Consider the following 55117-nt stretch of genomic DNA (forward strand, 5'->3'; position numbering starts at 1 on the left):
GAACACCTCGCTGGCGATCGTCGCCCCCTCGATCGCCGAGGCGCTGTTCGCCACCGCCATCGGCTTGGTCGCGGCCATCCCGGCTTATATTGCGTACAACGCCTTCTCGACCGGGGCCGGCAAGTTCGCCGGGCGGCTGGAAGGGTTCGCCGACGACCTCTCCACGGCGATCCAGCGCCGTCTGTCCGAGCGCGCCTGAGCCATGGCGCTGTCCGCCCACGACGCCTTCTCCGCCGGCGGCGGCGGCCGCAGGCGCCGCCGCGGACGCGGCCGTCGCGGCGCGCTCAGCGAGATCAACGTCACCCCGATGGTCGACGTGATGCTGGTGCTGCTGATCATCTTCATGATCTCCGCCCCGCTGCTGACCGCGGGCGTGCCGGTGGAGCTGCCGAAGACCGAGGCCGGGGCCATGCAGGACGTGCCCGACCCGATCACGCTGTCGATCCGCCCCGACGGCGCGATCTTCATCGGCGACGCCCCGGTGCCGTTCGGCCGGCTGTCGCCGCGGCTGAAGGAAATGGCCACCGACACCACCCGGCCGATCTATGTGCGGGCCGACGGCAAGGCCAGCTATGAGATCGTGGCCCGGGTGATGGCCTCGCTGTCGACCTCCGGCTTCAGCGCCATCAACCTGATCACCGACACCGGTGGCCCCTCTTCCGGCGGCGAGAAGGACGAGGCGGCCCCGTGAGCCGGCGCGTCGAGGTCTCGCCTGCGGCGCTGGGCTCCATCGGCCTGCACGGCGCGCTGGCGATCGCCCTGATGATCTCCTGGGGCAGCCGCGACCTGAAGGTGGGCGGCGTGGTGCCGGTGACCATCGTCTCGCGCGCGCCGGACGCCGACACCCGGCCGGCCGAACAGGCGCCGCAGACCCAGAGCGCCCAGACCGAAGCGCCGGTCGCCGAGGCCCCGCCCGAACCGGCCCCGCCGCCGCCGCGCCCCGCGCCGCCGGTCCCCACGCCGACGCCCAAGGCCGCCAAGCCGGCGGAGAAGGCCCCGGCGCCGCTGCCGGCCAAGCCCGCGACCAAGCCGGTCGAGAAGTCGCTCGACTTCGACAGCCTCTACGACAGCCTGGCCAAGCCGGCCCGCAACGCCCCCCAGCGCCCCTCCGCCGCCGCCAAGGGCCCGACCCGCGCCGAGACGGCGCCGGTGGCGCGCCAGACCTTGGGGACGGGGCTGGCCGCCGGGGCCGACGCCAAGGGCCTGGCCGACGACCTGCGCCGCCACTGGCACCTCAACTGCAACGTCGAGGGCGGCCGCGACGTTCTGGTGCGTGTGGTCTTCCGCATCGGGGTCGGCGGCCAGGTGGAGGGCGAGGTGGCCAGCGAGCTGAAGAGCCCCGGCACCGCGGTCGGCAAGGTCGGCGCCGAGGCCGCCGCCCGCGCCGTCTACGCCACGGCCCCGTTCCGCGGCCTGCCCCGGGAGTTCTACGGCCAGCAGTTCGCGGTCAATTTCGACGCCCGCGAGGCCTGCGCCAACCAATGATCCAAGTCCGGAGCCTGCCCATGCGGCTGAAGACCCTGATGTTCGCGCTGATCTGCGCGGTCGCGCCGCTCGCCATGACCCAGCCGGCCCAGGCCCAGGTCGAACTCACCGTCACCCGCGGCGACGTCCAGCCCCTGCCGATCGCCGTACCCGCCTTCAGCGGCGGCGCGGTGGGCGGCGACATCGCCCAGGTGATCGCGGCCAACCTGCAGCGCTCGGGCCTGTTCCGGCCGCTGGACCCGGCCAGCTTCACCGAGCGCGACCTCACCGCCGCCGTGCAGCCGCGGTTCGCCAGCTGGAAGGACATCAACGCCTCGGCGCTGGTGAACGGCACGGTCACCGTGCAGGGCGGGCAGATCCGGGTCGACTTCCGGCTCTGGGACGTATCCCAGGAAAAGCAGCTGCTGGGGCTGCAGTTCACCTCCAGCCCGGAGAACTGGCGGCGCGTGGCGCACAAGATCTCCGACGCGGTCTATGAGCGGCTGACCGGCGAGAAGGGCTATTTCGACACCCGCATCGTGTTCGTGGCCGAGAGCGGCGCGCGCGGCAAGACCATCAAGCGGCTGGCGATCATGGACCAGGACGGCGCCAACCCCAGCTATCTGACCGCCGGCGACAGCATCGTCATGACCCCCAGGTTCTCCTCGAACAGCCAGGAGATCACCTACATGTCCCTGCGGCCCGACAGCTCATCGATTTACCTGTTCAACCTGGAGACCGCGCGTCGCGAGAGTCTGGGCACCTTCCAGGGCATGGTGTTCGCCCCGCGGTTCTCGCCCGACGGCGGCAAGGTCGCGTTCTCGGTGGAGCGCGGCGGCAACAGCGACATCTATGTGATGAACCTCTCCAGCCACGCATCGGTCCGCCTGACCTCCGACCCGTCCATCGACACCTCCCCATCGTTCTCGCCAGACGGGACCAAGATCGCCTTCAACTCCGACCGTTCGGGCCAGCCGCAGCTCTATGTGATGGGCGCGGACGGCTCGGCGTCGCGGCGGATCTCGAATGGCGGCGGGCGCTACACCACCCCGGTCTGGAGCCCGACCGGGGAGTTCATCGCCTTCACCAAGCAGACCGGCGGCGAATTCCACATCGGGGTGATGCGGCCGGACGGCTCCGACGAGCGGCTGTTGACCTCCAGCTACCTGGACGAGGGCCCGACCTGGGCGCCCAACGGCCGGGTTCTGATGTTCTCGCGGGAAACCCCGGGCGGTCCGCCCAAGTTGTGGAGCGTCGATGTCACCGGGCGAATCCTTCAGCCGATGCCCTACCCCGGCGCCGGGTCCGACCCGGCCTGGTCGCCTTTGCTTAACTAGACTTGCGCCCCAATACCGCCCGATAGATTCTGATAGTGATTTGCCAACCGGTCCCTTGAGGAGACGCAGATGGTTCTTAGCGTGAACAGTCGCATGGTGTTCCGCCTGGCGCTCGTGGGCGCCGCCGCCGCGTCCCTGGCGGCCTGCGCACACAAGCCGAAGCCGACCTACCCCACCCAGGCGCCGCCGCAGGCCCAGACCCAGGCGCCGCCACGCACCGAGCTGCCCCCGACCGCGGCGCCGCCATCGGCCACGCCGGCGATGACCGCCTTGCCGGGTTCGGCGCAGGACTTCGTCGTCAATGTCGGCGACCGGGTCTATTTCGACACCGACAGCCACGACGTCCGCGACGACGCCAAGCCGCTGCTGGACGCCCAGGCCAACTGGCTGCGCCGCTATTCGGCGGTCATGGTCCGCATCGAGGGCAATGCCGACGAGCGCGGCACCCGCGAATACAACCTGGCCCTGGGCGCGCGGCGGGCCAACTCGGTGCGCGACTACCTGGTCAGCCACGGGGTCACCGCCGACCGCATCGCCACCATCTCGTTCGGCAAGGAGTCGCCGATCGACGCGGGGAACGGCGAGGATTCCTGGCAGAAGAATCGCAACGGCCACACCGCGATCGTCAGCGGCGCGCGCTAGGTCGCGATGCGTGCGGGTCGCGTCTCGATTGTGCTGATGGCGCTGGCGGTCCTGGCGACCGCCGGGCCCGCCGTGTCGCAGACGCCGATGGAGGACCCGCTGGACGTCCGCGACGCCAAGCGGGTCGACCGGATGGAGAAGGTGATCCGCGAGCTGCGGGCCATCGTCTTCCAGCTCCGCGACACCGGCAAGCCCGTGGTGGTCCAGCCCGCCGACACCGACGGGCGCATCGACGAGCTGAGCAGCAAGCTCAGCGACATCGAAGGCGCGCTGCGCGGCGTCAACGGCACCATCGAAGGCGCCACCCGCGACCTGGACCAGGCCCGGCGCGACAACGCGGCCCTGAAGGCCCAGGTCCAGGCCCTGACCACCCGGTTGAGTGCGGCCGAACAGAAGCAGCTGGCCGCCGCGGCCCAGGCGGTTCCACCACCGCCCGCGCCGCCGGAGGAGACCGCCGCGGCCGCCCCCGCCGGCGATCCGGCCAAGGCGTTCACCCAGGCCCGCCAACTGATGCTGTCTGGCGACTACGACGCCGCCGAGACTGCTTTCGCGGCCTATGTGGCCAACTATCCGGACGCCCCGCGCGCGCCGGAGGCCAGTTTCTGGTGGGGCAAGACCCTGGCGGCGCGCAGCGCCAACGCCGAGGCGGCGCGGGCCTATATCACCGCCATCCGCGGCTGGCCGCAGACCGCCTGGGCGCCCGAGGCGGTGGTCGAGCTGGCCAAGTCCCTGGTGGCGCTCAAGAAGCCCGCCGACGCCTGCCAGACCCTGGCCGAACTGCCGAGGCGCTATCCAAAGGCGCCCCCGGCAATCGCCACCCGCGCCGCGGCGCTGCGCACCCAGGCGAAGTGCTCGGCCTAGCGCGGTGCGCGCCGCAGCGCGCCTTCCAGCGCCACCTGCTGCGCGACCACCCGCGCCCCGTCGCCGTGGCCCTGTCCGGGGGCGGCGACTCCCTGGCCCTGGCCCTGATCGCCGACGGCTGGGCCCGCGCGGCCGGTCGACCGCTGCTGATCCTCACCGTCGACCATGGCCTGCAGGCCGACGCCACCGCGTGGACCACGGCCTGCGCCGAGGTCGCCCGGCGGCTGGGCCACCCGTTCCGCGCCTTGGCCTGGCAGGGTCCCAAGCCCACGACCGGCCTGCCCGCGGCCGCCCGGCAGGCCCGTCACGCCCTGTTGGCCGACGCTGCGCGCGAGGCTGGGGCCCGGGTCATCCTGCTCGGCCACACCGCCGACGATCTCGCGGAAACCGTGGTGATGCGGGCGGAGGGGGCCACCACCCCTGACCCGCGCGAGTGGGCGCCGTCCCCGGCCTGGCCGCAGGGGCGGGGGGTGTTCCTCCTGCGCCCGCTGCTGGAGGCGCGCCGCGCCGACCTGCGGGACTGGCTCAAGTCGCGCGGCGAGACCTGGATCGAGGACCCCGCCAACGCTGACCTCCGCTATGCCCGCAGCCGCGCCCGCCGCGCCGGCCCGCCGGCCCCAGCCGCACGAATCGACCCGCCGCCCCTGGCCCTGGCCGGCCACGCCACGGAGCAGGCCGGGATCGTCAGCCTGGACCGCGCCGTCCTGCGCGCCGCGCCGCTCGAGGACGCCCGGCGCTTCGTGGCCCTGGCCTGCGTCTGCGCCGGCGGCGGCGATCGCCGTCCGGCCAGCCCGCGGATCGCCCGCGCCGCCGAGGCCCTGCGCGGCCATGACCCCGTGGTCGCCACCCTGGCGGGCGCGCGCCTGGAGGCTGACGCGGCCCACATCCGGGTCTTCCGCGAAACCGGCGAACTGGCGCGCGGCGGGCTGATGACCAAGGCGCTGACGGCGGGTCGAGCCCAGGTCTGGGACGGCCGCTTCGAGCTGACCGCCGACGACCCGGGCTATGAGGTGCGCTGCCTGGCCGGACTGACCCGGCGCCTGCCAAGCGATCAGCAGCGGTCGCTGCGCGACCTGCCCGCCGCCGCCCGCGGCGGCATGCCGGCGCTGGTCGGGCCAGCCGGCGCCGTTACCGGCCCGGCGCTCACCGGCGCCGAAAGTCTGGTCGGGGCAAGGCTTGCCGCCGCCGCCGGGCTGGTGGATCGGGAGCCGGAATAGGCTCCGTACCCACCACCGCTCCTCCCGGCGAAGGCCGGGAGCCAGATGGAAAGGCTGGAAATTTCAAAGGTCCATTTGCGTCTGGACCTCAGGCGTTCAGCACATGGTCGACGCCGCGCACGATGGCGTCGGCATAGAGCGGGCCCAGGAGATTGGCGTGGGTCGAGGCGGTGACGTGTTCGACATAGCCGTGCCGGGCGCGTTTGGCGGGGGCCTCCTGCAACGCCTTGAGCGGGCCGCGGGCGGCGGGCGCGCCGGCGGTCACCACGGCGACCGGCAGGTCCACGGGCAGCTCGGCGGCGCCCGCCAGCTTCGAGGTCGCCGGCCAGCTCAGCACCTCGGCCGCGGCGCCGTGGGCGTGGGGGCTGGAGGCGTGGATGCGGCGCTTCTCGCTCCCTGCCTCCCCGGTCAGGCCGATCAGGTTGCCGGTCAGGAAGGAGACCGGGACCATCAGCCCCAGCCGCGCCCCGTGGCCGACGACCTGCAGAATGCGACCGAAGGCGCGGATCGCCGGCGCGCCGCCCGGCAGGCCGACCACCTCCGGCGTCACCGCGTCCACGAACACCAGGCCCGCCACCGGCCGGGTCCGCTCCAGGGCGAACAGGCGCACCATCAGCCCGCCCATGGAGTGGCCGACCAGCAGGATCGGCCGGGTCTCGCCCAGGGCGTCCAGCAGGGCCTCCAGATCGTCGTTGATCGCCCGGCCGTCGCGCGGTTCCGGGCCCGGGTCGGAGTGGCCAAGGCCGGCGCGATCGTAGGCCAGGCTGGCCAGGCTCCTGGCCGCCAGCTTCTCCTGCACTACGGCCCAGTCAGCGGCGCAGCCGAACGCGCCATGCTCGAAAACGATCAGCGGGGTGGCGGCCTCCGGCCCGGCCCGCACGACGCGCAGCGCCCGGCCGCCGATGTCGACCCGGGTTCCCCGGAAGGCGATCCGCGCCAACTCAGGCCGGCTTCTTGAACGGGGCCGGCACGCGCCCGCCGCCCTGCCGGCCGAACATCCATCCGGGGTATTCGCTCGGCAGTTCGCTGACCGCGTCCAGCTTGGCCACCTCCTCGGCGGTCAGGCCCAGGTCCACCGCGGCCAGGTTGTCGTCCAGCTGCTCGACGGTCTTGGCGCCGATGATGATGCTCATCACGTGCGGCTTGGCCAGCAGCCAGGCCAGGGCCACCCGCGCCACCGAGACCCCGTGCGCGTCGCCGACCTCGCGCATGACTTCGACGCACTGCCACGCCCGGTCGCGCTCCACCGGCGGGAAGTCGAAGTTGGTGCGCCGCGCGTCGGTGGGGTTGTTCGACCCCGGCCCGAACTTGCCGGATAGCAGGCCGCCGGCCAGCGGCGACCAGACCATCAGGCCCAGCTGTTCCGAGGTCAGCATCGGGACCAGCTCGCGCTCCAGGTCGCGCCCGGCGATGGTGTAATAGGCCTGCAGGGTCTCGAACCGCGCATAGCCCTTGGCCTCGCTCAGCCCCAGGGCCTTGGCGATCTTCCAGGCCGCCCAGTTGGAGACGCCCACGTAGCGGACCAGCCCCTGGGTCACCAGGTCGTCCAGGGCGCGCAGCGTCTCGTCGATCGGGGTGACGGTGTCGTTGCCGTGGATCTGGTAGAGGTCGATGTGGTCGGTCTGCAGACGGTCGAGGCTGGCCTGCACAGAGTCCATGATGTGCCCGCGCGACGCGCCGCGGTCGTTTGGACCGGGGCCCATCTGGCCGAACACCTTGGTCGCCAGCACCACGTCCTTGCGCTTGACCTCCAGGTTCTTCAGCGCCTGGCCCAGCCGCTCTTCCGAGGCGCCGAACGAATAGACGTCGGCGGTGTCGAAGAAATTCACCCCGGCCGCCAGCGCCCGGCCGATGATCGCGTCCACCTCGCCCTGCGGCAGCGACCCGATCGCCTTCCAGATGCCGGCGTCCTGGCCACCGCCGAAGGTCATGGTCCCCAGGCAGATCTCGGACACATAAAGACCCGTGCGGCCCAGTTGGTTGTACTTCATGCGATGGCGCTCCTGTCGGTCCGATATGGGAGACGATTGCGACGGCGTCGAGACGTTCTCGGCGGAGAAGCATTGCGCGCCGCAGGCGCCGCCAAGATCCAGACCACTGAAAACACGGAAAGAGGCCGGACATGCCCAAGCGCCGAGCCCGCCCCGGTGCGCTTCAGCGTTTTCAGTGTTTTCAGTGGTTTGAATACTGACAGCGCTAACGCGCAAGGGCGTTGAACTAGAGCGAGAGCTGGGCTCGCGGGCGGCCGTCGGGGCCGATGGAGAGGCCCTTCAGGCCGTCGATCTTCTCGCTCTTGGCGGCCGCGCGGGCCTGCCCCTCGAGGTTCTTTTCGGCCGCCGCCAGGTCCTCGGCGTCGTTGGTCTCGCGGCGGCGGACGACGATCGACTTGCCGGCCTTGGCGTCCATCAGCGCCTGCTTGCTGGCCGGGATGTTCGACACATAGGCGATCCGTACCCGGCCGGAGTAGCGCTTGGCCAGGTCCAGCGGCAGGTCGCCCTTCTCGGCGAAGGCCTTGCCCAGGAACATCGCCGGATTGAGCGGATGATCGGCGGCGTCGCGGATCTCGAAATGCAGGTGCGGTCCGGTGGACGATCCGGTGGAGCCGACCTGACCCACCGCCTGGCCGGCGGTGACCGCAAGGCCGGGCTTCACGCCCGCGGCGACGCTGCCCAGGTGGGCGTAGAAGGTGGTCAGGCCCACCGCGTGGCGCACCGCCACATAGCGCCCGTAGCCACCGCCTTCGCCGGCCGCCACGACCACGCCGTCGGCGGCGACCCGCACCGGCACCCCGGCGTCGGCGGAGATGTCGACGCCCTCATGCAGGCGGCCGTTCTCCTCCCAGGGCAGCTGGCGCAGGCCGAACGGCGAGACCACCGCATGGCCGGGGACCGGCTCCACGAACGAGATCAGGAACGCGTCCTCCTGGGCCGTCCCGGCGCTCGGCCGCAGGGCAGCGCGTGCCAGGGCCGCCGCCGGCGCCCTGGGATGGGTGACCTTGGACGGCAGCAGCAGGGAGGCGTGCGCCACCGCGAAGGCGCTGAGCGCCGCGACGGTCACGATCCCCCCCTCGGCGGCGATGCGCTTGCTGCGCCCTCTCAGGATCGACCTCAGATCCAACGCGATACAGGCTCCCAGGCGCAGGCGGTCCCCGTCCGGGACCGGACGGAGGATCGGCGGGCGTTCTAGGCAATATCCGCGCCGCGGGCAAATTCAGCCCACCGCGCCCCGCTCAGAACTGGAACCGGATCACGGCGCGGACGTCGTATTCCCGGTAGTCCTTGTCCACCGTCGCACCGCCGCTGAGGGTGTAGAGCGCCAGGCCGGAGCCGCCGCGGATGCCGGCGCGAACCACCGCCCCGCCCTTGAATGCGTCCTCGGGGTCGAGGGTGAAGGTCGCGCCACCGTCGAAACGGGCGGTGGTCTTCGCCGGGCCGCCGGCCAGCTTGGCGCGGTAGCCGGCCGTGACCTCGGGGGCCCAGTAGACCTCGTCGCCGAACCGCCAGCCCACCGACATCAGCGCCTCGCCGGTCAGCAGGTCGCCGGTGCGGCGATCGACGCTGAGGTCGAAGCCGGTACCGCCGCCGGTCTCATGATAGCCGCCCTCGGACAGGCGCAGGTAGCTGGCCGAGAGCTGCGGCCGCGCATAGAAGCCGCCGAGCCGCCACGCGTAGGCGGCGCCGGCATAGCCGTCCGCCATCCAGGCGCCGGAGTCGGACTTGGCGCGCAGGTCGAGCGTGCTCGACACCAGCCGCCGGTCGCCGCTGAGGAAGGCATAGCCCACTCCGCCGCGCACCGTGGCCTGCAGCGGCCCGCCGTCCAGCCGCCAGTAGAGGCCGGCGCCCAGCACGTTCATGCTCACCTGCTCGCCGGCCGCCGCGCCGCGGTCCTTCACGTCGGTGGTCACGAAGCTGACGTTGGCGCCCAGGGCGTTGCTTTGCCCCTGCAGGTCCAGGCCGGCCGCGAAGCCGAAGCCCTGGCTGAGGAAGCCCGCGGCGTCGGCCCGGTCGCGGCGCAGGTTGAAGGCGATCTCCTGGGCCCAGACGCCGGTCGCCGCGTCCTTGTCGATCTTCAGCGGCTCGGCCACCGCCTGTGACACCGCCTGCGAGACCGCCGCCGCCGACATCAGGGTCCCGCCGGAGTGGTCCGGCAGCATCTGGTCGTAGAGCCCCTGGAAGCCCGCCTTGGTGGCCTGGCCCAGGAAGGCCGCTTCGATCTTGGCGTCCTTGTCCAGCGCCTCGAACACCGCGCCATAGGCCTCGCGGCCGGAACGGTTGAGGCCCAGTTCGACGGCGGTCTTGGGCCGCAGGTCCACATAGAGAGCGCCGGCGGCGGTGTCGGCCCGCAGGCTGGCCGCATAGAGATAGGGGGCGCCCGCCAGGGTCGCGCCGGCCTGGCCCACCGTCAGGCTGCCGGCCTGCACCACCTGGAACGACTTCGCGCCGCGCGACAGGCTGGCCAGGGTCACCGCCACCTGGGCGCCGGTGACGATCGTGGCCGCGCCGGCGACCTTGAGGCGGATGGTCGTCACCGTCGGGTCGATGTTGAACGCCAGCACGCCCGTGGCCCCCAGGTTGAGACTGGAGATCTTCACCGTCTCGGCATTGGCCACCGCCAGGGTTCCGCTGCGCACGTCGATCGCGAGCCTGCCGTCGCCGTCGACGATGCGCCCCGCGGCGGTCGCGCCGCCGTCCAGGATCAGGGTGTCGGCGCCAGCCCCGAAGTTCATGGTCCCCGCGAAGCTCCCGCCCAGCAGCTCCAGCCGGTCATCGCCCGAGCCGAACAACACGTCGCCGCCGATCGACGGCGCGTCGGTCGTGTTGACCTTCGCCTGGCGCACGACGGCGCCCGTCGTGTTGGCGCTCAGGTCGATGGCGATCGCCCGGCCGGTCTGGGCCACGCCGGTGACGGGGTTGACCACCGCCTTGATCGCGCCGGAGTTCTGCACCAGGGCCAGGGTCCCCGAAAGGTCGACGATGGCGCGCGCGTCGTGCAGGCCGCCGTTCTGTTCGGCGCCCACGGTTCCGGAGTTGCGGAACGTCGTGACGACCGCGCCGGGGTTCAGCAGCAACGCGGTGGCCTGGGCGCCATTGGCCCGGCCGACGATGGTCCCCGCCTGGTTGTTGATCCCGCCCTGGACCGTGACCGTGCCGCCGCCGGCCCGGCCGATCCGCAGGCCGATGGCGGCCACCCCGTCGTTGACCCCGGCGCCGGTGATCGAGCCGCGATTGATCAGGCCGAACGCCTGGTCGCCGGTTCCCACGGCCCCGATCGTGGTGGCCGCGGGCCCGCCGATGTCGAGGGCCGGCGCGGCGCTCGCGGAGGTGATCGCCGCGGTGGCCTGGGTGGTGTCCGCGGCCACGTCCAGCAGGATCCCGTGGCCGACGCTGCCGGTGACGGACACGGCCGGTCCGCCCTGCAACAGGTCGTCGGCGCCGAACAGCGCCCGCACGGCGTCGGTCTGCCGGGTGAGGTTGCGGTAGCCGGTGGCGGTGATCGCGCTCCGCACCAGCAGGGTCCCGCCCACGTCGCCCAGTTGGACCGCGGTGGCGCCAGCCCCGGTCACGCCGATCGACCCGGTGATGCTCACATCGCCGCTGACGGAGGCCGCGCGAACGCCGACCGTGCGATCGCCCAGCACGGTGATCGCCCCGGAACTCGTCAGGCTGCCGTTCAGCCGGGTCTCCACGGAGATCCCGACGGAATCGTTACCCTCGACCGATATGGCGCCGCTGCTGACGATGGCGCCGGTCACTGGCGCCGGTCCCGTGGCGCGAATCCCGTATCGGCCCGATCCCTGGGCGAAGGGGCCGTCCAGATTACCGTCCCCGTTGGTGTCCGTGGCCGAGTAGTCCTCGACCACGTTGATGGCGCCGGCGTTGGTGACGGTCGTGCTCACGCCGCTGTTGATCGCGATGCCCGTGGCGCCGGAGACATTGTTGAAGCTGATCGCGCCGTTGTTCGTCACGGCGTGGGCGGAATCGACTGTCACCGCGGCGCCGGGCGCAGTCGGCGCGATGGTCCCGGTCGTATCGATGGTGACGCTGTCCGGCCGGCCGCTGGCCGCGGTCGAGGTGCGGACCGGGGCGGTGGTCGCGGTGGTGATCTTGGCCTCCGCCGCGGCGGTCGCAGCCCAAAGCAGCGGCAACAGGGCCGCGGACACAAACAGACGCTTCATGGGTTTCCCGATTCCGATTGACGTGATAGCCGTCACGAGTGGCTATTAGTCGTATAATTATTAGTTGCATAATAACTGTACTTGGCTTGCACGACTCCCGCAAGGGTGTGCGTGCGACCCCGACCGGAGCCCGCGATGCCCCGACCTGCGACCGACCCCGCCAAGGCCGCCAATACCAAGGTGCTGCGCCAGCAGGCCGGCCGCTGGCTGAAGACCGCGCGGGAGACCGCCCGCCTGACCCAGGCGGAACTGGCGGAAAAGGTTGGACTTCGCTACTACACCTTCGTCAGCCAGGTGGAGAGCGGCCTCGGTCGCCTGCCCATCGAGACCCAGGGCGCCTGGGCGCTGGCGCTGGGCCTGGAGCCCGGCGACTTCGCCCGCACCCTGCTGCGCTACTACGAACCCGAGCTCTACCGCCTGCTGTTCGGCGCCGGGACCGCCGCAGCCCAGACCGACCGCGATCGGGCCACCGCCTGAACCGCGAGGAGATGCTTCCATAACTCATGGGCCAGGTTGTTCCCTTCATCGCCCGCGTACGCGACTCCGGCGACTGGACCGAGAGCGAACGCGCGCGCCTCGAAGATTTCGCCGACCGCCTCAACGCCGGCGGGGTCAAGGTGGAGGCGGTGTTCGGCGCCACAGACGAAGGCGACCCCTGGTGCGTGGTGACCGACGCCGACGGCGACGTCTTGATCCACGTGGCCCGGATCGGCGGCGTCTTCGTGGTGCACTCGGCGGTGTACGACGCCATGAACGAGGGCGCCGACCTGCACTCGGCCCTGCGTGAGCGCCTGACCGCCCCCGAGGACGCGGTGGCGCCCAAGTCGGCGACCATCCTGCCCTTCGACATGAGCACGCGGCAGGCCCAGACCCTGCTGGCCCTGGTGGTGGCCTCCGCCTTCTTCTATGAGACCGCCGGGCTCGGAGACCACGCCCAGGCCGCGGAATTGCCGCATGCGCCGGCGGCGCCCGATGACCCGCCGCCGCCGGCTGCGCCCACCGCTGACAGCGACATCCACGCGCAGGACCGCGAGGTCACGACCCCCGCCGCCGCCCTCCAGGACCCCACTCATGCGACGACCTTGGCGGCCGAGGCCGAGGCGCCCGCGGCGGTCGTCGCGCGGACGGACGCGCCCACGCCGCAACCGCCGCCCCTTCAGGCGCAGCCTGCAGACACCGCGGCCAAGGCGGCGGAGGCGATCGTCCTGGCCGCCGCGCCGGAGGCGCCCGCCCCGCTGGTCATCAAGGGGACCGCGGGCGACGACCTGCTGACCGGCACCGCCGCCAACGAGCACATCCTGGGCGGGGCCGGCAACGACACCCTGGTCGGCGGCGGCGGCCACGACACCCTCGACGGTGGGGCCGGCAACGACCGGATCGAGCTCACCGCGACCGTGGTGGCCATCGGCGGCGAGGGCGCCGACACCTTCGTGATCCGGGGGCCACATCCCGGCGAGCCCGCCGGCGAACACCCGGGCGGCTTCTTCTTCGGCGTCATCCTCGACTTCAACGCCGACCAGGGCGACCGCGTGGTCAACAGCCAGGGCGGCCTGGCCCGGCTCACCCCGCACCCGACCGATGGCGCCACCGCCACGGACCAGACGGCCCCGACGCTCTCTGGCGCGCACGGCTTCGGCCCGCCCCTGACGATCCTCAGCCGTGTTGACGTCGACCTCAACGGCGACGGCGTCGTCGACGGCTACATCATGGTCGGCGGCCCCCACGCCACCACGCCGGAAGGCGCCCCTGGCGAGCCACCCATTGTGGTCACCGGCCAGAGCCTGGGCGGCGCGGCGGACATCTTCGGCTGAGGCCGCTGCCCGACGCGCGCTACAGCGACTTCACGATCCCTTCGACCATCTTCTTGGCGTCGGCGAACAGCATCATGGTGTTGTCGCGGAAGAACAGTTCGTTCTCGACGCCGGCGTAGCCCGCCGCCATGCCGCGCTTCACGAACAGCACCGTGCGTGCCTTTTCCACGTCCAGGATCGGCATGCCGTAGATCGCCGAGGTCGGGTCGGTCTTGGCGGCCGGGTTGGTCACGTCGTTGGCGCCGATCACGAAGGCCACATCCGCGGTCGGGAACTCGGCGTTGATGTCCTCCAGCTCGAACACCTCGTCGTAGGGCACGTTGGCCTCGGCCAGCAGCACGTTCATGTGCCCGGGCATCCGGCCGGCCACGGGGTGGATGGCGTACTTCACCTCCACGCCCTCTTCCTTGAGCTTGTCGACCATCTCGCGCAGCGCATGCTGGGCCTGGGCCACCGCCATGCCGTAGCCGGGCACGATGATCACCTTGGAGGCGTTCTTCATGATGAAGGCCGCATCCTCCGCCGAGCCCTGCTTGACCGGCCGGGTCTCGACCTTGCCCCCGGCCGCGGCGCTGTCGTCGGCCCCGAACCCGCCCAGGATCACCGAGATGAAGCTGCGGTTCATGGCCTTGCACATGATGTAGCTGAGGATGGCCCCCGAGGAGCCCACCAGCGCCCCGGTGATCACCAGGGTGATGTTCTCCAGCGTGAAGCCCAGCGCCGCCGCCGCCCAGCCGGAGTAGCTGTTCAGCATCGACACCACGACCGGCATGTCCGCCCCGCCGATCGGGATGATCAGGGTGAAGCCGAGGATCAGGGCCAGGGCGAAGATGCCCCAGAAGGCCCAGAGCGCCGTGCCGCCGCTGATCACCAACAACACCACCAGCACCACGATGCCGAGGCCCAGCGCTAGGTTCAGGATGTGCCGGCCGGGCAGCAGGATCGGCGCCCCGCTCATGTTGCCGTTCAGCTTGGCGAAGGCGATCACCGAGCCGGAGAAGGTCACCGCCCCGATCGCCAGGCCCAGGCTGAGCTCGATCAGCGACTTGAGCTGGATGACCCCGTCGTCTCCGGCGATGCCATAGGCGGCCGGGGTATAGATCGCCGCCACCGCCACCAGGCAGGCCGCCATGCCGACCAGGCTGTGGAAGGCCGCCACCAGCTGCGGCATCGAGGTCATGGCCACCCGCCGGGCGATCACCGCGCCCACGCCGCCGCCGACGGCCACGCCGCCCAGGATCAGCCCGATGGTCAGGACGTCCAGCTTCCCCTGGCCGAACAGCGTCACCAGGGTCACCGCGACCGCGATGCCCATGCCGATCATGCCATTGCGGTTGCCCGCCTGGCTGGTGGTCGGCGAACTCAGCCCGCGAAGGGCCAGGATGAACAGCACCCCGGAGACGAGATAGAGGATGGCCGCGATGTTGGCGTTCATTCCGGATTGTCCCCTAGGGCGGTCTGCAGCTGTCTCACCAGTTGTGGAGAGTGGTCCCGAGCGGTCTCGACCAGCAGCCCGACATTCACGCGGTTGTAGTCGTGAATCAGCACGTGACGCATTCCAATGGCTTTCCGCCACTGCACAGCAGCAAGGTCCGCGCGGAGGTCCACCGAGACCTTGGACGCTGCTTCCCCACCCACCTCGACAGCGCGGATGACCGCGTAGTGAGTCCGCATGTCAGCAGCAACCTCAGCTGCATCCCGGTCGCCCAACAACATGATGGCGTCGGCAGCGTAGGCGAGCATGTCTTCAAGCAGGCTCCGATCAACGTCGTTCATGCCCGAACAAGGTCGCGTTCCATATGGGCGCGCATCCGCGGCCTGACCCCGGCGAGATCGACCATGTCAGCTTTGCGGCCCAGTTCGTCCTGAAGATCCATCAAGATGCCGCCGAGGTCGAAGAGCGACGCGGGCCCAACAACCGCATACGCGACATCGACGTCGCTTTCCGGCTTGGCCTCACCGCGGGCTACCGAGCCCACAACTCCGATCAAGTCGATGCCATGATCTCGCGCGTCGGCGCGTTTCGCGCGGATCGCCTCAAGAGCTTGCTCGAGAAGCTCACGGCTCACTTCGGCTTGTCCTTCTTCTTGTACATCGCCAGCATCCGCTGGGTGACCAGGAAGCCGCCGAAGATGTTGACCGCGGCGAAGCCGGCGGCGATCGCGCCGGCGCCCTTAGAGATCAGGATGCCGCCGGTCAGCTCGCCGCCCGGCGCATGCGCCGCGGCCGCCAGCAGGGCGCCGACGATGATCACCGAGGAGATGGCGTTGGTCACCGCCATCAGCGGCGTGTGCAGGGCCGGGGTGACGCTCCAGACCACATAATAGCCGACGAAGATCGCCAGCACGAAGATCGCCAGGCGGAAGACCGTGGGATCGACATCCATGGGGCTAATCCTTCAGCGACGGGTGGACGACGGCGCCGCCCTGGGTGACCAAGGCCGCCTTCAGGATCTCTTCCTCGAAGTCCGGCGCGAAATGGCCTTCCTTGTCGAGGAACAGGCCGGCGAAGGCGTTGAGGTTGCGCGCATAGAGCGCCGAGGCGTCGGTGGCGATCCGGCCGGGCAGGTTGGCCACGCCCAGGATCTTCACCCCATTGGCGGTGACCGCGACCTCGCCCAGCTTCGCGCCCTCGACATTGCCGCCCTGCTCGACGGCCAGGTCGACGATCACCGAGCCCGGCTTCATCGAGGCCACCTGGCCGGCGCTGACCAGCCGCGGCGCCGGGCGGCCCGGGATCAGGGCGGTGGTGATGACGATGTCCTGCTTGGCGATGTGGCCGGTCAGCAGTTCGGCCTGCTTGGCCTGGTACGCTTCGCTCATTTGCTTGGCATAGCCGCCGGCGGTCTGGGCGTTCTTGAACTCCTCGTCCTCGACGGCGAGGAACTTGGCGCCCAGGCTTTCCACCTGCTCCTTGGTGGCCGGCCGCACGTCGGTGGCGGTGACCACCGCGCCCAGCCGCCGGGCCGTGGCGATGGCCTGCAGGCCGGCGACGCCGACCCCCATGATGAACACCTTGGCCGCGGCGATGGTGCCGGCGGCGGTCATCATCATCGGCATGGCCTTGCCGTAGGCCTCGGCGGCCTCGATCACGGCGCGGTAGCCCGCCAGGTTCGCCTGGGAGGAGAGCACGTCCATCACCTGCGCCCGGGTGATCCGCGGCACGAACTCCATGGCGAAGGCTGTCGCGCCCTGCTTGGCCAGGGCGTCCAGCGTGGCGCGCTCCATGTAGGGGTTCAGGGTGGCGACGACGATCGTGCCGGACTTCAGCACGGCGATCTCGTCGGCCTCCGGGCCACGGACCTTGAACAGGATGTCGGCCTTGGCCAGGGCGTCCTTGGCGGTCTTGGCGATACTGGCGCCGGCGGCCTCGTAGTCGGCGTCCGGATAGGCCGCGGCGACGCCTGCGCCGCTCTCGATCACCACCGAGAACCCGGCGGCCATCAGCTTCTTCACCGTCTGGGGAACGGCGGCCACGCGGGTCTCCCCGGCGCGGCGCTCCTTGGTGACGGCGATAACGGCCATGGTCTGCGTAGTCCCCCGATCAAGCCCGACAGCGCGGCGACCATAGTGGGCGTCTTGACCCGATGTCCAGACGCGCCCCGGACATGACAAGGCCCCCGCGCGGACGGGGGCCGGTCAGCCTTCCGCCGAAAGTTTCAGTGCGCCGGAGCGGCCTTGTTGTCGCGCAGCAGCAGGATGCCGAGCGCCAGCAGCACCACGCCACAGAAGCCGCCGCCGATGAAGCCGAAGCTGGGCGTGCAGAACCACAGCACCACGAACAGCAGGAACGAGGCCAGGATCAGCGAGCCCCACTTGGTCATGCCCATGACGAGATGGAAGGTCGACTGCTGCTCACGGATGTCCATGTCGCCGTGGTGGTAGTCGGAAGAAGGTCCGGCCATCAGGATTTCACTCTTGGATGAAGGAAAGGTCGGGATGAAGGAAAGGTCGTCGCGGGCGATACACGAACCGCCGCCCACGCTCAAGCCGGCCAGGTCGCCAGCAGGGTCCTGAGGGCTGCGACCAATGCGAGCGGCTGATCGATCATCACATGGTGATGCGAATCCGGGATCTCGATCTCGCGCATCTGGCTGGAGAGGAAGCTGGGCTCGCCCGCGGCCCGGCGGTCGATGATGCGGCTCTTGTCGCCATAGAGGTGAACCATCGGCACCGTGGCCTTGGGCATGGCCTCGGCGGACGCGAGGCTCATCATCGACATCATGCCGGAGCGGTCGAGCTTCTCCCACATCTCCGGATCGAACTTCCAGGTCCAGCCCTCACCGGATCCATCCGCCATCGGCGCCCGGTTCAGCGAGCGCCGCGCAATGAAGTCCAGGACGTAGGTATTCTCCGCCGGCTGCGGCGGCATCAGGCGGAAGCGGCCCAGCGCCTGCTCCAGGGTGGCGTAGACCCGGCTGGGCTTGTCTAGGGTGGGGATGTTGCGGATCTGCTCGGCGCGTTTCTTCCGCTCCTCCAGCACCTCGGGCGGCGGGCCGCCGAAGCCGGTGTCGACCAGGACCGCGGCGTGCATGATCTCGGGCCGCTGCATGGCGGCGAAGAACACCTGGCCGCCGCCGAACGAGTGGCCGATGTAGATCGGCTTGCGCCCACCGTCATAGAGGCCGGTCCCCCGCGCGCAGGCCTCGGCGTCGTCGGCGAAATCGGTGAACCGGTAGGTGTCGCGCCAGCCGGAACTGCCCATGCCGGCCAGGGACATGGAGGTGACGCGATAGTCCTTGGCCAGGAAGGGGGCGATGAAGCTCCACCAGTCGGCGTGGGCGCTGTTGCCGTGGATCAGCAGCAGGCCGGGCCTGCCCAGCTCGCCCCAGGTCAGCACCTCCAGCTGCGTGCCATGCGAGGTGACGAAGCCGCGCTCCGGTTCCTCGGCGATGGCGTCCTTGAACCACTGTGGCGAGGGCGGTTCGGCGCCCTGGAACGCGGCCAGCGGCGCGCGCACTTCCGGCGGCAGGTTCTCCGAGTGGAACGGCTGGTCGTCGTAGGTCTCGGTCGCCGCCTTGGGCTTGTCGGTCATATCGTTCGCCATGCCACTTGGGGTCTAACGACCGTTTGAAAAATGGCAAGTCGCTACGCCTCTCGCGCGTGCCCATTCCCCAGGGGCGCCATCCAGCGAGGCGCATCGCGCCTGTCAGAGACCCATGGGTATTCCGCGAAACCGGGATGACACGCAGGGGGCTGGTGACGTCTAGTCCCATTGCCGACACCCTGCCGGAGTCCGTTCGCGGGCGCGGCGGCCCTTGCTGAAGGAGACGCCCATGCGCCCCAACCGCCTGCGCCAGATCTGGGCCGAGGGCCGGCCGGTCATCAACGCCTGGTGCAACATCCCGGGCGCCTTCCTGGCCGAGGCCATGGCCTCCCAGGGCTGGGACGCCGTCACCATCGACACCCAGCACGGCCTGATCGGCTATGACGACATGGTGGCCATGCTGCAGGCCATGGCCGCGGCGCCGGTCACCCCGCTGGTCCGCGTCTCGTGGAACGCGCCCGGCGAGATCATGAAGGCGCTGGACGCCGGGGCCTATGGGGTCATCTGCCCGATGATCAACAATCGCGCCGAGGCCGAGGCCTTTGTCGGCGCCTGCCGCTATCCGCCCCTGGGCTATCGCAGCTTCGGGCCGATCCGCGCCTCGATGTACGCCGGCCCGGGCTACTATCCGGAGGCCAATGCCGAACTGCTCACCTTCGCCATGGTCGAGACCGCCGACGGCCTGGCCAATGTGGACGAGATCGTCGCCACGCCGGGCCTGGACGGCATCTACATCGGCCCCTCGGACCTCTCGCTGTCGCACGGGGGCCAGCCCAACCAGGACAGCCAGGAGCCCAGCCTGCTGGCCGCCTTCGACCGCATCCTGGCCGCCTGCAAGGCCGCGGGCATCCGGACCGGCGTCCACACCACCAGCGTCGCCTACTCTCAAGCGATGATCGCCCGCGGCTTCGACCTGGTCACCGTCGGCGCCGACATGCGCTACCTGATGGCCGGCCGCGGCGAGGCCAAACAGATGCGCGACCACATCGAAGGGAAGGATTGAATCACTTACCCGCCTCACCTCCCACCGGTGTCATCGCCCACCGGTGTCATCCCGGTTTTGGCAAAGTCAAAGACCGGGACCCACGATCAAGCTCGACGCGCGAATAGCGGGCATGGCGGGCATGGACCGAGCCCGGTCGTGGGTCCCGGTCTTCGCGTGCCGGGAAACCGGGATGACACGCGTGGAGGGTAATCGACCGCGGCGCCTCAACCCGCTGTCTGGACAAGATTTCACTGTCGCGCGCGGGCCAAATCGGGTTCCGTCCCGGCCAGTCGCAACACCGGCCCGCCCATGACCGCACCCGCCAAGCTGAAGAAGAGCGAAACGCTCGAGATCCGCATCCCCTACCCGACCAAGCAGGCCTTCATGGCCCGCTGCCAGAACGAGGGGCGCTCCGCCAGCGAGGTGCTGCGCGCCTTCATCGACGGCCAGGTCGAGCCGCAGAGTCCTCGGCCGGCCCGAAAGACCTGGCGCCTGATCGCCGGCTTGGCCGCCGCCGCCGCGGTCGGCGCCGTCGCCGTGCCTTCCCTCGCGCGGCCGGTGCTCAAGGCCGCCGAGTTCGCCCGCCTCGACGCCAATCACGACGGCGTCCTCAGCTTCGACGAGTACCGCCGACCCTAGCTGACGGGCTTCAGGATCCGCGACGGGTCGAACCGCGCGACCCAGGTGATCGGGTTGAACAGCGACGCCCCGCCCTTCCAGGCCACCAGCACGATCCGCACCTTGCCGATCAGGTTCTCGGCGGGGACATAACCGACGCCCCCCACGGCCGGATTGACCCGGCTGTCGGAGGAGTTGTCGCGGTTGTCGCCCATCATGAAGTAGTAGCCCTCGGGCACCACATACACGTCGGTGTTGTCGAGGTCGCCGTCAGGGCCGCGGTCGAAGGTGACGTAGGGCTTGCCGTCCGCGCGGGTCTCGCGGAACTGGGCCACGGTCAGCCCGGGCTCCTCGGGGTCCTGGGTGTCTCCGGCCGGCGTGCGGACAATCATCTTGTCGTTGACGAACACCACACCACCCTTCACCTGCACCCGGTCGCCCGGCAGGCCGATCAGGCGCTTCACATAGGTCTCGCTGGGGTCGCGGGGCAGCTTGAACACCACCACGTCGCCGCGCTGCGGACCCTGGCCGAACTGCAGCACGCGACCGTGGAACAGCGGCGGGTTCAGCGGGATCGAATAGCGGCTCCAGCCGTAGTTCCACTTGGTGGCGATGATGTAGTCGCCAGTCAGCAGGCCAGGCTCCATCGAGGCCGAGGGGATGGTGAACGGCTCGAACAGCCCCACGCGCAGGACGAAGGCGATCAGCAGGGCGTAGACGACGGTCTTGATCGTCTCGACGGCTTCCTGGCGGAAGCTCTTCCTGGGCGGGGCGGCGGTGGCGTCGGTCATGGAGGTCCTGAACCTGGCGGAGGCGTCCGGCGCCCGGGTCCAAGCTGTGAAGCGGCGCGGCGCGCGGGGCAACCGGCGTCTTGTCCGGACAGCGTCGCGCGGACGTCCCGACGGCGGTCGCAAGCCGTTCCGGCGATCTCCCCGGTTGACCTCGGGGGGCTGGAAGACGCATCGTCAGACGACCACGCGGCCAACGCCGCGCCTGCGACCCCCGCCGGGCTCGACGCCGCGCCCGGCTTGGACGCCAACCGCACCATTCGAGGACGGAGGCCCTTTGTCCCAGCTTGCGTATGTCGCGCCATCCAGCCCGGAGGAAGCCGCCACGGCCCTCGCGGCAACAGGCGCCCGGCCGCTCTCCGGCGGCACCGACCTGCTGGTGCAACTTCGCGCCGGCCGGGTGAAGCCCGACGTGATCGTCGACCTGAAGCGCGTCGCCGGGGCGATCGGCATCCGCGAGGAGGCCGGCGGCTACGTGATCGGCGGCGCCACCTCCGGCGCGGTCCTGGGCGAGCACGTCGGCCTGGTCCGGGCGTGGCCGGGCGTGGTCGAGGGCGCGAACCTGATCGGCTCGACCCAGGTGCAGGGCCGCGCCAGCCTGGCCGGCAACCTGTGCAACGCCTCGCCGGCCGCGGACGGCGTGCCGGCCCTGATCGCGGCGCGGGCCACCTGCGTCATCGTCGGGCCGAACGGCCGGCGTGAGGCGCCCGTGGAAGCCATCGCCACCGGGCCAGGCCAGACCTCGCTGTCGCCGGGCGAATTCATCCTCGAGTTCCGCCTGCCGCCCCGGCCGGCCCGGGCCTCGGACGCCTACCTGCGGCTGATCCCGCGCACCGAAATGGACATCGCGGTGGCCGGCGTCGGCGTGAATCTGGTGCTCGACGCGCAGGGCCGCGTCGCCCAGGCCCATGTCGCCCTGGGCGCGGTCGCGCCCACCGCCCTGCTGGTCGCCGAGGCCGGCGCGGCGCTGGTGGGCGGCAGGCTGGACGAGGCCAGCCTCGCGGCCATGGAGGCGGCGGCGCGCGCCGCCTGCCGGCCGATCAGCGACAAGCGGGGCACCGCCAATTATCGGACCCGCATCGCGGGCGTACTGGCCAGGCGAGCGGCGCTGATCGCCTTCGCGCGGGCGGGAGGACAGCTTTGAGCAAGGCACACGTCACGACCACGGTTAACGGGGATCCGGTGGAGTTCCTGGCGACGCCGGGGATGACCCTGCTGGACGCCCTGCGCGACGAGCTGAACCTGACCGGCGCCAAGGAGGGCTGCGGCTCGGGCGACTGCGGCGCCTGCAGCGTCACGGTCGACGGGCGGCTGGTCTGCTCGTGCCTGGTGCTGGCCCCCGAGGTCGAGGGCCGCCGCGTCACGACCATCGAGGGCATGGCCCAGGGCGGCCAGCTGCACATGCTGCAGCAGAAGTTCCTGGAGCACGCGGCTCTGCAGTGCGGCTTCTGCACGCCCGGGTTCCTGGTGGCGGCCAAGGCGCTGCTGGACGTCAACCCGGACCCCACCGAGACCGAGACCCGGTACTGGCTGGCGGGCAACCTCTGCCGCTGCACCGGCTACGACAAGATCATCCGGGCGGTCATGGACGCCGCCGCCGAGCTTCGGCAGGAGAAAATCGCATGAGCGAAACGCTTGAGAAGCCCGCCGCCGCGGCGGTGCTGAACGTCGTCGGCACCCGCCCGATCCGTCCGGATGGCGCGGACAAGGTCACCGGCCGGGCCACCTATGGCGCGGACTTCAACATGCCGGGCCAGCTGGTCGGCAAGATCCTGCGCAGCCCGCACGCCCACGCCCGCATCGTCAGCATCGACGCCGGCAAGGCCCGCGGCCTTCCGGGCGTCAAGGCGGTGGTCACGGCCGCCGACTTCCCCGACCTGGCCTCGGAGATGCACGAGGGCGGCGAGCAGGCTTCGAACCTGCGCGACCTGTCGCTCAACGTCATGGCCCGCGGCAAGGCGCTCTATGACGGCCACGCCGTGGCCGCCGTCGCCGCCGTCTCGACCGAGGTCGCCGATGCGGCGCTGGCGCTGATCAAGGTGACCTACGAGGTCCTGCCGCACGTCACCGAGGTCGAGGACGCGATGGCGTCCGGCGCGCCGCTGTTGCACGCCCACCTGTTCACCGAAGGCCTGCCGGCCAAGCCGGCCAGCGCCTCGAACATCGCGCGCCGCCACTACAACGAGCGCGGCGACATCGCCCAGGCCTTCGCCGCCGCCGATGTGGTGGTCGAGCAGCGCTACACCACCCAGGCCGTGCACCAGGGCTATATCGAGCCGCACGCCTGCGTCGCTGCCTGGGCCGAGGACGGCCGTTGCGAGGTGTGGAGCTCCAGCCAGGGCCAGTTTATGGTCCGCACCTATTGCGCCAAGGTGCTGGGCCGCGAGATCTCCGACATCCGGGTCACCCCGGCCGAGATCGGCGGCGGCTTCGGCGGCAAGACCACGGTCTATCTGGAGCCGGTCGCGCTGGCCCTGTCGCGCGCCAGCGGCCACCCGGTGAAGATGGTGATGAGCCGCGACGAGGTGTTCCGCGCCACCGGCCCGACCTCCGGCTCGGTCATGCACGTGAAGCTGGGCGCCACCGCCGACGGCACGATCACGGCCGCCAAGGTGGAGCTGAAATTCCAGGCCGGCGCCTTCCCGGGCTCACCGGTGGGCGCGGCCTGCATGACCGCGCTGGCGTGCTACGACCTGGCCAACTTCACCATCACCGGCTGGGACGTGGTGACCAACACGCCCAAGGTCGCGGCCTATCGCGCGCCCGGCGCCCCGATCGTGGCGTTCGCGGTGGAAAGCGCCGTGGACGAGCTGGCCGTGAAGCTGGGTATGGATCCGATCGCGATCCGCGAGAAGAACGCCGTTCACAACGGGACCAAGGCCGCCTACGGCCCGACCTTCCAGAACATCGGCTATGTCGAGACCCTGGCCGCGATCCGCGACAGCGATCACTACAAGGCTCCGCTGGGCCGCAACCAGGGCCGCGGCCTGGCGGTCGGCTTCTGGTTCAACATCGGTGGCGAGAGCACGGCGGCGGTGCACATCGGCGAGGACGGCAGCGCCGTGGTGGTGACCGGCAACCCCGACATCGGCGGCAGCCGCGCCTCGATGGCGATGATGGCCGCCGAGACCCTGGGCCTGCCCGTCGAGCGGGTTCGCCCGATGATCGCCGACACCGCCTCGATCGGCTATTCGATGCTGACCGGCGGCAGCCGCACCACCTTCGCCACCGGCATGGCCGTGGTCCAGGCCGCCGAGCAGGTGGTGGCCGAGCTGCGCAAGCGCGCCGCCAAGCTCTGGGAGACCACGGTCGAGCAGGTGGAATGGAAGGGCGGCCAGGCCCGGTGCCTGGATCCCGCCAAGCCAGACAAGAAACCGCTGACCCTGGAGGCCCTGGCCGCCCAGTCGGGGCGGATGGGCGGGCCGATCTCGGCGCAGGTTTCGCTGAACGCCCAGGGCGCGGGGCCCGGGTTCGGCGTGCATCTCTGCGACGTGGAGGTCGATCCGGACACCGGTCGCGTGGACGTGGTGCGCTACACCGCCGCCCAGGATGTCGGCAAGGCGATCCACCCGGCCTATGTCGAGGGCCAGGTGCAGGGCGGCGTCGCCCAGGGCGTCGGCTGGGCGCTCAACGAGGCCTATATCTTCGACCGCGACGGCAAGATGGAGAACGCCGGCTTCCTGGACTACCGCATGCCGGTGGCGTCGGACTTGCCGATGCTGGACACCATCCTGGTGGAGGTGCCGAACCCCCGCCATCCGTTCGGCGCCAAGGGGGTCGGCGAGGTGCCGATCGTGCCGCCGCTGGCCGCCGTGGCCAATGCGGTCCGCGCGGCGATCGGGGTGCGGATGCCGGACCTGCCGCTGTCGCCGCCGGTGGTGCTGGCCGCGATGGATCGCCGGCAGGGCTGAGCGGCGAGGCCCGGGCGATGGCGCACGTGGTCGCCGGCAGCGATTGCTGGCCCTTCACCGGCGGGGTCTCGGCGTTCGACGTCGAGGCCGCCACGGTGCGCGAACTGATCGGCGCCCTCGACGCGCGGTTCCCTGGCCTGGGCGACTTCATCGACCGCAAGATGGCGTTCGCCATCGACGGCGAGATCCACCAGGACGCCTGGTTCTCGCCCATCGGCCCCGACAGCGAGGTCTATCTGATCCCCAAGATCGGCGGCGGCTAGCTAGCGGGCGCGGAGCGGCCCGGACACTTCAGGCCAGCTTGATCTCCCGCAGCCGCTCCTGCAGGTAGTCATCGGCGGTGATCGGCTGCGGATAGCGGTCGGGATGGGTCGCATCCACCGTGCTGGGCAGGGTCCGGATCAGGTAGTCCGAATTGAAGTGCAGGAAGAACGGCGTCGAGTAGCGGGGGAAGCCGCGGCGCTCGGGGGCCGGGTTGACCACGCGATGGGTGGTCGACGGCAGGCGGTGGTTGCAGAGCCGCTGCAGCATGTCGCCGATGTTGCAGACCAGCGAGCCGGCCGGCGGGTTGATGGCGATCCAGCGGCCGTCGTGGTCCTTGACCTCCAGCCCAGCCTCCTCGGCGCCCAGCAGCAACGTGATGACGTTGATGTCCTCGTGCGCCCCGGCGCGGATGTGCGGGCCCTCCTTGGGCACGGGCGGATAGTGCAGCAGGCGCAGGATCGAATTGCCGACCTCGACGGTCGGGTCGAAGAAATGCCGGTCGAGACCGAGGTAGCTGGCCACGCCCTCCAGCACCTTCAGGCCGGTCCGGTCCAGCGCCTGGTAGAGCCAGCCCACCTTGTCGCGGAAACCCGGCAGCTCGGGGTCGGGCCAGACATTGTCGGCCATGTGGTTGCGGAACGGATGGCCGGGCGGCAGGTCGCGGCCGACGTGCCAGAATTCCTTGAGGTCGAAGTGGGCGGCGCCCTTGGCGGTCTCGACGCCGAACGGGGTGTAGCCGCGCTGGCCGGCCACCGGCAGCCTGTAGGCCAGCTTGGTCGCCTCGGGCAGGGCGAAGAAGGCCTTGGTTTCGTCGATGGCGGCCTCGACCTTGGCGTCGGGCAGACCGTGGTCGGAGATCACCGCGAACCCCCAGCGGGCGAAACTGTCGCCCAGCTGCTGGGTGAAGGCCGGAAAGTCTTGGGCGTAGAGGGTGAAGGAGACCGGCTCGATATGGTCCTGGAGGGCGTGGGCTTGGCTCATTTCGCCATCCTTACACCCGGCCTAACTGGCCTCCAACCGGGGCCGTGGCGGCGCCTTGGGGTCGTTGTCGGCGTCCTCGGCCTCCTCCTTGGCGAGCCGCCGCATCTCGGCGCCGAGCAGCTTTTCCATGGTCGCGCGGCTGTCGCGGCTGGCCATGATGTAGCGCTCCTCCTCGCCATAGACCGGGGCCAGGCGCTTGAAGAGCGCCAGGTCGTGGTCGCGGAAGATGGTCGCCACCTGCTTGGCCCGCCGCTCGGAGAAACCCAGGCGCACCAGGGCCTTGCGCCCGAAGTTCAGCGCGCTCTCGAAGGTCTCCCGCTCGACCTCGTCGCCACCGGCCTGGATCAGTTCGTAGGCGTGGCGGCGGTCGAAGGCGCGGGCCATGATGGTCAGGTTGGGGAAGTATTCCGTGGCCGCCTTGACCAGCTCCACGGCCTTGTCCTTGTCGTCGATGGCCACCAGCAGCAGCTTGGCCTTGGCGGCCCCGGCCGCGCGCAGCAGGTCCAGGCGGGTGGCGTCGCCGTAGTGCACCTGCCAGCCGAACTGGCGGATGGTGTCGATCTGCTCGATCGATGAGTCCAGCAGCACCACCTTGAACTCGTTGGCGGTGAGCAGGCGGGTGGCGATCTGGCCGAAGCGGCCGAAGCCGGCGACGATGGCGTCAGGCGCCCCGTCGTCGAACGGCAGGCGCTCGGGCTCGGCCCGGGCCTTGGTGCGGTTGAGGACCAGCCGCTCGTAGAGGGCGAAGGCCAGGGGGGTCAGGGCCATCGACAGCGCCACCACCGAGGTGGCCAGCGCCGCCTGGGCCGGATCCAGCACCCGGGCGCCCACCGCGAAGGTCAGCAGCACGAAGGCGAACTCCCCGCCCTGGGCCAGGGAGACGGCGACGGTGGCCGCGTCGCGGCGGTTGCTCCGGAAGGCCAGGCCCACGCCCCACATGGCCAGCGCCTTGAGCACGATCAGGCCCAGGGTCAGGGACACGATCAGCACCGGCCGGGCGATGATCAGCCCGATGTTTAGCCCCGCGCCGACGGTGATGAAGAACAGGCCCAGCAGCAGGCCGCGGAACGGCTCGATATCGGTCTCCAACTCGCGGCGGAATTCGCTCTCGGCCAGCACCACCCCGGCCAGAAAGGCCCCCAGGGCCGGCGACAGCCCGACCAGCTCCATCAGCGCGGCGACCCCCACCACCAGCAGCAGGGCCGAGGCGGTGAAGATCTCGCGCAGCCGGGCCGCGGCGATGAAGCGGAACATCGGCCGGGTCAGGTAGCGGCCGCCGACCACCACGCCGCCGATCGCCGCCAGGGTCGCCAGGATGCGCACCCAGGCCGGCAGGCCCTCCAGCAGGCTGGGGTCGGGGCTGGCCATCGCGACACCGGGGTGCGGCGTCGTGGCGAGCAGCGGCAGCAGCGCGAACAGCGGGATCACCGCCAAGTCCTGGAACAGCAGCACCCCGAACGCCGCCTGCCCCACCGGCCCCTGGCGCAGCCCCTTCTCCTCCAGGTTCTGCAGCACGATGGCGGTGGATGACATGGCCAGGATCAGGCCGGAGGCCACCGCCACCTGCCAGCTGGCGCCCAACATCAAGGCGACGGCGCCCATCACGGCGGCGCTGGCCAGCAATTGCGCCAGCCCCAGCCCGAAGATCGAGGTGCGCATCTGCCACAGCAGGGCGGGCCGCACCTCCAGCCCGATGAGGAACAGCAGGATCACCACGCCGAACTCGGCGAAGTGCCGCACGTCGCCCTGTTCGCCCACCAGGTGCAGCGCCGCCACGATGGCGCCGGCGATCAGATAGCCCAGCACCGAGCCCAGCCCCAGGCGCTTGGCGATCGGCACCGAGATCACCCCGGCGGCCAGGTAGACCAGGGCCTGGATCAGGAGGGACTGGGGATGCATCACGGCTCCAACCTACACGCGGGGATCGGGAGCCACGCCGGCCTCTTCATCAATCGATGAATTTTTCGCGATACTGTTCTCACGCGCGCATTTGCGGCGTATTGGGCGAGCATGGCGAACAAGGTTTCGAAAGACGCCGTCGAGGCGCTGCAAGGGCGGCTGTTCGACGGCATGACCATCATGGCGGGCGGCTTCGGCCTCTGCGGCATCCCCGAGCTGCTGATCGCGGCGATCCGCGACTCCGGCGTCAAGGACCTGACCGTGATCTCCAACAACTGCGGCGTGGACGGATTTGGCCTGGGCCTGCTGCTGGCCGGCGGCCAGATCCGCAAGATGATCTCGTCCTATGTGGGCGAGAACAAGCTGTTCGCCGAGCTCTACCTGTCCGGCAAGCTGGAGCTGGAGTTCACCCCGCAGGGCACCCTGGCCGAACGCATCCGGGCCGGCGGCGCGGGGATCCCGGCCTTCTATACCCGGACCGGGGTCGGCACCCTGGTGGCCGAGGGCAAGGAGGTCCGCGAGTTCGACGGCGAGCTCTATGTGATGGAACGCGGCCTGAAGGCCGACCTCGCCATCGTCAAGGCCTGGCAGGGGGACCGGGCGGGCAACCTGATCTACCGGATGACCGCGCGGAACTTCAATCCGATGATGGCCACCGCCGGCAAGGTCTGCCTGGTCGAGGTCGAGAAGCTCGTCGAGACCGGGACCTTCAATCCCGACCACATCCACACCCCTGGCATCTTCGTCGACAGCCTGTTCGAAGGTGTCCAGGAGAAGCGCATCGAACAGCTCACCACCCGCGCGAAAGAGGTCGCCTGATGGCCTGGACCCGAGACCAGATGGCCGCCCGCGCCGCGAAGGAGCTGCGCGACGGCTTCTATGTGAACCTGGGGATCGGCATTCCCACCCTGGTGGCCAACCACATCTCCGAGGGCATGCACGTGACTCTGCAAAGCGAGAACGGCATGCTGGGCATGGGCCCGTTCCCCCTGGAGGGCGAGGCCGACGCCGACCTGATCAACGCCGGCAAGCAGACCATCACCGCCCTGCCGTCGTCGTCCTATTTCTCGTCCGCCGACAGCTTCGCGATGATCCGCGGCGGCCACATCGATCTGTCGGTGCTGGGCGCCATGCAGGTGGCCGAGAACGGCGACCTCGCCAACTGGATGGTGCCCGGCAAGATGGTCAAGGGCATGGGCGGGGCCATGGACCTGGTGGCCGGCGTCAAGCGCGTGGTGGTGGTCATGGAGCACACCGAGAAGACCGGCGCGTCCAAGCTGCTCAAGGCCTGCACCCTGCCGCTGACCGGCCAGGGCGTCGTCGACCTGGTGGTCACCGACCTCGGCGTCTTCGACATCTCGCGCGGCCGCAAGCCGATGACCCTGGTGGAACTGGCCGACGGGGTGACCCTCGACGAAGTGCGCGCCAAGACCGAGGCCGCGTTCCAGGTGGCGGAAAGGGCGGCCGCCTAGAGAGCGCGTCAGGCGAAAGTGGATCCCGGTTTCGCCGCCCGACGCGCTCTAATGAAAGAGTTAGAGCCTTTCGCGCGGTCGCGATCGCTGGCTTTGGATCGAACGTGTCAGACTACGCCTTGTCGATCGCGGCCGCGATTTCGTCCGTCGTGCGTCCGGTGAGGTCCTTGTTGATTTCGCCGATCAACCTGGACTGCAAATCCTTGTGCCAATGCTTGCGCAACTCGCCGAGCGTGCGGGGGGCCGCGATAACCAGCAGCGCCTCAAACTTGCCGGCCAGAGCCCAGCTGTTCAGCATTTCAGCCACGCCTGTCGCATAGCCGTCCTCGGCCTGCGTATCGTTATCGGGATTGGCGGCGCTGGACCGATGCGCGGAAGCGCCGGACGACCGCTCCCGCATGGCAGGAACCTCCACGGCCGTGAGCACGGGATCGGCGTGGCCGGTGTTCCTGAACAGCACCAGTTGTGCGCCATCGGCCACAGCCACCAGGGCGCCATTGGGAAGGATCATCGTTCGCTCTCCTGCTCGGGAGGCGTAACGGCTGGGCCAGGGAGCAGTTGCGTTCCGGCGCGACCAGGCGGCGACGGTGCGACCATTGCATGGTTCATCAGAGCGACGTTTTTCCCTACCGCCAGCGCAACACAAGCGGCCCCAGCGCCGCGCCGAGCGCCGCGGTGAGCAAGACCCCCAGGCTGTACCAGGTGGCGACGAAGGCCAGGGCGGTCTCCGGGCAGTGCAGGCCGTAGGCGGTGGCCGCCACCCCGCCGGCGAACAGGCCCGCCGCCCCGCCGGCCAGGGCCAGGCGGGTGGGGGCGAAGCCGCGGACCGTCAGCAGGGTGGCGACCAGGATCGGGGCGGCCAGCGCCAGAATGTAGAGCGGGCATCGCCGCCAGGACTGGCCCATCCAGAGCGCCGAACGGACCTCCGACGGCGCGGCCATCAGCTGCAGCGACCCCAGGCCGACCAGCAGCAGCAGGGCCGCCGCCGCCACCCACAGGCCGGCGCGACCGACCCCGCCCGGCCGGGCCAGCCGCTCCAGGGCCAGGAAGCCGCCCAGGCCGAGGACCGCCGCATAGGCCGCCTTCATCCAGAACATCTTGCCGTGCACGGCCGTCATCAGGTCGGGCCGCATGCCCAGCCACCATACCACCAGCGCCAGAGCCACGAGGCCGCCCAGCGCCGCCACGGCGGCGATGCGCCACGGCACCTGCCGGGCGGAGGCCGGGCGCAGGTCGCCGGCCAGCCGGTCGATCAGCTTGTCAGTCTCCACGCGGGGCCACCCTCGCCATCAGCGCCTTCAGGGCGCGGTGCAGCGACACCTTGGCCGCGCCTTCGCTCATGCCCAGCCGCTCGCCGGCTTCGGCCAGGCTGAGGCCCTCGATCTTCACCCCGCGCACCAGCTGTTCCTGGCGCTCCGGCAGGCCGCCCAGCAGGCGGTCGAGGTCGGCCTTGACCTCGCCCTGTGGCGCCTCGTCGACCCAGAGGGTATCGGCCACGTCGTCAAGCGGCACGTGGCGGCGGATGCTGCGCCGACGCCAGTGATCGATCAGCTTGTAGCGGGCCATGGCGTGGGCCCAGGCGGTGAACGGCTGGCCCGGGTCGTAGGTCATCCGGCGGCGGTGGACGGCCAGCAGGGTCTCTTGCACCAGGTCCTCCACCTCGGCCGCATGGTCGGCGCCGAGCCGCCGCCGGAAATAGGGCGTCAGGCGCAGGTTCAGCAGGGTCAGCACCTCGCGCCACGCCTGGCCATCGCCGGCCTGGGCGCGCAGCATGAGGGTCTTCAGCCGCTGCTCGACGTCGGGGAACACCGGGGCTCCACATCAGGGTGAATTCGCACCGGACCGCGAAAGGTTACGTCCGGGGCCGAGGAAAAAGAATCGCCTGTTCCTGTAACCTGCATCGCGTACGCCGCGAACTAGCTCCCGACTGCGCCGCTGTGGCCGGTCCGAAATGGGAGCTGCTCATGAAAACCGTTCAAACGTCCCTGGCCGCCGCGGCCGTCCTCGCCCTGATGGGCGGCGCCGCGATGGCCCAGGACAGCATGGCCAAGGACAATATGGCCAAGAAGCCGGCCGCGGTGGAGAAGTGCTACGGCGTGGCCATGGCCGGCCACAACGACTGCAAGGCCGGCGCGGGCACCACCTGCGCGGGGACCTCCAAGGTCAACTACGACGCCAAGGCGTTCAAGGAAGTGCCGGTCGGAACTTGCGTCACCACCAAGACGCCGCACGGCATGGGCTCGCTGTCGCCCAAGGCCTGATCGCCGAACCCGTCCGGACACGCCCCATGACCCCCCAACCGACCGCCGGCCTCAGCCTGAAGCCGCAGCACTATGCGGAGGCCCTGGCCTGCCGGTCGGATGGGCTGTGGTTCGAGGCGCATCCGGAGAACTACATGGCCGCCGGCGGACCCAGGCTCGCCTGGCTGGACGCCATAGCCCGCGACAGGCCGATATCCCTGCATGGGGTCGGCCTGTCGCTGGCGGCGGACGAAGCGCCGGACGAGGACCACCTCGCCGCGCTGAAGCGCCTGGTCGACCGGGTCCAGCCGATACTGGTGTCGGAGCACCTGGCCTGGTCGATGCGGCGCGGCGTCTATGCGCCGGATCTGCTGCCGTTTCCGCGCACGGCGGCCGCGCTGGGGCGGATCGCCGACAACGTCGACCGGATGCAGGCGGTCCTGGGCCGCCGGGTGCTGATCGAGAACCCGGCGCTGTATCTGCCGCTGACCGGCCACGACTTCGGCGAGGTCGAATTCCTGACCGCCCTGGCCCGCCGCACCGGCTGCGGGCTGCTGGTCGATGTGAACAACGTCCATGTCAGCGCGCACAATCTTGGCTATTCGGCCGAGGCCTACCTGGACGCGGCGCCCGCCGAGCTGGTGGGGGAAATCCATCTGGCCGGCCATGCGCCGGACGAGCGGCTGGGGGCGACGATGCTGATCGACACCCATGGCGCAGCGGTCGCCGAGCCGGTCTGGGCGCTTTATGCGCGCTTGATCGGCCGCATCGGGGCGCGGCCGACGCTGATCGAGCGCGACGACGCGATCCCGGCCTTCGCCGGCCTGCTGGCCGAGCGCGACCGCGCCCACGACCTGCTGACCCGCGAGCGCGAATATGCGTGAGGCGTTCCACGACCGCTTCCTGGCCGCCGTCGCCGGGGACGACGCTGCGCTCGCGCCGTGGTGCGAGACGCCGCAGGCGGGCCTGTCGGTCTATCGCAACACCATGGCCAAGGCCTGCGCCGACGCCCTGGTCGCCCAGTTCCCGACCGTGGAGCGCGTGGTCGGGCCGGCCTGGCTGGCCGCCGCGGCCACGGCCCACGCCGCCGTCTCTCCGCCTCGCCAGGGGTCGCTGCTGACCTATGGCGCGGCCTTCCCGGATTGGCTGAGGCGCTTCCCGCCGGCCGCCAACCTGGCCTTCCTGCCCGGCCTGGCGCAGCTGGACCTCCTCTGGACCGAGGCGCACCTAGCCGCCGACGCCGCGCCGCTGGATCCCGAGGCGGTCGCCGGCCTGCCGCCGGACGCCTTCGGGACCCACGCCCTGGTCCTGCATTCCGCCACCCGGTTCGCCGGCTTCGACGACACCACGCCCCGCCTCTGGCAGGCTCTGCAGCCGCCGGGCGAGCCGCCGGACGCGTTCGAGCTGGAGCCCGAGCCGCAGGGCCTGCTGTTCGTCCGGCCCGGTCTGGATATCGCCCACCAGACGATCGGCCCCGGCGCGCTGGCCTTCCTGGCCGCCTGCCGGGACGGCGATAGCGCCGCCGCCGCCGCCGCGGCTGGCCTCGCCGCCGAGCCCTGCCTCGACCTCTCCGCCACGTTCGCGCGCCTGCTGGCCGCGGGCGCCTTCGCCGCCCTCAGGACCCTTCCATGACCATGACCACCGCCCGCACCGGGCCGCGCGCCAACCCCGTCCGCGCCTTCGGCCAGCTGGCCGGGCGACTGGTCCCGGAAAACGCCATCGCCCTGGTCACCCGGCTGGGCGTCGCCGCCATATTCCTGCAGTCCGGCCGCACCAAGGTGGACGGGGTGCTGCACATCACCGACGGGACCTACGCGCTGTTCCGCGACGAGTACCGCCTGCCGCTGATCCCGCCGGACATCGCCGCGCATGTGGCGACCTATTCGGAGCACCTGTTCTCCGTCCTGCTCATCTTCGGCCTGTTCACCCGGTTCTCGGCCCTGGCGTTCCTGGGCATGACCGCGGCGATAGAGGTCTTCGTCTATCCCGACGCCTGGCCGACCCACCTGAGCTGGGCCGGCCTGCTGATCTATCTGGTCGCCCGCGGCGGCGGTGCCTGGAGCCTTGACCGGATGTTCCGGTTGGATTGAGGCTGGCGTCTGCGAAACCAGCCCCCACGTATCTGCCCAAGCCCACACAAGTCCCCCCAAGAACCCTCAACGAACTGTACAAGCCCATGAAAAGACGTCTGTTCGCGGCCATCGCCGCCACCACCCTGATGTTTGCCGGCGTCGGAACCGCGGCTTCGGGCCTCAAGACGGCGGTGTTCGCCGGCGGCTGCTTCTGGTCGATGGAGAAGGGCTTCGAGTCGACGCCGGGCGTGGTCGAGGCCGTATCCGGCTATGCCGGGGGTGCGGCCCCCCACCCGACCTACGAGAACCACGAGGGCTATCTCGAGGCCGTGAAGGTCACCTACGACCCGAGCAAGATCAGCTACGCCCAGCTGGTCGACAGCTACTATCACCACATCGATCCGACCGACCCCTACGGCCAGATCTGCGACCGGGGCCCGTCCTATAAGCTGGCGGTGTTCACCGCCGCCCCCGACGAACGCGCCGTCGCCGACGCGGCCAGGGCCAAGTACGAGAAGCAGCTGGGCGCGAAGATCACCGTCGCCACCCGTCCCTCCGCGTCCTTCTATAACGCCGAGGCCTACCACCAGGACTACGCCAGGAAGAACCCGGCGGCCTATGAACGCTACCGGATCGGCTGCGGCCGGCCCCAGGCGCTCAGGGTGGTGTGGGGCGGGCAGGAAGCCCACTGACCGGATCGCGCGGCCGGGGCGAAAAGCCCTGGCCGACGAACATCTCGACCCGGCGCCGGTGGCGGGCGTCCAGCCAGACGCTACCGATCTCCAGGTCGCGGGACCTGGCGAAGTCGGCCTGCATCTCGGCGCGCCGCCAACCCTCGTAGGAGACCATCAGAACCCGCTGGCCGATGGCGGCGGTCAGCGGCGCGGCCGTCTCGGCCTGGTTGCGCGGCCCCTCCATCAGCAGCCAACTGGCCAGGGGCGGCGCACCCCCCGTGCGGTCGCAAGACCGCACGGAAGACACAAAGAAGGAGCGCGTGTCCCTTGGACACGCGGGTCCGAGGCGATCGCGGCCGTAGTAGGAGACCGCGTAGAACAGGAATCGGTTGTTGACCGCGATGGCGGTCAGGCCCGGCTCGCGTTCGGCGCGGTCCAGGATCACCTTCGTCGCCTCCGACCAGCCACGCGCCCGCTTCAGGCCGTTGGACAGGCCCACCTTGTCGGCGATGGCCGGCGAGATGACGCTGGCCAGGAAGAAGGCCGCCACCGCCCCCTGGATCGCGAACGCCGCGATCAGCCAGCGCCGCGCCCGCCAGCGCATCAGCCAGGCCGCCACCAGGACGGCGCCCGCCAGATAGCCCGCGCCTGACCAGTTGGCGTTGGCCCGGCTGATGAACGCCTGGGCGGTGACGATCACCAGTGGCGGCAGGGTGAAGCAGAGCAGCGTCAGGTCGGCCTCCGCCAGCCGCCGGCGCATCGCCGCCAGGGTCACGCCCACGAGTAGCGCCCCCAGCGGGATCGGCCCGAACACCCCGAGCTGCGAGCCGACGAAGGTGGCCATCGCCTCGACGTTGAACAGCTGCACCCCGTCCCAGGCGGCGTTGGCGGCGGTGTGCTGCAGGGTCGCGAAGCCGTGGGCGGCGTTCCAGGCGACGTTGGGCGCCACGACCGCGGCGAAGGCGACGAGCGCCGCCCCCGCGGCCGGCGGGCTCCAGCCCGCTCGCGCCCGCCGCGAGGCGGCCAGGTGGATGGCGAGGCCGATCAGGAAATAGACCGCCGCATACTTGCTGAGGAAGGCCATCCCCAGGGCCGCGCCGAGGCCGGCCGCGAGCAGCACCGGACGCCGCGGCCGCTCCAGCAGCATGACATAGGCCAGGATCGTCAGGCCCAGGAAGAACAGCAGCGGCGCGTCGGTGGCCGCCACCAGGGCCGAGAGCTGCACGCCCGGCATCAGCCCATAGAGCGCCGACGCCGCCAGGCCGACCGCCGGGCCATAGAGCCGGCGGCCGATCAGGAAGACCACGAACGTCGCGCCGGCCTGGAACAGCACCGCCGACAGCCGCACCCAGGGCTCGGCGTCGCCGCCCAGCGCCGTGGTCGCCCAGATCGACCAGGCGATCACCGGCGGCTTGGAATAATAGCCGAAGTCCAGGGTCCGCGACCAAAGCCAGTACTGGGCCTCGTCCGGGTAGAGTTCGAGCGGGGAATGGAACAGCGCGACCAGCCGCGCAAGCGCCAGGGCCAAGGTCAGCAGCGCCGCGGCCCGCAGGTCGTGCGTACTCCCGGGCGGCTTCAGGCTTTGCGACATTCCAACCCTCGAAGGCCCCGGACCGTAGACACAGATTAGCAGATCGCAAGCCGCTGCGACGCGGTTGCGCCTTCACTTTCGGGGCAATGCTTGACGGCGCCCCGCGCTGGGGCCATCTGCGCCCGGCTCTGGAGGACTGCATGAGCTTTGTCGTTCCCGCCGAGTGGGCGCCGCACCGGGCCATGTGGCTGGGTTTCCCCAGCCATGCGGCGCTGTGGGCGGATGACCTGCCCGCCGCCCAGGCCGAGGTCGCCGCCCTGGCCCGAGCCCTGGCCGGCCCAGGCGGCGAGCGGGTGCGGCTGATGACCGGCCATCCGGATGGCGAGGCGGCGGCGCACGCCCTGCTGGGCGACGTGGCCGGGATCGAGATCGTCCCCGGACGGTTCGGCGACATCTGGCTGCGCGACACCGGCCCGATCTTCCGTGGCGACGCCGCCGCCGGGTTCCGCTTCAACGGCTGGGGCGGCAAGTACGAGCTCGAGCATGACGACACCGTGGCCGCCCAGATCGCGCAGGCGGCGGGCGTGGCGCTCACCGAGAACGATTTCATCCTGGAAGGCGGCGCCGTCGACCACGACGGGATCGGCACGGTGCTCACCACCGGCCAGTGCGTTCTGAACCCCAACCGCAACCCCGGCTGGACCCAGGCCGTGGCCGAGGCGGCGCTGGCCGCGAGCCTGGGCGCGCGCAAGGTGCTGTGGCTGGGCGAGGGCCTGCGCGGCGACCACACCGACGGCCACGTCGACAACCTGGCTCGCTTCGTGGCCCCGGCCACCGTGGCCATCCCCGTGGCTTGGGGACGGGGCGATCCCAACGCCGAGGCCTTCGACGACGCCGCGCGCCGGCTGGCCGGCATGACCGACACCCAAGGGACCAGGCTGAAAGTGGTCCGCATCCCCTCGCCGGGCTGGATCGACGGCGACGATGGGCCAAAGCCCGCCAGCCACATGAACTTCCTGATCGCCAACCGGGCGGTCATCGTGCCGATCTACGAACCGCGCCCCGGCGAATTCGCCGTCGAGGTGCTGAAGGCGCTGTTCCCGGACCGCGCCGTGATCGGCCTGCCGTCCAGCGCCATCCTGACCGGCGGCGGCTCCTTCCACTGCATCACCCAGCAGGAGCCGGCCCGATGACGCGCCATCTCACCGTCGCCGCTTTGCAGACCGCCTATGGCGAGGACCTGGCGGCCAACATCGCCAGCACCGCCGACCTGATCCGCCAGGCAGCCGGCCAGGGCGCCCAGGTGATCCTGCCGTCGGAGCTGTTCCAGGGCCCCTACTTCTGCGTCGCCCAGGAGGAGCGATGGTTCGCGACCGCGCATCCCTGGCGCGAACACCCCTGCGTCACCGCCCTGGCGCCCCTGGCCCAGGAACTGGGCGTGGTGCTGCCGATCTCGATCTTCGAGCGCGAGGGGCCGCACTATTTCAACAGCCTGGTGATGATCGACGCGGACGGAACCCCGATGGGCGTCTACCGCAAGAGCCATATCCCCGACGGGCCGGGGTATATGGAGAAGTACTACTTCCGGCCCGGCGACACCGGCTTCAAGGTCTGGGACACCCGCTTCGGCCGCATCGGCGCGGGCATCTGCTGGGACCAGTGGTACCCCGAGGCCGCCCGCGCCATGACCCTGCTGGGCGCCGAGGTGCTGCTCTATCCCACCGCCATCGGCTCCGAGCCGCACGACGCCAGCCTGGACACGGCCCTGCCGTGGCGGCGCGCCATGCAGGGCCACGCCGTCTCCAACGTCATCCCGGTGGCGGGCGCCAACCGCACCGGCTTCGAGCCCTGGGCCGGCTATCCCAACGGCGGCCAGCAGTTCTACGGCTCCAGCTTCATTGCCGACCACCGGGGCGACCTGGTCTCCGAGCTCGGCCGCGACGACGAGGGGATCGTCCAGGCGACCTTCGATCTGGACTTCCTGACGACCCATCGCGCCGCCTGGGGCTTCTTCCGCGACCGCCGGCCGGACCTCTACGGCGCCTTGACCGAGCGGCGGCCGGCATGATCGAGACGGAACGGCTGATCCTGCGACCCTACCGGGAGGACGACCGCCCAGCCTTCGCCGCGCTGAACGGCCATCCCGAAGTGGGCGACTGGCTGGGCGGGGCGCTGGACCCCGCGGCCAGCGACACCCTGATGGACCGGGTCGGCGGCCAGATCGCCGAGCGGGGCTTCGGCTTCTGGGGCGCCGAGCGCCGGGCCGACGGCCGGCTGGTGGGGATGATCGGCCTGCTGGTCATGGGCGACGACCTGCCCGCCCCGGGCGCCATCGAACTGGGCTGGCGGCTGCATCCGGACGCGCAGGGCTCGGGCCTTGCGACCGAAGGCGCCCTGGCCGCACGCGACTGGGCCTTCACCAACCTCGACGTCGCGGAGGTGGTCGCTATCACCGCCCACGCCAATGTCCGCTCCCAGGCCGTGATGCGCAAGCTGGGCATGACCCCCGACCCCGCCCGCGACTTCGACCACCCCCGCCTGGCGCAGGACCACCCGCTGCGTCGGCACGTGTTCTTCACCGTGCAACGGCCGAGCTGATGCCGCGGTCCCGGGCGCTGCCCACACGTCGGGCTCCGGCTCAACAGCGAAGGACCGTCAGGCCGTTCTTGATCACCGTGGCGCCGCGGTCCTTCACGCGCGCCTCGAAGGATATCCGCTCGCGGTCCGTCCAGAGGTCGACGGTCACCGTGTCGCCCGGGAACACCGGGGCCGAGAACCGCGCCTGGTGGCTCAGGATCTGCTCCGGGTCGAAGCCGGTGATCGCCTGCAGCACCGCGCGGCAGGTGATCCCGTAGGTGCACAGCCCATGCAGGATCGGGCGCTCGAAGCCGGACCGCCGGGCGCTCTCCGGATCGGAATGCAGCGGGTTGCGGTCGCCGTTCAGGCGATAAAGCAGCGCCTGGTCCTCCCGCGTGGAGATGTCCACCGAGAGGTCCGGCTTGCGCGCGGGGACCGCGTGCGGCGTCGGCTCGTCCTTCGACCCCGCGCCGAAACCGCCGTCGCCGCGCGCGAAGGTGGAGCCGGTGAGGGTGGCGACCTTCTCGCCCTTGTCGTCGGTCCAGACCGTCTCGTTGACGATCACCGCGCCCTTGTCCTTGCCCTTGTCGTAGACGGCGATAGTGCGGCCCTGGGCCGTGAACGTCCCCGCCGTCGGCAATGGCCGGTGCAGTTCCACCTTCTGCTCGCCGTGCACCACCATCAGGAAGTTGATCAGGCTCAGCCGGTGACCGGGGTCCTGCGCGACGGGCTTGGCGTCGGCGGGCACACGGCCGGCCAGCACCGTGGCCGCGGTCGGCACGACCTTGAGGCCCTTCTCGTAGACGAAGGCCAGCTCGGTCTCGTCCAGCGGATCGCCGCCCAGGCCGATGCCCAGGGCGTAGAGCATCACGTCCTTGTCGCCGTAGGTGAAGGTCCTGGCGGCGGTCTTTTGCTTCAGGATGTCCGGGTAGTAGATCGGCATGGCGATGTCCGTGTTCCGGGGCTCTGGCCCGCGCCGCCCGATTGAAGAGGCTGATCGCCGCAGGCGCAAGCGACCGGCGCCATTTGCCGCCCTCGCCGGGATCGGCTAGAAGCGGCGACCTCGCGCGCGAGACCCGCCTGTCGGCGTCACCGCGTCCTGCTTTTCGAAGGTTAGACGATGGCCACCCAACCGATGCCCACGGGCGAACTCTCCGGCAACGTGCTGTTCTATTCCAAGCCGGAACCGCTGGCGAAAGAACTGCACAGCAAGCTGGGCGTCAAGCGGATGGACGGCCCATTCGGCTTCGCCAAGGTCGGCCACGCCATCCCGCTGACCGTCGGCGAATTCCCGCTTTCGGCGGTCACCGGCCCGATCATCTTCGTCGGCGACGAGAAGCTGCCGATCGCCGTCATGGGCCTGAACGCCGGCGAGAACATGTTCGTCCGTGACGATGGCACCTTCGAGAGCGGCATCTACATCCCGGCGTATGTGCGCCGCTATCCGTTCGTGTTCGCCAACGACGACGCCAACAAGCAGATGGTGCTGTGCATCGACCGCGGCGCCGAATTCATCGTCGACAAGGGCTACGACATGCCGTTCTTCGACGAGCAGGGCGAGCCGACCGAGTACACCAAGAACTGCATCGAATTCTGCAATAACTTCGAGGTCGAGCGGCAGCGGACCATGAGCTTCGTCCAGCTCCTGAAGGACATGGACCTGTTCGAGCTGAAGACCGCCACCTTCACCCCAGGCAACGACGACGGCACCCCGGGCGAACCGCAGAAGATCGCGGAATATTTCGGCGTCTCCGAGGAGAAGCTGAATGCGCTGCCCCCCGCCAAGTTCGTCGAACTGCGCGACAACGGCGCCCTGGGCCAGATCTACGCCCACATGCATTCGCTGGTCGGCTGGGACCGCCTCGTGGCCCTGGCGATGACCAAGGCCAACGAACAACAGACCCCGCCGAAGCTGAACTCGTAGCGCGTTTCCCTCCCTATTATGGGGAGGGACAGACCGCGAAGCGGTCCGGGTGAGGAAGTCAGGATCAAACTCCGACTCCGCACTCCGGCCCACACTTCCCCACCCCGCTCGCCTTCGGCGAGTCGTCCCTCCCCATCAAGGGGAGGGAAAAGACATTACCGGCTGAACACGCTGCGCGTCAGGCACGAGAATACCAGCCGCCCGGCCTCATCCAGCAGGTCGTGCTGGGCGATGACGATGCCCTTATCGTCGCCGACCGGGTCCTTGGCCATCACCGTCATCCGGCCGCGCAGCAGCTCGCCGGGCGGCGGGTTGCGCATCCAGCGCAGCGCGTCCACGCCCAGGCGCTTGGTCTGCGGCCAGTCGGTGGACGCCATGGCGTCCAGCTTGGCCCAGATGGAGAAGACCATGGCGTCCGGCGCGCCGCGGTCGACGGTCCAGCCCGGGGCGAAGGCGGCCACGAAGGCCTCCAGCGCGGCGGCGTCCACGCCCATGGCGCCCAGGTTGACCACCTGGCCGATCTGAATCTCATCGAAGGCGGCGGGCACGGGGAAGCTCCTGACAAAACGCGATTCGTCGATCATGAAGCGGGAGCCGCCCAAGTCGAGCCGCTTTACGGCGTCACTTTGCGGGATGGTCGCCGGTGGGCCATATAGCGCCGGTACAGTCGGGACATGACGATGCAATTCCCCTTGGGGCGAATCCTCCTGGGCGCCCTCCTCGCGCTCCTCTTGCCCGCCATGGCCCTGGCCCAGCCCGTCAACACCGGCCACATCCAGGCTGAGCTGGTCGCCGCGACCCAGGGCGTCGCGCCCGGCCAGAGCGTGCAGATCGCCCTGCGCCAGAAGATTCAGAAGGGCTGGCACACCTATTGGCGCAACGCCGGCGACTCGGGCGAGGCCACCAAGGTGAAGTGGACCCTGCCGCCCGGCTGGAGCGCCTCGGACTTCACCTGGCCGACGCCGCACCGGTTGCCGGTCGGGCCGCTGGTCAACTACGGCTATGAGAACGAGGTCCTGCTGCCCCTGACGGTGACCGCGCCGGCCGATGCGAAGCCGGGCCAGCCGGTGACCCTGACGGCGGCGGCGGCCTTCCTGGTCTGCGCCGACATCTGTGTCCCCGAGGACGCGACGCTGACGCTGACCCTGCCGGTCACCGCCGGTCCCGCGCCCGCCGACCCGCAATGGGGCGCGAAGATCGCCCAGGTGCTCGCCGACGCGCCGAAGCCGGCGGGCCTCACGGGCGCCTTCGAGAAGCAGGGCCAGGTCGTGAAGCTGGCGATCACAGGGCCGGCGCTGAAGAGCGCGGACCTGGCCGGCGCCTATTTCTATCCGTTCTCCGGCACGGTGATCGACCACGCGCGGCCGCAGCCGATCGAGCGCGGACCGGACGGCCTGACCGTGACCCTGACGCCCGGCTACGACTTCCAGTCGCCAAGCCCGCCCAAGGCGCTGGCCGGCGTGCTGGCGCTGGCGGGCAAGGCCTACGAGGTCACCGCCACGCCGGGGCCCCTGCCGCCCGGCGCATCCGGCCTGGGCGCGCCGCCGGTCAAGGCGGTGCTCCCCGCCGGCGCCGCCAGCCTGGGCCTGGCCAGCGCCGCCTTCTTCGCCTTCGTGGGCGGGCTGATCCTCAACCTCATGCCCTGTGTCTTCCCGATACTGGCCCTCAAGGCCGCCTCCCTTGCGGGGCATGGCGGCGGGGCGGAGCGCGAGGCGCGCCGCCAGGGCTTGGCGTTCGGCGCCGGGGTACTGGTCACGTTCCTGGGCTTGGCGGGCATCCTGATCGCGCTCCGCGCCACCGGCGAACAGCTGGGCTGGGGCTTTCAGCTGCAGGATCCGCCGGTGGTGGCCGGCCTGGCGCTGCTGATGCTGCTGGTGGCGCTGAACCTCTCCGGCCTGTTCGAGGTCGGGACCTCGCTGCAGGGCCTGGGCTCGGGCCTGGCCGCCCATAGCGGCCTGGCCGGCGCGTTCTTCACGGGAACCCTCGCGGTGGTGGTCGCCGCCCCCTGCACGGCGCCGTTCATGGGCCCGGCGCTGGGCTGGGCGCTGACCCAGCCGCCGGCCGCGGCCCTGGTGGTCTTCCTGGGCCTGGGCATCGGCTTCGCCGTGCCCTTCGTCGCCGTGGCCTTCATCCCCGGTCTGCTCCACCGCCTGCCGCGGCCCGGCACCTGGATGGAGACCTTCAAGAAGGGCCTGGCCTTTCCGATGTACGCGACCGTCGCCTGGCTGGTCTGGGTGCTGACCGTCCAGGTCGGCTCGGACGCCGTGCCGCGCATCCTGGGCGCGGCCATCGTCCTGGCGCTGGCCGCCTGGATCGCCGGCGCGGCCCAGAAGCGGGCGGTGATGGGCGGGCGGCCGGTGCTGCTCACCGGCCTGGCCGCTGGTCTGGCGGTCGTCGCCGTCGCGGGCGGCGCGGTCTGGCCGCGCTATTCCCTGGCCGCCACCCCGGGCGAGGTCGGCGCCGACGCGGCCAAGCTGGAGTACGAGGCCTATACCCCCGAACGCCTCGCCGCCCTGCAGGGCGAGGGCCGGCCGGTGCTGGTCAACTACACCGCCGCCTGGTGCGTGAGTTGCCAGGTCAACGACCGGGTGGCGCTTTCCACCAAGGCGGTGTCCGAAGCCCTGACCCGCGACAACGCCGTTTATCTCAAGGCCGACTGGACCAAGCGCGACCCGGCCATCGCCGCCGAGCTGGCCCGATACGGCCGCGCGGGCGTGCCGCTCTACCTCGTGTATGGCGCCAAGGGGGGCGAACCGGCTATCCTGCCCTCGCTGCTGACCCAGGGCCTGGTGGTGAAAGCCCTGGACCACGCCAAGGCGAGCTGACCCCTCTTGAGGAGGCTGACCATGATCCTCGACCGCAGATGGCTCCTGGCGCTGGCCGCCGCCAGCATCGCCGCGCCCGCACTGGCCGCGCCGGTGCTGGGCCAGCCGGCCCCGGCCTTCCAGGCGGTGGACGCCGACGGCCGCACCCGTTCGCTCGCCGAGTTCCGCGGCAAGACCGTGGTGCTGGAGTGGACCAACAACGGCTGCCCCTATGTCCAGAAGCACTACAACTCCGGCGCCATGCAGGGACTGCAGAAGCAGGCGACCCGGGACGGCGTCGAATGGCTGACGATCATCTCCTCGGCGCCGGGCTTCCAGGGCTACCTGACCGGCCCGCAGGCCCGCCAGTGGAAGACCAAGGTCGGCGCCGCCTCCAGCGACGTCCTCTTGGATCCGAAGGGCCTGGTCGGCCGCGCCTATGGCGCCAGGGCGACGCCGCACATGTTCGTCATCGATGCGGCCGGCAGGTTGGTCTACATGGGCGGCATCGACGACCAGCCGACCCCCGATCCGGAAAGCCTGAAGGTCGCGAAGAACTACGTCGCTGCCGCCCTGGCCGACGTGAAGGCGGGCCGCGCGGTGGGCAGGCCGCTCACCCAGGCCTACGGCTGCAGCGTGAAGTACAATTCAGCCGATTAGCGGGTTGCCCTTGAGCGATATCGACGCCGCCTGGGCGGCCCTCTCCAAGGCCGCCAGGATCGCGCGTGAGCGGCGGATCGACAGCCTGTTCGCCGCCGAGCCGGACCGGCTGGCGCGGCTCGGCCTCACAGCGGCCGGGCTGGAGATCGACCTCTCCAAACAGCCCTGGTCGCTGGCGGACCACGCGGTGATGCTCGACTTGGCCCGGGCTTCCGGCGTCGAAGCCGCCCGCGAACGGCTGTTTGCTGGCGAGATCGTCAACCGCTCCGAAGGCCGCCCGGCCCTGCACATGGCGCTGCGCGCGCCGGACGGGGCCGACTGGCGCGCCGAGGGCCAGCCGGTATCCCGCGAGGTCGAGGTCGTGCGCGACGCCATGCGCGCCTTCGCCGAGACGGTGCGCTCGGGCGCCAGGACCGGCGCCACCGGCAAGCCGTTCCGCGCCATCGTCCACATCGGCATCGGCGGCTCGGACCTGGGGCCGCGGTTCGTCTGGGAGGCGCTGAGGCCGCTGGACCCGCAGATCGAGCTGCGGTTCGTGGCCAATGTCGATCCCGCCGAACTGGCCCAGGCCCTGACCGGCCTGGACCCGGCCGAGACGATGATCGTCACCGTCTCCAAGACCTTCACCACCCTGGAGACCCTGACCAACGCCCAGGCGGCCCGGGCCTGGCTGCGCGCCAGCCTGGGCACAGCCTCGGACACCCACCTGGTCGCCGTCTCCGCCGCCGCCGACAAGGCCCAGGCGTTCGGCGTCCCGGCCGACCAGGTGTTCGGCTTCTGGGACTGGGTCGGCGGTCGCTATTCGATCTGGTCGTCGGTGGGGCTCTCCTGCGCCGTGGCCCTGGGCTACGACGTCTTCGCCCGCCTGCTGGCCGGGGCGCATGCGCTGGACGAGCACTTCCGCTCAGCCCCGCTGGCCGACAACGCGCCCGTGCGCCTGGCCCTGGCCCACATCTTCAACCGCAACGGTCTGGATCGCCCGATCCGCGCCGTGGTTCCCTACGCCCAGCGCCTGAGGCTGCTCGCGGCCTTCCTGCAGCAGCTGGAGATGGAGTCGAACGGCAAGCGGGTCACCGCCGACGGCCGGCCCGCGCCACATGCGACGGCCGCCAGCGTGTTCGGCGACGCGGGCACCAACGGCCAGCACGCCTTCTTCCAGCTGCTGCACCAGGGGACCGAGGTGATCCCGGTGGACCTGGTCGCCGTGCGCCAGGGCTTGGAAGGCGACCCGGCCGCCCAGACCAAGCTGCTGGCCAACGCCATCGCCCAGGCCGAGGCGCTGATGGTCGGCCGCAGCGAGGCCGACGTCCGCGCCGAACTGGCCGGCCGCCCCGCCGCCGAGATCGACGCCCTGGCCCCGCAGCGCACCTTCCCGGGCAATCGGCCGTCCAGCTTCATCCTGATCGAGCGTCTCGACCCCGAGCGGCTGGGCGCTCTGATCGCGCTCTACGAGCACAAGACCTTCGTCGAAGGAATTCTGTGGAAAATCAACAGTTTCGACCAGTGGGGCGTGGAGTTGGGCAAGACCCTGGCGACCCGCATACTGGGCGAGCTGGAGGGTGGGGCGGCTGGCGCGCACGATCCCTCTACCGCGGCCCTGATCGCCCGGCTGCAGCCCTGAGCGCCGCCCGCTTGCCCGAGCCGGCCGCAGCGGGCCATCCTGACCCCATGACGCTCGCTTCGCCGGCGACCGCGCTCCGTCGCGGCGGCCACGACCACATCGTCGACGTGCTGATCGCCGAACGGGCGCCGAAGCTGGCCGCCAGCGTCGCGTGGCCCGTCCTGCGGCCGCTGCTCTACGCGATGCTGGGCTATGGCAAGGCTCGGCGCATGGCCGAGGCCATCGCGCCGCTGACCGGCCGCGCCGCCCTGGAGCATGTCTCCGACCTGCTGGCGCTCAAGGTCCGCACGACCGGCCTTGACCGCGTGCCGGCGTCGGGCCGGCTGGTCGTGGTCTGCAACCACCCCACCGGCATCGCCGACGGGGTCGCGGTGTTCGACGCGCTGAAGGCGATCCGCCCGGAGATCTGCTTCTACGCCAACGCCGACGCCCACCGGGTTGTCCCGCGCTTCCACGATGTGCTGATCCCGGTGGAATGGGTCGAGGCCAAGCGCACCCGCGACAAGACCCGCAACACCCTGGTCCAGACCCGCGAGGCCCTAGAGGCGGAGCGCTGCCTGATGATCTTCCCCGCCGGCCGGCTGGCGCGGCGGGAGGCGGATGGCGTGCTGCGCGACCCCGAGTGGATGTCCTCGGCGGTGTCCCTGGCGCGGCGCTACGACGCCCCGGTCCTGCCGATGCATGTGACCGGGCCCTATTCGGCGATGTTCCATTTCTTCAACGGCGTCTCCGAGGAACTCCGGGACATCACCCTGTTCCACGAGCTGCTCAATAAGCACGGCCGCGCGTTCGACCTGACGGCCGGGCCGTTGATCGCCGCCGAGGCCCTCGACGGCGACCCCGTGGAGATGAGCGCGCGGCTGAAGGCCTATGTGGAACAGGCGTTGCCGTCCGACCCGGACCGGGCCTTCGCATGATCCTGGCCGACGAGGCGGCGACGGCGCGGCTGGGCGTGGGGATCGCGGGCCTGCTCCAGGCCGGCGAAGCGGTCTGCCTGTCCGGCCCACTGGGGGCCGGCAAGTCGACGCTGGCGCGCGCCCTGGTCCGGGCCCTGACCACGCCGGACGAGGAGGCGCCCAGCCCCACCTTCACCCTCGTGCAATTCTACGAAGGCAAGCGGCTGAACATCGCCCACTTCGACCTCTACAGGCTGAACGACGCCGCCGAGGCCTATGAGATTGGCCTCGACGAGGCGCTGGATGACGGCGCGGCGGTGATCGAGTGGCCGGAGCGGCTGGAGGGCCGCCTCCCGCCCGACCGACTCGATATAGAGATCATGTTCTGCGAGGACGCGAACAGCCGGCGGGTGCGGCTGGTTCCGCATGGGGCCTGGGAGGGACGACGGGTTGAGCTCGGAACGTGAGGCCGTGAAGCAGGACTTCCTGCGCGCCGCCGGCCTGGCCGACGCGCGACGAGAGCTGCTGTCCGGCGATGCGTCCACCCGGCGCTACGAGCGGCTGAGCGACGCGGCGGGGGCGAAGTCGATCTTCATGGACCAGCCGCCGGCCGTGGAGAGCGTGGTCTGCCCGCCGGGGGCCAGCGACGTCGAGCGCCGGGCCCTGGGCTACAACGCCGCCGCGCGCCTGGCCGCGGGCTCGGTGGCCGCCTTCGTGGCGACCGCGGCCTATCTGCGCGAGCACGGCCTGTCGGCGCCGCGGGTGCTGGCCCATGATGTGGACGCCGGGCTGGCCGTGCTGGAGGACCTGGGCGACGACCTCTACGCGACCCTGATCGAGGGCGGCGCGGCGGAAACGGCGCTCTACGAGGCCGCCGTCGACGCCCAGGTGGTGATGCAGGCCCAGCCGCCGCCGGCCGTGCTGGCGGCCGAGGGCGTGTGCTGGCCGCTGCTGAGCTACGACACCCTGGCCTTGAAGGTCGCCACCGACACCTTCCTGGCGTGGTGGCCGAAGCTGGTGGGCCTGCCGCCGCTCGGCGAGGCCGCCACCGCCGAATGGGATGCCCTGTGGGCCCCGGTCTGGGTGCGCGGCGAGGCGGGCGCCTCGGTGTTCACCCACCGCGACTACCACGCCCAGAACCTGCTCTGGCTGCCACAGCGGGGCGGCGTGGCGCGGGTGGGCATGCTGGACTTCCAGGACGCGCTGAAGGCTCATCCGGCCTGGGACCTGACCCACCTGCTGCAGGACGCCCGCCGCGACGTGTCGCCCGAGCTGGAGGCCGCCATGCTGGACCGGTTCCTCGCCGCCCGGCCCGAGCTGGACCGAGAGGCGTTCCTGGCCGACTACGGCATGCTGGCGGCGTCCAACGCGGCGCGTATCCTTGGCCGGGTGTTTGCGCGCCAGACCCTGCTGGGCCGGCCGCAATATCGCGCCTTCATGCCCCGCACCTGGCGCTACCTGGAGCGTAACCTCGCCGATCCTGCGATGGCGGACCTCAAGGCCTGGTTCGACCGCCATGTGCCGGCGGAGTCGCGCGCGTGACCGTGCTGCCCGGCCCGAAGACCGCCATGGTGCTGGCCGCCGGCCTGGGCACGCGCATGCGGCCGCTCACCGACCACCTTCCCAAGGCCCTGGTCCCGGTCGGCGGCAAGCCGCTGATCGACCACGTCCTGGACCGGCTGCGCGACGCCGGCGTGGAGCGGGCGGTGGTCAACGTCCATCACTTCGCCGACCAGATGGAGACGCATCTGGCGAAGCGGCGCGACCTGGCGGTGATGATCTCCGACGAGCGGGCCGCGTTGCTCGACTCCGGCGGGGGCATCAAGCACGCCGCCGACCAGCTGGGCCGCGATCCGATCTACGTGGCCAACATCGACTCCCTGTGGCTGGAGGGCCCGACCCCCGCCCTGGAGGCGCTGAAGGCGGCCTGGGACCCGGCGGCGATGGATATCCTGCTGCTGCTGGTCCGCCGCGGCCAGGGTATAGGGTTCGAGGGGCCACAGGGGTTCCTGCGCGACGCGGTCGGGCGGCTGACCCACTCCACCGACCCCGCCGCGCCGACGCCGTTCGTCAACATGGGCGTCGCCATCCTCAAGCCGCCGATCCTCGACGACCGGCCGGCCGGGACCTTCTCGATCATCCCGACCTGGCATCGACTGCAGGCGCAGGGCCGGCTGTACGGCGTGCCGATGGACGGGTTCTGGATGCATGTGGGCGACCCGGCGGCGCGCGACGCCGCCGAGGCCCGGCTTCCGAGCGGCCTCAAATGAGCGCCTTCTTCGAGCTGCCGGGCCCGCGCTGGTTCAACATCCCGGCGCACCGGCCGTTCGCCGAAGACCTGGCCCAGGGGCTCTACGACGCGCTGGCGCCCCTCGGCCCCGAGGCCCTGGCCGATGCGGTCGTGCTCACGCCGACGCGACGCGGCGCCCGGGCCCTGGCCGACGCCTTCATCAAGGCCGCGGGAGGCCGCGCCGTCCTGCCGCCGCAGATGCGGCCGCTGGGAGACCTGGAGGCCGGCGAGCCGCCGTTCGAGCCGGGCGACCTGGCCCTGGACCTGCCGGCCGCCATCGAGCCCCTGCGCCGCCGCTTCGAGCTCACCCGACTGGTCAACGACCTGGCCGACCACGTCCCCGGCGGCCTGGTGTCGGCGTCGGCCGCCTTGGACCTGGCCGATGCCCTGGGCGGCTTCCTCGACGGCCTGCAGATCGAGGGCATCGAGGTGGGCGGGCGGCTGGCCGGCCTGGTCGACGTCGCCGAACTGGCGGCCCACTGGGAGGTCTCCCGCACCTTCCTCGACACGGCGCTGACCCTGTGGCCCGCACGGCTGGACGCGCTGGGCGTGGTCGACGTCAGCGAACGGCGGGTGCGGCTGCTGCACCGGCTGGCCGAGCACTGGACCGACGCCCCGCCCAAGGGCGTGCTGGTGGCGGCCGGCTCCACCGGCACGGCGCCGGCCACCCGCGCCCTGCTGATCGCCGTGGCGGCGGCGCCCAAGGGGGCCGTGGTGCTGCCGGGCCTCGACCAGGACCTGGCCGACACAGCCTGGGCCGACGTGGATGTGCAGCATCCGCAGGGCGCCCTCAAACGCCTCCTGGGCGATGCCGGTGTGACGAAGGGCGACGTCCGCATCTGGCCAGCGTCGGCCGCCGTCAGCCTTCGAGGCAGCGCCCGGCAGCGGGTAATCAACGAGGCCCTGCGTCCCGCCGAGCAGACCGCCGATTGGCTGGGCGTCATCGCGCGCCTGCGGGAACGGGCCGGCTCCGGCCCCGACCCGATCGCCGAGGGGCTGAGGGGCCTGTCGCTGGTCAGCGCGCGGACCGAGGAGGAGGCCGCCACGGCGGTGGCGCTGCTGCTGCGCGAGGCCCTGGAGACCCCGGAGCGCACCGCCGCCCTGGTCACCCCGGACCAGGCCCTGGCGCGGCGGGTGGCCGCCAGGCTGACCCGCTGGGGGGTGATCGCGGATAGCTCGGCCGGGGAGAGCCTGGCGGGCTGCCGCTGCGGCGTGCTGGCCGCGCTGGTCGCCCGCGCGGCCGTCGATCCGCTGAGCCCGGTGACGCTGCTGGGCCTGCTGAAGCACCCCTTCGTCCGCCTGGGCGACAGCGCCGAGCTGGAACGCGCCGCCCTGCGCGGGCCGCGCGCCCGCAGCTGGGACGAGCTGAACACCCGCCTCCTCAAAGCGCCCCAAACCCTGCCGCTGGCCGAACGCCTGGAGGCCATCGTCGGGACCCTCGCCTGGGCCGCGAACGCCGACCCGCCGCCCGTGGCCGCCCGCCGCGTCGCCGCCGCCATGGAGGCGCTATGCGGCGACGCCGATCACAACACCGGCGACCTCTGGGCCGGCCACGGCGGCGAAGCCATGGGCCGGCTGCTGGCCGGGCTGATGCACGAGGGCGAGGGCCTGCCGGCCGTCACACCACGCCAGTTCGCCGACCTGCTGCAACGGCTGATGGAGGGCGAGACGATCCGGGCCGGGGGCGCCACCCATCCACGCCTGCGCATCCTGGGGGCCATCGAGGCCCGGCTTGTGCGGGCCGACCGGCTGGTGCTGGCGGGTCTGGAGGAAGGCGTCTGGCCGGCCGGCGCCGGCATCGATCCCTTCCTCTCGCGCCCGATGCGCAAGGCCCTGGACCTGCCCTCGCCAGAGCGGCGCATCGGCCTCTCCGCCCACGACTTCGCCCAGGCCGCCTGCGCGCCCGAGGTCATCCTGCTGCACACCGAACGCCGCGAGGGCGCGCCGTCGGTGAAGTCGCGCTGGCTCTGGCGGCTGGAGACCCTGGCGCGCGGCGCCGGCCTAGTGATCCCCGACCGGCCGGAGCTGCTGGACTGGGCGCGCGGGCTGGATGCGCCCGACGCCTACCGCCCCTATCCGCGCCCCGCTCCGAAGCCGCCGGTCGATCATCGACCGCACAGCCTGTTCGTGACCCGCATCGAGGCCCTGACGCGCGATCCGTACATGGTCTGGGCGCGCGACATCCTTCGCCTCTACGCCATGGAGCGGCCGGACGAGCAGGTCGAGGCCCGCGCCCGCGGGACGGCCATCCACGCCGCCTTCGAGCGCTTCGCCCTGACCTACCCGGCCGAGCTACCGTCCGACGCCGCGGCGATCTTCGAGGGCCTCTACCTGGAGGAACTGGTCAAGGCCGGCCTGCCCCGCGACGCCCTGGCCCGCGAGCGGGCGCTGGCTGCAGAGGCGGCGATCTGGGTCGCCGAACTGGAGACCGCCCGCCGCGCCGACGGGCGGGCGATCCACGTGGAGAAGACCGGCCGTCTGACCCTGGAGATCGCCGGCCGGCCCTTCACGCTCGCCGCCAAGGCCGACCGCATCGAGGTCGGGCCTGACGGCCTGGGCCACGTCCTCGACTTCAAGACCGGCGGCGCGCCGTCAAAGAAGATGGTGCAGAGCGGATTCTCGCCGCAGCTCACCCTGACCGCCGCGATCCTGGCGCGCGGCGGCTTCGCCGACATCGGCCCCGCGCAGCCCGGCGAGCTGACTTATCTGCAGGTCACCGGCCGCCGGCCGCCGGGCCGCGAGGAGGTCCGCGCCGCACCCGATGGCGACAATACCAAGGTGCTGAACAGCCGCGACGCCGCCGACCGCGCCCTGGAGGGCATGATCCGCCTGGTCGAGCGCTACGCCGATCCGGGGCAGGGCTATGCCTCGCGGGTCGCGCCGCAGTTCGTGCAGCTCTACGCGTCCGACTACGACCACCTGGCGCGGGTGTTCGAATGGTCGACCAGCGGCGAGGAGGGCGACGAATGACCCTCGAACTGGCCGACAGGACCCGCGACCCACAGGAGCTCGCCGCCGACCCGACCCTGTCGGCGTTCGTCACGGCCAACGCCGGGTCCGGCAAGACCAAGACCCTGATCGACCGGGTGGCGCGGCTGCTGTTCGCCAGGGTCCGGCCCGAGTCGATCCTCTGCGTGACCTACACCAAGGCCGCGGCGGCGGAGATGCAGCGCCGGCTGTTCCAGGTGCTGGGGTCGTGGTCGGTGGCCAGCGACGAGGCCCTGCGCAAGGACCTGGGCGCGCTGCAGGCTCGGCCGCCGGCCAGCTTCGACGCCAAGGACCTTTCCGAGGCCCGCGGCCTGTTCGCCGCCGCCCTGGAGACCCCCGGCGGCCTGAAGATCCAGACCATCCACGCCTTCTGCGAGAAGCTGCTGCGGCGCTTCCCGCTGGAGGCCGGGGTGTCGCCGTCCTTCCGGATCATGGACGACCCGGCCGCCGCCGCCGTGGCCGCCGCCGCGCGGCGGCTGGTGGCCAACCATGTGCTCGACACCGACGGCGAGGTGGCCGACGCCTATGCCCGCCTCTCGGTGGGCCTGGATTTCCAGGCCTTCCAGGCGATGTTCGCCGACTTCGAGGCCCGCCGCGGCGCGCTGTCGGCCTTCCTCGGCCGCGAGGGCGGCGTGGAGGGTGCGCGGGCCTGGATCTGGCGCGAGGTCGATGTGGCCCGTGGGTCGCGCCCGGACGAGCTGGCCGCCGAAGGCATGACGGAGATGGACCGCGGCCTCTACCGCCGCGCGGCCGACGCCCTGATGTCGGGCGCCAAGACCGACACCGACCGCGCCATGAAGCTCGCGACCCTGGCGGCGGCGGCCGACCCGTCGCTCGACGACGCCTTAGCCCTGTTCTTCACCGGCGCTGGCGAACCGGCCAAGTGGATGACCACCTCGGCCCGGATCAAGCAGGACCTCGCGCTACAGGGCCTCCTGCTGGCCGAACAGGCGCGCCTCGACGGGGTGCGCCAGCGCCTGCGCGCCGCCCAGATCGCCATCGACACCGACGACGCGCTCACCCTGGCCGATGCCTATCTCAAGGCCTACGCGATCGAGAAGGCCTCGGTTGGCGCCCTCGACTTCGCCGACCTGATCGAGAGGACCTGCCACCTCCTGCGCGACCGCCCCGAGGCGGCCTGGGTGCTCTACAAGCTGGACGGCGGGATCGACCACATCCTGGTGGACGAGGCGCAGGACACCGCACCCGACCAGTGGACCATCGTCGATGCCCTGACCGCCGAGTTCTTCTCCGGCCTCGGCCAGGGCGGCGACCGGCGCCTGGAGCGCGCCATGTTCGTGGTCGGCGACGAGAAGCAGTCGATCTATTCGTTCCAAGGCGCGCAGCCGGAACTGCTGCTGCGCAAGTTCGAGTTCCATTACGACCGGGCGACCAAGGCGGGCTTCAAGTTCCATCGCGTGGACCTGGTCACTTCCTGGCGCTCGACGCCCCAGGTGCTCTCGTTCGTGGACGCCGTGTTCGCGCCGCCCGACCTGGCCAATGCGATCCAGCCGCGCGACACCTATGAGCCTGTCGAGCACAGGCCGGCGGACCCCCGCCGGGACCATGCCGGATGCGTCGATGTCTGGGACCTGGAGGTCGACCGCAAGGGCGACGAGCCCGACGCCTGGGACGCGCCGCTCGACGCCGAACCGGAGCACAGCGCCAATCGCCGGCTGGCCAAGCGGATCGCCGACGAGATCACCCGCCTGATCCGCGACGGCGAGGCGGTCTACGACAAGGCGACGCGGGCCTGGCGTCCGGCCCATGCCGGCGACGTCCTGATCCTGGTTCGCCGGCGCAAGGCGCTGTTCGAGGCGATCCTGCGGGCCCTGAAGCAGGCGGGCCTGCCGGTGGCGGGCGCCGACCGGCTGGCCCTGAGCGGCCACATCATTTTCGACGACCTGTTGGCCCTGGCGCGCTTCGCGTTATTCCCCGACGACGACCTGACCCTCGCCGCCCTGCTGAAGAGCCCGTTCTGCGGGCTGGACGACGACGGGCTCTATGCCCTGGCTCATGGGCGGGGCGATGAGCGTCTATGGCCGCGTCTGCGACGGCGGGCGGGGGAGCGGTCGGACTGGGCCCAGGCGGCGACCTTCCTGGCCCTGGCGGTGGAGACCGCGAAGACCGCGCGGCCGTTCGAGTTCTATGCCCAGCTGACCGGCGCCCTGGCCGCCGACGGACGCTCCATGCGCCAGCGGCTGCTGGGCCGGCTGGGCGCCGAGGCCGAGGATGTGCTGGACGAGTTCCTGACCCAGGTGCTGGCCGCCGAACTGCGGGGCGCGCACGGCCTGGAGGCCCTGGTCGCCGAACTGGCCGGGCTCGACATCGTCGTGAAGCGGGAGATGGAGGCCGAGCGGCCCGAGGTCCGGGTGATGACCGCGCACGGCGCCAAGGGCCTTGAGGCGCCGATCGTCTTCCTGCCGGAGACGACGCTGACCCAGACCCAGCGCGGGTCGCCGCTGATGCGGGCCGGGCGGGCGGGCGACGAAGGCTTTCTGTGGTGCGCCGCGGCCGCGCGCGACTGCCCTGCCACCGCCGCCGCCCGGCAGACCCGGGCCCAGCGCGAGGAGGCCGAGACCTATCGCCTGCTCTACGTGGCCCTGACCCGGGCACGCGACCGCCTGGTGCTGTGTGGCCGCCGCGCCGAGCGCACCGATCCCGAGAAGCTGAAGGGCTGGTGGGGCGCGATCCGCGACGCCCTGACCCAGGCCGGAATCACCGACGAGGTCCGGGTGCTGGCGGACTGCGGCGGCGCGTTCCAGCGGTTCGGCCCCGATCCCGGCACGGCGCCGCGGCCCACGGCCCAGGCCGCGTCGCCCGCCGTCCTGCCCCCTTGGACCCAGCTAGCCGTGCCGCCCGAGGCCTATGCGCGCTATGCCTCGCCGTCCGACCTGGGTGAGGGCGCTGTGGTGGTCGCGCCGTCGCCGCTGGCGGCGGACGCCGGGCTGGGGCGGTTCCGGCGCGGCGACCTGATCCACCGGCTGCTGCAGTTGCTGCCGGACCTACCGCGCGGCGAATGGGCGGCGGGGGCGACCGCCCTGCTGGCCCGCGAGCGGGACCTTAGCCCCGACCAGCGCGCCGAGATGGCCGCCGCGGCGCTGTCGGTGCTGCAGGACGCCCGGTTCGCCGAGGTGTTCGGCGCGGGGTCGCGTCCCGAGGTGGCCATCGCCGGGACCGCCGCGGCCCTGCCGGCCGGCCTGCGCATTTCCGGCCGCATCGACCGGCTGGTGATGCTGCCGCAGCGGGTGCTGGTGGCGGACTTCAAGACCAACCGACCCTCGCCCGCCCGCATCGCAGACGCCGACCCGGCCTACCTGCGCCAGATGGCGCTCTATGCGGCCGTGCTGGGCGAAATCTTCCCCGGAC

General features: G+C 71.2%; 55 protein-coding genes (2 of these 55 running past the window's edge). 35 read left to right on the plus strand and 20 right to left on the minus strand.

Annotated features, from left to right (window positions below; translation table 11 throughout):
* From tolQ to tilS, 7 genes are all read left to right on the plus strand, one after another.
* Positions 1–199 carry the 3' portion of a protein TolQ gene (tolQ, locus tag Q0R13_RS06715; protein ID WP_293901349.1) on the plus strand. The gene continues 506 nt to the left of window position 1, outside the view, so only the last 199 of its 705 coding nucleotides appear in the window; its start codon lies off the left edge, out of view; the stop codon is at positions 197–199.
* A gap of 3 nt (positions 200–202) precedes the next feature.
* Positions 203–691: a biopolymer transporter ExbD gene (locus tag Q0R13_RS06720; protein WP_293901352.1), complete on the plus strand. Its 489-nt coding sequence runs from the start codon at positions 203–205 to the stop codon at positions 689–691.
* Positions 688–1485 carry an energy transducer TonB gene (locus Q0R13_RS06725; RefSeq protein WP_293901355.1) on the plus strand — a complete coding sequence of 266 codons (798 nt, stop codon included), beginning with the start codon at positions 688–690 and terminating at the stop codon, positions 1483–1485. Before Q0R13_RS06720 ends, Q0R13_RS06725 begins: the two co-directional genes overlap by 4 nt.
* A 20-nt stretch (positions 1486–1505) precedes the next feature.
* On the plus strand, positions 1506–2801 hold the full coding sequence (gene tolB / locus Q0R13_RS06730; RefSeq protein ID WP_293901358.1) for a Tol-Pal system beta propeller repeat protein TolB: 1296 nt from the start codon (positions 1506–1508) through the stop codon (positions 2799–2801).
* A gap of 69 nt (positions 2802–2870) precedes the next feature.
* Positions 2871–3443 (plus strand): peptidoglycan-associated lipoprotein Pal, encoded by a 573-nt coding sequence (pal, locus tag Q0R13_RS06735; RefSeq protein WP_293901361.1) that lies wholly within the window; start codon positions 2871–2873, stop codon positions 3441–3443.
* A gap of 36 nt (positions 3444–3479) precedes the next feature.
* A complete protein-coding gene (ybgF, locus tag Q0R13_RS06740) occupies positions 3480–4304 on the plus strand; it encodes a tol-pal system protein YbgF (protein ID WP_293901364.1) in 825 nt (274 codons plus the stop codon).
* Positions 4292–5521 (plus strand): tRNA lysidine(34) synthetase TilS, encoded by a 1230-nt coding sequence (tilS, locus tag Q0R13_RS06745; RefSeq protein ID WP_293901367.1) that lies wholly within the window; start codon positions 4292–4294, stop codon positions 5519–5521. The genes ybgF and tilS overlap by 13 nt, the downstream gene beginning before the upstream one ends.
* Positions 5522–5609: 88 nt before the next feature.
* Here the strand turns inward: tilS and Q0R13_RS06750 are convergent, their stop codons facing one another.
* The 4 genes from Q0R13_RS06750 to Q0R13_RS06765 all read right to left on the minus strand — a co-directional run bounded on the left by Q0R13_RS06750 (position 5610) and on the right by Q0R13_RS06765 (position 11696).
* Positions 5610–6461: an alpha/beta hydrolase gene (locus Q0R13_RS06750; protein WP_293901370.1), complete on the minus strand. Its 852-nt coding sequence runs from the start codon at positions 6459–6461 to the stop codon at positions 5610–5612.
* A 1-nt stretch (position 6462) separates the two neighbouring features.
* Positions 6463–7512, minus strand: coding sequence for an aldo/keto reductase (locus tag Q0R13_RS06755; protein WP_293901373.1), 1050 nt, complete (start codon positions 7510–7512; stop codon positions 6463–6465).
* 226 nt (positions 7513–7738) lie between these two features.
* The gene (locus Q0R13_RS06760; RefSeq protein ID WP_293901376.1) at positions 7739–8578 is read right to left on the minus strand and encodes a M23 family metallopeptidase; all 840 of its coding nucleotides are present in this window, start codon (positions 8576–8578) and stop codon (positions 7739–7741) included.
* Between the two features lie 172 nt (positions 8579–8750).
* Positions 8751–11696 carry an autotransporter outer membrane beta-barrel domain-containing protein gene (locus tag Q0R13_RS06765; RefSeq protein WP_293901379.1) on the minus strand — a complete coding sequence of 982 codons (2946 nt, stop codon included), beginning with the start codon at positions 11694–11696 and terminating at the stop codon, positions 8751–8753.
* 135 nt (positions 11697–11831) lie between these two features.
* Between Q0R13_RS06765 and Q0R13_RS06770 the strand changes: the two genes are divergently transcribed.
* A complete protein-coding gene (locus Q0R13_RS06770) occupies positions 11832–12173 on the plus strand; it encodes a helix-turn-helix transcriptional regulator (protein ID WP_293901382.1) in 342 nt (113 codons plus the stop codon).
* A gap of 26 nt (positions 12174–12199) precedes the next feature.
* Positions 12200–13507 carry a calcium-binding protein gene (locus tag Q0R13_RS06775; RefSeq protein WP_293901385.1) on the plus strand — a complete coding sequence of 436 codons (1308 nt, stop codon included), beginning with the start codon at positions 12200–12202 and terminating at the stop codon, positions 13505–13507.
* Between the two features lie 19 nt (positions 13508–13526).
* On the opposite strand, the gene Q0R13_RS06780 is transcribed toward Q0R13_RS06775, so the two are convergent.
* The 7 genes from Q0R13_RS06780 to Q0R13_RS06810 form a co-directional block, all read right to left on the minus strand.
* The gene (locus Q0R13_RS06780) at positions 13527–14942 is read right to left on the minus strand and encodes an NAD(P)(+) transhydrogenase (Re/Si-specific) subunit beta (RefSeq protein ID WP_293901387.1); all 1416 of its coding nucleotides are present in this window, start codon (positions 14940–14942) and stop codon (positions 13527–13529) included.
* Positions 14939–15283 (minus strand): HepT-like ribonuclease domain-containing protein, encoded by a 345-nt coding sequence (locus Q0R13_RS06785; RefSeq protein WP_293901390.1) that lies wholly within the window; start codon positions 15281–15283, stop codon positions 14939–14941. The genes Q0R13_RS06780 and Q0R13_RS06785 overlap by 4 nt, the downstream gene beginning before the upstream one ends.
* Positions 15280–15576 (minus strand): nucleotidyltransferase domain-containing protein, encoded by a 297-nt coding sequence (locus Q0R13_RS06790; RefSeq protein WP_293901393.1) that lies wholly within the window; start codon positions 15574–15576, stop codon positions 15280–15282. The genes Q0R13_RS06785 and Q0R13_RS06790 overlap by 4 nt, the downstream gene beginning before the upstream one ends.
* Positions 15573–15893, minus strand: coding sequence for a proton-translocating transhydrogenase family protein (locus Q0R13_RS06795; RefSeq protein WP_293901396.1), 321 nt, complete (start codon positions 15891–15893; stop codon positions 15573–15575). The genes Q0R13_RS06790 and Q0R13_RS06795 overlap by 4 nt, the downstream gene beginning before the upstream one ends.
* 4 nt (positions 15894–15897) lie before the next feature.
* The gene (locus tag Q0R13_RS06800) at positions 15898–17031 is read right to left on the minus strand and encodes a Re/Si-specific NAD(P)(+) transhydrogenase subunit alpha (RefSeq protein ID WP_293901399.1); all 1134 of its coding nucleotides are present in this window, start codon (positions 17029–17031) and stop codon (positions 15898–15900) included.
* A 134-nt stretch (positions 17032–17165) separates the two neighbouring features.
* Positions 17166–17411 (minus strand): aa3-type cytochrome c oxidase subunit IV, encoded by a 246-nt coding sequence (locus Q0R13_RS06805; RefSeq protein ID WP_293901402.1) that lies wholly within the window; start codon positions 17409–17411, stop codon positions 17166–17168.
* Positions 17412–17491: 80 nt separating this feature from the next.
* On the minus strand, positions 17492–18541 hold the full coding sequence (locus Q0R13_RS06810) for an alpha/beta hydrolase (RefSeq protein ID WP_293901405.1): 1050 nt from the start codon (positions 18539–18541) through the stop codon (positions 17492–17494).
* Positions 18542–18782: 241 nt separating this feature from the next.
* Between Q0R13_RS06810 and Q0R13_RS06815 the strand changes: the two genes are divergently transcribed.
* Entirely contained in the window at positions 18783–19556 is a 774-nt protein-coding gene (locus tag Q0R13_RS06815) for an aldolase/citrate lyase family protein (protein ID WP_293901408.1), read from the plus strand.
* Between the two features lie 291 nt (positions 19557–19847).
* Positions 19848–20177, plus strand: coding sequence for a hypothetical protein (locus Q0R13_RS06820; protein ID WP_293901411.1), 330 nt, complete (start codon positions 19848–19850; stop codon positions 20175–20177).
* Here Q0R13_RS06820 and lepB read toward each other — a convergent pair.
* Positions 20174–20947: a signal peptidase I gene (lepB, locus tag Q0R13_RS06825; RefSeq protein ID WP_293901414.1), complete on the minus strand. Its 774-nt coding sequence runs from the start codon at positions 20945–20947 to the stop codon at positions 20174–20176. The genes Q0R13_RS06820 and lepB overlap by 4 nt on opposite strands.
* A gap of 274 nt (positions 20948–21221) precedes the next feature.
* Here lepB and Q0R13_RS06830 point away from each other — a divergent pair, with 274 nt between their 5' ends.
* From Q0R13_RS06830 to Q0R13_RS06845, 4 genes are read left to right on the plus strand one after another with little or no spacing between them, the layout of a single operon-like run.
* The gene (locus tag Q0R13_RS06830) at positions 21222–22088 is read left to right on the plus strand and encodes a xanthine dehydrogenase family protein subunit M (protein WP_293901416.1); all 867 of its coding nucleotides are present in this window, start codon (positions 21222–21224) and stop codon (positions 22086–22088) included.
* A complete protein-coding gene (locus Q0R13_RS06835) occupies positions 22085–22570 on the plus strand; it encodes a (2Fe-2S)-binding protein (protein ID WP_293901419.1) in 486 nt (161 codons plus the stop codon). Before Q0R13_RS06830 ends, Q0R13_RS06835 begins: the two co-directional genes overlap by 4 nt.
* Positions 22567–24855, plus strand: coding sequence for a xanthine dehydrogenase family protein molybdopterin-binding subunit (locus Q0R13_RS06840; protein ID WP_293901422.1), 2289 nt, complete (start codon positions 22567–22569; stop codon positions 24853–24855). Before Q0R13_RS06835 ends, Q0R13_RS06840 begins: the two co-directional genes overlap by 4 nt.
* Before the next feature lie 17 nt (positions 24856–24872).
* Positions 24873–25118 carry a MoaD/ThiS family protein gene (locus tag Q0R13_RS06845; RefSeq protein WP_293901424.1) on the plus strand — a complete coding sequence of 82 codons (246 nt, stop codon included), beginning with the start codon at positions 24873–24875 and terminating at the stop codon, positions 25116–25118.
* Between the two features lie 28 nt (positions 25119–25146).
* Here Q0R13_RS06845 and Q0R13_RS06850 read toward each other — a convergent pair whose 3' ends face one another.
* The gene (locus tag Q0R13_RS06850) at positions 25147–26100 is read right to left on the minus strand and encodes a 2-oxoglutarate and iron-dependent oxygenase domain-containing protein (RefSeq protein ID WP_293901426.1); all 954 of its coding nucleotides are present in this window, start codon (positions 26098–26100) and stop codon (positions 25147–25149) included.
* A gap of 21 nt (positions 26101–26121) precedes the next feature.
* The gene (locus tag Q0R13_RS06855; protein WP_293901429.1) at positions 26122–27999 is read right to left on the minus strand and encodes a monovalent cation:proton antiporter-2 (CPA2) family protein; all 1878 of its coding nucleotides are present in this window, start codon (positions 27997–27999) and stop codon (positions 26122–26124) included.
* Positions 28000–28110: 111 nt separating this feature from the next.
* Between Q0R13_RS06855 and Q0R13_RS06860 the strand changes: the two genes are divergently transcribed.
* Both Q0R13_RS06860 and Q0R13_RS06865 read left to right on the plus strand, forming a co-directional pair.
* Positions 28111–28818, plus strand: coding sequence for a CoA transferase subunit A (locus tag Q0R13_RS06860; RefSeq protein ID WP_293901432.1), 708 nt, complete (start codon positions 28111–28113; stop codon positions 28816–28818).
* A complete protein-coding gene (locus tag Q0R13_RS06865) occupies positions 28818–29471 on the plus strand; it encodes a 3-oxoacid CoA-transferase subunit B (protein WP_293901435.1) in 654 nt (217 codons plus the stop codon). Before Q0R13_RS06860 ends, Q0R13_RS06865 begins: the two co-directional genes overlap by 1 nt.
* A 112-nt stretch (positions 29472–29583) precedes the next feature.
* Here the strand turns inward: Q0R13_RS06865 and Q0R13_RS06870 are convergent, their stop codons facing one another.
* The 3 genes from Q0R13_RS06870 to Q0R13_RS06880 form a co-directional block, all read right to left on the minus strand.
* A complete protein-coding gene (locus Q0R13_RS06870) occupies positions 29584–29982 on the minus strand; it encodes a host attachment protein (protein ID WP_293901438.1) in 399 nt (132 codons plus the stop codon).
* A gap of 115 nt (positions 29983–30097) precedes the next feature.
* Positions 30098–30742 (minus strand): DUF1109 domain-containing protein, encoded by a 645-nt coding sequence (locus Q0R13_RS06875; RefSeq protein ID WP_293901441.1) that lies wholly within the window; start codon positions 30740–30742, stop codon positions 30098–30100.
* Positions 30732–31280, minus strand: a complete 549-nt coding sequence (locus tag Q0R13_RS06880) for a sigma-70 family RNA polymerase sigma factor (protein WP_293901444.1) — start codon at positions 31278–31280, stop codon at positions 30732–30734. The genes Q0R13_RS06875 and Q0R13_RS06880 overlap by 11 nt, the downstream gene beginning before the upstream one ends.
* Positions 31281–31435: 155 nt before the next feature.
* Here Q0R13_RS06880 and Q0R13_RS06885 point away from each other — a divergent pair, with 155 nt between their 5' ends.
* The 5 genes from Q0R13_RS06885 to msrA all read left to right on the plus strand — a co-directional run bounded on the left by Q0R13_RS06885 (position 31436) and on the right by msrA (position 34475).
* Positions 31436–31732 (plus strand): DUF2282 domain-containing protein, encoded by a 297-nt coding sequence (locus Q0R13_RS06885; RefSeq protein WP_293901447.1) that lies wholly within the window; start codon positions 31436–31438, stop codon positions 31730–31732.
* Between the two features lie 26 nt (positions 31733–31758).
* Positions 31759–32595 carry a DUF692 domain-containing protein gene (locus Q0R13_RS06890; RefSeq protein WP_293901450.1) on the plus strand — a complete coding sequence of 279 codons (837 nt, stop codon included), beginning with the start codon at positions 31759–31761 and terminating at the stop codon, positions 32593–32595.
* Complete coding sequence (locus Q0R13_RS06895; protein WP_293901453.1) at positions 32588–33343, plus strand: putative DNA-binding domain-containing protein; 756 nt, start codon at positions 32588–32590, stop codon at positions 33341–33343. Before Q0R13_RS06890 ends, Q0R13_RS06895 begins: the two co-directional genes overlap by 8 nt.
* A 2-nt stretch (positions 33344–33345) precedes the next feature.
* On the plus strand, positions 33346–33801 hold the full coding sequence (locus tag Q0R13_RS06900) for a DoxX family protein (RefSeq protein ID WP_293901541.1): 456 nt from the start codon (positions 33346–33348) through the stop codon (positions 33799–33801).
* Positions 33802–33887: 86 nt separating this feature from the next.
* Positions 33888–34475, plus strand: coding sequence for a peptide-methionine (S)-S-oxide reductase MsrA (gene msrA, locus Q0R13_RS06905; protein ID WP_293901456.1), 588 nt, complete (start codon positions 33888–33890; stop codon positions 34473–34475).
* Here msrA and Q0R13_RS06910 read toward each other — a convergent pair.
* Positions 34441–36048 carry a glycosyltransferase family 39 protein gene (locus Q0R13_RS06910; protein ID WP_293901459.1) on the minus strand — a complete coding sequence of 536 codons (1608 nt, stop codon included), beginning with the start codon at positions 36046–36048 and terminating at the stop codon, positions 34441–34443. The genes msrA and Q0R13_RS06910 overlap by 35 nt on opposite strands.
* A gap of 140 nt (positions 36049–36188) precedes the next feature.
* On the opposite strand from Q0R13_RS06910, the gene Q0R13_RS06915 reads away from it, so the two are divergent.
* Genes Q0R13_RS06915 through Q0R13_RS06925 form a run of 3 tightly spaced genes read left to right on the plus strand, consistent with a single transcriptional unit; the run spans position 36189 to position 38586 of the window.
* Entirely contained in the window at positions 36189–37181 is a 993-nt protein-coding gene (locus Q0R13_RS06915) for an agmatine deiminase family protein (RefSeq protein WP_293901462.1), read from the plus strand.
* Positions 37178–38056 carry an N-carbamoylputrescine amidase gene (gene aguB / locus Q0R13_RS06920; RefSeq protein ID WP_293901465.1) on the plus strand — a complete coding sequence of 293 codons (879 nt, stop codon included), beginning with the start codon at positions 37178–37180 and terminating at the stop codon, positions 38054–38056. Before Q0R13_RS06915 ends, aguB begins: the two co-directional genes overlap by 4 nt.
* Positions 38053–38586: a GNAT family N-acetyltransferase gene (locus Q0R13_RS06925; RefSeq protein WP_293901468.1), complete on the plus strand. Its 534-nt coding sequence runs from the start codon at positions 38053–38055 to the stop codon at positions 38584–38586. The genes aguB and Q0R13_RS06925 overlap by 4 nt, the downstream gene beginning before the upstream one ends.
* A 40-nt stretch (positions 38587–38626) precedes the next feature.
* Here the strand turns inward: Q0R13_RS06925 and Q0R13_RS06930 are convergent, their stop codons facing one another.
* Positions 38627–39508, minus strand: a complete 882-nt coding sequence (locus Q0R13_RS06930) for a MaoC/PaaZ C-terminal domain-containing protein (protein WP_293901471.1) — start codon at positions 39506–39508, stop codon at positions 38627–38629.
* 177 nt (positions 39509–39685) lie between these two features.
* Here Q0R13_RS06930 and Q0R13_RS06935 point away from each other — a divergent pair, with 177 nt between their 5' ends.
* A complete protein-coding gene (locus tag Q0R13_RS06935; protein ID WP_293901474.1) occupies positions 39686–40489 on the plus strand; it encodes a SapC family protein in 804 nt (267 codons plus the stop codon).
* 155 nt (positions 40490–40644) lie between these two features.
* Here Q0R13_RS06935 and Q0R13_RS06940 read toward each other — a convergent pair whose 3' ends face one another.
* Complete coding sequence (locus Q0R13_RS06940) at positions 40645–41037, minus strand: acyl dehydratase (RefSeq protein WP_293901476.1); 393 nt, start codon at positions 41035–41037, stop codon at positions 40645–40647.
* A gap of 132 nt (positions 41038–41169) precedes the next feature.
* Here Q0R13_RS06940 and Q0R13_RS06945 point away from each other — a divergent pair, with 132 nt between their 5' ends.
* The 9 genes in view from Q0R13_RS06945 to addA are tightly spaced (at most 47 nt apart) and all read left to right on the plus strand, a layout consistent with a single transcriptional unit that may run on beyond the window.
* Positions 41170–43314 carry a protein-disulfide reductase DsbD domain-containing protein gene (locus Q0R13_RS06945; protein WP_293901479.1) on the plus strand — a complete coding sequence of 715 codons (2145 nt, stop codon included), beginning with the start codon at positions 41170–41172 and terminating at the stop codon, positions 43312–43314.
* Positions 43315–43335: 21 nt separating this feature from the next.
* A complete protein-coding gene (locus tag Q0R13_RS06950) occupies positions 43336–43953 on the plus strand; it encodes a thioredoxin family protein (RefSeq protein ID WP_293901482.1) in 618 nt (205 codons plus the stop codon).
* Between the two features lie 10 nt (positions 43954–43963).
* Positions 43964–45574 carry a glucose-6-phosphate isomerase gene (gene pgi, locus Q0R13_RS06955; RefSeq protein WP_293901485.1) on the plus strand — a complete coding sequence of 537 codons (1611 nt, stop codon included), beginning with the start codon at positions 43964–43966 and terminating at the stop codon, positions 45572–45574.
* A 47-nt stretch (positions 45575–45621) separates the two neighbouring features.
* On the plus strand, positions 45622–46491 hold the full coding sequence (locus tag Q0R13_RS06960; protein WP_293901487.1) for a 1-acyl-sn-glycerol-3-phosphate acyltransferase: 870 nt from the start codon (positions 45622–45624) through the stop codon (positions 46489–46491).
* A complete protein-coding gene (gene tsaE / locus Q0R13_RS06965) occupies positions 46488–46937 on the plus strand; it encodes a tRNA (adenosine(37)-N6)-threonylcarbamoyltransferase complex ATPase subunit type 1 TsaE (RefSeq protein WP_293901490.1) in 450 nt (149 codons plus the stop codon). The genes Q0R13_RS06960 and tsaE overlap by 4 nt, the downstream gene beginning before the upstream one ends.
* Entirely contained in the window at positions 46921–48012 is a 1092-nt protein-coding gene (amgK, locus tag Q0R13_RS06970; RefSeq protein WP_293901493.1) for an N-acetylmuramate/N-acetylglucosamine kinase AmgK, read from the plus strand. Before tsaE ends, amgK begins: the two co-directional genes overlap by 17 nt.
* Before the next feature lie 26 nt (positions 48013–48038).
* Positions 48039–48740, plus strand: coding sequence for a nucleotidyltransferase family protein (locus Q0R13_RS06975; RefSeq protein ID WP_293901544.1), 702 nt, complete (start codon positions 48039–48041; stop codon positions 48738–48740).
* Complete coding sequence (addB, locus tag Q0R13_RS06980; protein WP_293901496.1) at positions 48737–51730, plus strand: double-strand break repair protein AddB; 2994 nt, start codon at positions 48737–48739, stop codon at positions 51728–51730. Before Q0R13_RS06975 ends, addB begins: the two co-directional genes overlap by 4 nt.
* Positions 51727–55117 carry the 5' portion of a double-strand break repair helicase AddA gene (gene addA, locus Q0R13_RS06985; RefSeq protein ID WP_293901499.1) on the plus strand. 104 nt of this gene lie beyond the right edge of the window, so the window shows 3391 of its 3495 coding nt (coding positions 1–3391); the start codon lies at positions 51727–51729; the stop codon falls past the right edge of the window. The genes addB and addA overlap by 4 nt, the downstream gene beginning before the upstream one ends.

The sequence above is a fragment of the Phenylobacterium sp. genome (assembly GCF_025351295.1).
Taxonomy (GTDB): Bacteria; Pseudomonadota; Alphaproteobacteria; order Caulobacterales; family Caulobacteraceae; genus Phenylobacterium.

What these genes read in the sequence shown, in the direction of transcription:
- Q0R13_RS06720 (WP_293901352.1), top strand. Translation starts at nt 203, where the DNA reads ATGGCGCTGTCCGCCCACGACGCCTTCTCCGCCGGCGGCGGCGGCCGC.
- tolB (WP_293901358.1), top strand. Translation starts at nt 1,506, where the DNA reads ATGCGGCTGAAGACCCTGATGTTCGCGCTGATCTGCGCGGTCGCGCCG.
- pal (WP_293901361.1), top strand. Translation starts at nt 2,871, where the DNA reads ATGGTTCTTAGCGTGAACAGTCGCATGGTGTTCCGCCTGGCGCTCGTG.
- ybgF (WP_293901364.1), top strand. Translation starts at nt 3,480, where the DNA reads ATGGCGCTGGCGGTCCTGGCGACCGCCGGGCCCGCCGTGTCGCAGACG.
- Q0R13_RS06755 (WP_293901373.1), bottom strand. Translation starts at nt 7,512, where the DNA reads ATGAAGTACAACCAACTGGGCCGCACGGGTCTTTATGTGTCCGAGATC.
- Q0R13_RS06765 (WP_293901379.1), bottom strand. Translation starts at nt 11,696, where the DNA reads ATGAAGCGTCTGTTTGTGTCCGCGGCCCTGTTGCCGCTGCTTTGGGCT.
- Q0R13_RS06770 (WP_293901382.1), top strand. Translation starts at nt 11,832, where the DNA reads ATGCCCCGACCTGCGACCGACCCCGCCAAGGCCGCCAATACCAAGGTG.
- Q0R13_RS06775 (WP_293901385.1), top strand. Translation starts at nt 12,200, where the DNA reads ATGGGCCAGGTTGTTCCCTTCATCGCCCGCGTACGCGACTCCGGCGAC.
- Q0R13_RS06780 (WP_293901387.1), bottom strand. Translation starts at nt 14,942, where the DNA reads ATGAACGCCAACATCGCGGCCATCCTCTATCTCGTCTCCGGGGTGCTG.
- Q0R13_RS06785 (WP_293901390.1), bottom strand. Translation starts at nt 15,283, where the DNA reads ATGAACGACGTTGATCGGAGCCTGCTTGAAGACATGCTCGCCTACGCT.
- Q0R13_RS06795 (WP_293901396.1), bottom strand. Translation starts at nt 15,893, where the DNA reads ATGGATGTCGATCCCACGGTCTTCCGCCTGGCGATCTTCGTGCTGGCG.
- Q0R13_RS06800 (WP_293901399.1), bottom strand. Translation starts at nt 17,031, where the DNA reads ATGGCCGTTATCGCCGTCACCAAGGAGCGCCGCGCCGGGGAGACCCGC.
- Q0R13_RS06805 (WP_293901402.1), bottom strand. Translation starts at nt 17,411, where the DNA reads ATGGCCGGACCTTCTTCCGACTACCACCACGGCGACATGGACATCCGT.
- Q0R13_RS06810 (WP_293901405.1), bottom strand. Translation starts at nt 18,541, where the DNA reads ATGACCGACAAGCCCAAGGCGGCGACCGAGACCTACGACGACCAGCCG.
- Q0R13_RS06815 (WP_293901408.1), top strand. Translation starts at nt 18,783, where the DNA reads ATGCGCCCCAACCGCCTGCGCCAGATCTGGGCCGAGGGCCGGCCGGTC.
- Q0R13_RS06820 (WP_293901411.1), top strand. Translation starts at nt 19,848, where the DNA reads ATGACCGCACCCGCCAAGCTGAAGAAGAGCGAAACGCTCGAGATCCGC.
- lepB (WP_293901414.1), bottom strand. Translation starts at nt 20,947, where the DNA reads ATGACCGACGCCACCGCCGCCCCGCCCAGGAAGAGCTTCCGCCAGGAA.
- Q0R13_RS06840 (WP_293901422.1), top strand. Translation starts at nt 22,567, where the DNA reads ATGAGCGAAACGCTTGAGAAGCCCGCCGCCGCGGCGGTGCTGAACGTC.
- Q0R13_RS06845 (WP_293901424.1), top strand. Translation starts at nt 24,873, where the DNA reads ATGGCGCACGTGGTCGCCGGCAGCGATTGCTGGCCCTTCACCGGCGGG.
- Q0R13_RS06850 (WP_293901426.1), bottom strand. Translation starts at nt 26,100, where the DNA reads ATGAGCCAAGCCCACGCCCTCCAGGACCATATCGAGCCGGTCTCCTTC.
- Q0R13_RS06855 (WP_293901429.1), bottom strand. Translation starts at nt 27,999, where the DNA reads ATGCATCCCCAGTCCCTCCTGATCCAGGCCCTGGTCTACCTGGCCGCC.
- Q0R13_RS06860 (WP_293901432.1), top strand. Translation starts at nt 28,111, where the DNA reads ATGGCGAACAAGGTTTCGAAAGACGCCGTCGAGGCGCTGCAAGGGCGG.
- Q0R13_RS06865 (WP_293901435.1), top strand. Translation starts at nt 28,818, where the DNA reads ATGGCCTGGACCCGAGACCAGATGGCCGCCCGCGCCGCGAAGGAGCTG.
- Q0R13_RS06870 (WP_293901438.1), bottom strand. Translation starts at nt 29,982, where the DNA reads ATGATCCTTCCCAATGGCGCCCTGGTGGCTGTGGCCGATGGCGCACAA.
- Q0R13_RS06885 (WP_293901447.1), top strand. Translation starts at nt 31,436, where the DNA reads ATGAAAACCGTTCAAACGTCCCTGGCCGCCGCGGCCGTCCTCGCCCTG.
- Q0R13_RS06890 (WP_293901450.1), top strand. Translation starts at nt 31,759, where the DNA reads ATGACCCCCCAACCGACCGCCGGCCTCAGCCTGAAGCCGCAGCACTAT.
- Q0R13_RS06895 (WP_293901453.1), top strand. Translation starts at nt 32,588, where the DNA reads ATGCGTGAGGCGTTCCACGACCGCTTCCTGGCCGCCGTCGCCGGGGAC.
- Q0R13_RS06900 (WP_293901541.1), top strand. Translation starts at nt 33,346, where the DNA reads ATGACCACCGCCCGCACCGGGCCGCGCGCCAACCCCGTCCGCGCCTTC.
- msrA (WP_293901456.1), top strand. Translation starts at nt 33,888, where the DNA reads ATGAAAAGACGTCTGTTCGCGGCCATCGCCGCCACCACCCTGATGTTT.
- Q0R13_RS06910 (WP_293901459.1), bottom strand. Translation starts at nt 36,048, where the DNA reads ATGTCGCAAAGCCTGAAGCCGCCCGGGAGTACGCACGACCTGCGGGCC.
- Q0R13_RS06915 (WP_293901462.1), top strand. Translation starts at nt 36,189, where the DNA reads ATGAGCTTTGTCGTTCCCGCCGAGTGGGCGCCGCACCGGGCCATGTGG.
- aguB (WP_293901465.1), top strand. Translation starts at nt 37,178, where the DNA reads ATGACGCGCCATCTCACCGTCGCCGCTTTGCAGACCGCCTATGGCGAG.
- Q0R13_RS06925 (WP_293901468.1), top strand. Translation starts at nt 38,053, where the DNA reads ATGATCGAGACGGAACGGCTGATCCTGCGACCCTACCGGGAGGACGAC.
- Q0R13_RS06930 (WP_293901471.1), bottom strand. Translation starts at nt 39,508, where the DNA reads ATGCCGATCTACTACCCGGACATCCTGAAGCAAAAGACCGCCGCCAGG.
- Q0R13_RS06935 (WP_293901474.1), top strand. Translation starts at nt 39,686, where the DNA reads ATGGCCACCCAACCGATGCCCACGGGCGAACTCTCCGGCAACGTGCTG.
- Q0R13_RS06945 (WP_293901479.1), top strand. Translation starts at nt 41,170, where the DNA reads ATGCAATTCCCCTTGGGGCGAATCCTCCTGGGCGCCCTCCTCGCGCTC.
- Q0R13_RS06950 (WP_293901482.1), top strand. Translation starts at nt 43,336, where the DNA reads ATGATCCTCGACCGCAGATGGCTCCTGGCGCTGGCCGCCGCCAGCATC.
- Q0R13_RS06960 (WP_293901487.1), top strand. Translation starts at nt 45,622, where the DNA reads ATGACGCTCGCTTCGCCGGCGACCGCGCTCCGTCGCGGCGGCCACGAC.
- tsaE (WP_293901490.1), top strand. Translation starts at nt 46,488, where the DNA reads ATGATCCTGGCCGACGAGGCGGCGACGGCGCGGCTGGGCGTGGGGATC.
- Q0R13_RS06975 (WP_293901544.1), top strand. Translation starts at nt 48,039, where the DNA reads ATGGTGCTGGCCGCCGGCCTGGGCACGCGCATGCGGCCGCTCACCGAC.
- addB (WP_293901496.1), top strand. Translation starts at nt 48,737, where the DNA reads ATGAGCGCCTTCTTCGAGCTGCCGGGCCCGCGCTGGTTCAACATCCCG.